43 protein-coding genes, 1 tRNA gene and 1 pseudogene are annotated in these 48,443 nt (G+C 69.3%); 21 read left to right on the top strand and 24 right to left on the bottom strand.

The window, feature by feature from the left end; translation table 11 throughout:
* Positions 1-203 precede the first annotated feature (203 nt).
* From WI697_RS25545 to WI697_RS25515, 7 genes and pseudogenes are all read left to right on the top strand, one after another.
* Positions 204-1,059, top strand: a pseudogene (locus WI697_RS25545) (IS5 family transposase).
* A gap of 433 nt (positions 1,060-1,492) precedes the next feature.
* Positions 1,493-2,800: an ABC transporter substrate-binding protein gene (locus tag WI697_RS25540; protein WP_345960434.1), complete on the top strand. Its 1,308-nt coding sequence runs from the start codon at positions 1,493-1,495 to the stop codon at positions 2,798-2,800.
* 62 nt (positions 2,801-2,862) lie between these two features.
* Positions 2,863-3,744 carry a carbohydrate ABC transporter permease gene (locus tag WI697_RS25535; RefSeq protein WP_345960436.1) on the top strand — a complete coding sequence of 294 codons (882 nt, stop codon included), beginning with the start codon at positions 2,863-2,865 and terminating at the stop codon, positions 3,742-3,744.
* Positions 3,741-4,574 carry a carbohydrate ABC transporter permease gene (locus WI697_RS25530; RefSeq protein ID WP_345960433.1) on the top strand — a complete coding sequence of 278 codons (834 nt, stop codon included), beginning with the start codon at positions 3,741-3,743 and terminating at the stop codon, positions 4,572-4,574. The genes WI697_RS25535 and WI697_RS25530 overlap by 4 nt, the downstream gene beginning before the upstream one ends.
* 9 nt (positions 4,575-4,583) lie before the next feature.
* Entirely contained in the window at positions 4,584-5,654 is a 1,071-nt protein-coding gene (locus tag WI697_RS25525) for an ABC transporter ATP-binding protein (RefSeq protein ID WP_062761907.1), read from the top strand.
* Between the two features lie 83 nt (positions 5,655-5,737).
* Positions 5,738-7,987 carry an ATP-binding protein gene (locus tag WI697_RS25520; protein WP_345960432.1) on the top strand — a complete coding sequence of 750 codons (2,250 nt, stop codon included), beginning with the start codon at positions 5,738-5,740 and terminating at the stop codon, positions 7,985-7,987.
* Positions 7,988-8,110: 123 nt separating this feature from the next.
* Entirely contained in the window at positions 8,111-8,722 is a 612-nt protein-coding gene (locus WI697_RS25515; protein WP_296718764.1) for a glutathione S-transferase family protein, read from the top strand.
* Positions 8,723-8,854: 132 nt separating this feature from the next.
* Here WI697_RS25515 and WI697_RS25510 read toward each other — a convergent pair whose 3' ends face one another.
* A complete protein-coding gene (locus tag WI697_RS25510) occupies positions 8,855-10,267 on the bottom strand; it encodes a dicarboxylate/amino acid:cation symporter (RefSeq protein ID WP_345960431.1) in 1,413 nt (470 codons plus the stop codon).
* Positions 10,268-10,551: 284 nt separating this feature from the next.
* On the opposite strand from WI697_RS25510, the gene WI697_RS25505 reads away from it, so the two are divergent.
* Positions 10,552-12,453, top strand: coding sequence for an ATP-binding protein (locus tag WI697_RS25505; RefSeq protein WP_345960430.1), 1,902 nt, complete (start codon positions 10,552-10,554; stop codon positions 12,451-12,453).
* Positions 12,450-13,829, top strand: a complete 1,380-nt coding sequence (locus WI697_RS25500; RefSeq protein WP_345960429.1) for a sigma-54-dependent transcriptional regulator — start codon at positions 12,450-12,452, stop codon at positions 13,827-13,829. The genes WI697_RS25505 and WI697_RS25500 overlap by 4 nt, the downstream gene beginning before the upstream one ends.
* A gap of 34 nt (positions 13,830-13,863) precedes the next feature.
* Here the strand turns inward: WI697_RS25500 and WI697_RS25495 are convergent, their stop codons facing one another.
* Positions 13,864-14,739, bottom strand: coding sequence for an alpha/beta fold hydrolase (locus WI697_RS25495; RefSeq protein ID WP_345960428.1), 876 nt, complete (start codon positions 14,737-14,739; stop codon positions 13,864-13,866).
* Positions 14,740-14,861: 122 nt separating this feature from the next.
* The gene (locus WI697_RS25490; protein WP_345960427.1) at positions 14,862-16,547 is read right to left on the bottom strand and encodes a sensor domain-containing diguanylate cyclase; all 1,686 of its coding nucleotides are present in this window, start codon (positions 16,545-16,547) and stop codon (positions 14,862-14,864) included.
* Between the two features lie 545 nt (positions 16,548-17,092).
* Between WI697_RS25490 and WI697_RS25485 the strand changes: the two genes are divergently transcribed.
* From WI697_RS25485 to WI697_RS25475, 3 genes are all read left to right on the top strand, one after another.
* The gene (locus WI697_RS25485) at positions 17,093-18,523 is read left to right on the top strand and encodes a tryptophanase (protein WP_345960426.1); all 1,431 of its coding nucleotides are present in this window, start codon (positions 17,093-17,095) and stop codon (positions 18,521-18,523) included.
* Between the two features lie 131 nt (positions 18,524-18,654).
* Positions 18,655-19,260: a DUF1003 domain-containing protein gene (locus WI697_RS25480; protein ID WP_345960425.1), complete on the top strand. Its 606-nt coding sequence runs from the start codon at positions 18,655-18,657 to the stop codon at positions 19,258-19,260.
* A gap of 114 nt (positions 19,261-19,374) precedes the next feature.
* Positions 19,375-19,983, top strand: coding sequence for a superoxide dismutase (locus WI697_RS25475; RefSeq protein ID WP_345960424.1), 609 nt, complete (start codon positions 19,375-19,377; stop codon positions 19,981-19,983).
* On the opposite strand, the gene WI697_RS25470 is transcribed toward WI697_RS25475, so the two are convergent.
* Together WI697_RS25470 and WI697_RS25465 are read right to left on the bottom strand one after the other, a co-directional pair.
* A complete protein-coding gene (locus tag WI697_RS25470; RefSeq protein WP_345960423.1) occupies positions 19,947-20,876 on the bottom strand; it encodes a LysR family transcriptional regulator in 930 nt (309 codons plus the stop codon). The genes WI697_RS25475 and WI697_RS25470 overlap by 37 nt on opposite strands.
* 2 nt (positions 20,877-20,878) lie before the next feature.
* Positions 20,879-21,493, bottom strand: coding sequence for a hypothetical protein (locus WI697_RS25465; RefSeq protein WP_345960422.1), 615 nt, complete (start codon positions 21,491-21,493; stop codon positions 20,879-20,881).
* Between the two features lie 315 nt (positions 21,494-21,808).
* Here WI697_RS25465 and pdxA point away from each other — a divergent pair, with 315 nt between their 5' ends.
* Positions 21,809-22,849, top strand: a complete 1,041-nt coding sequence (pdxA, locus tag WI697_RS25460) for a 4-hydroxythreonine-4-phosphate dehydrogenase PdxA (protein ID WP_345960421.1) — start codon at positions 21,809-21,811, stop codon at positions 22,847-22,849.
* A 4-nt stretch (positions 22,850-22,853) separates the two neighbouring features.
* Complete coding sequence (locus tag WI697_RS25455) at positions 22,854-23,912, top strand: cupin domain-containing protein (protein ID WP_345960420.1); 1,059 nt, start codon at positions 22,854-22,856, stop codon at positions 23,910-23,912.
* A 22-nt stretch (positions 23,913-23,934) separates the two neighbouring features.
* Here WI697_RS25455 and WI697_RS25450 read toward each other — a convergent pair whose 3' ends face one another.
* The 3 genes from WI697_RS25450 to WI697_RS25440 form a co-directional block, all read right to left on the bottom strand.
* Positions 23,935-24,684: an SDR family oxidoreductase gene (locus WI697_RS25450; protein ID WP_345960419.1), complete on the bottom strand. Its 750-nt coding sequence runs from the start codon at positions 24,682-24,684 to the stop codon at positions 23,935-23,937.
* A gap of 123 nt (positions 24,685-24,807) precedes the next feature.
* Complete coding sequence (locus WI697_RS25445) at positions 24,808-25,974, bottom strand: MFS transporter (protein WP_345960418.1); 1,167 nt, start codon at positions 25,972-25,974, stop codon at positions 24,808-24,810.
* Positions 25,971-26,540 (bottom strand): GNAT family N-acetyltransferase, encoded by a 570-nt coding sequence (locus WI697_RS25440; RefSeq protein ID WP_345960417.1) that lies wholly within the window; start codon positions 26,538-26,540, stop codon positions 25,971-25,973. Before WI697_RS25440 ends, WI697_RS25445 begins: the two co-directional genes overlap by 4 nt.
* 145 nt (positions 26,541-26,685) lie before the next feature.
* Here WI697_RS25440 and WI697_RS25435 point away from each other — a divergent pair, with 145 nt between their 5' ends.
* Entirely contained in the window at positions 26,686-27,618 is a 933-nt protein-coding gene (locus WI697_RS25435) for a LysR family transcriptional regulator (protein ID WP_345960416.1), read from the top strand.
* On the opposite strand, the gene WI697_RS25430 is transcribed toward WI697_RS25435, so the two are convergent.
* Both WI697_RS25430 and WI697_RS25425 read right to left on the bottom strand, forming a co-directional pair.
* Positions 27,567-28,226 carry a DsbA family protein gene (locus WI697_RS25430; RefSeq protein WP_345960415.1) on the bottom strand — a complete coding sequence of 220 codons (660 nt, stop codon included), beginning with the start codon at positions 28,224-28,226 and terminating at the stop codon, positions 27,567-27,569. The two genes, WI697_RS25435 and WI697_RS25430, sit on opposite strands and share 52 nt — an antisense overlap.
* A gap of 1 nt (position 28,227) precedes the next feature.
* Positions 28,228-28,839 carry an NAD(P)-dependent oxidoreductase gene (locus WI697_RS25425; protein ID WP_345960414.1) on the bottom strand — a complete coding sequence of 204 codons (612 nt, stop codon included), beginning with the start codon at positions 28,837-28,839 and terminating at the stop codon, positions 28,228-28,230.
* A 176-nt stretch (positions 28,840-29,015) separates the two neighbouring features.
* Between WI697_RS25425 and WI697_RS25420 the strand changes: the two genes are divergently transcribed.
* On the top strand, positions 29,016-29,408 hold the full coding sequence (locus tag WI697_RS25420) for a winged helix-turn-helix transcriptional regulator (RefSeq protein WP_345960435.1): 393 nt from the start codon (positions 29,016-29,018) through the stop codon (positions 29,406-29,408).
* Here the strand turns inward: WI697_RS25420 and WI697_RS25415 are convergent, their stop codons facing one another.
* Positions 29,409-30,044 (bottom strand): TetR/AcrR family transcriptional regulator, encoded by a 636-nt coding sequence (locus tag WI697_RS25415; RefSeq protein ID WP_062763502.1) that lies wholly within the window; start codon positions 30,042-30,044, stop codon positions 29,409-29,411.
* Positions 30,045-30,180: 136 nt separating this feature from the next.
* Between WI697_RS25415 and WI697_RS25410 the strand changes: the two genes are divergently transcribed.
* Positions 30,181-30,789, top strand: coding sequence for an NAD(P)H-dependent oxidoreductase (locus WI697_RS25410; protein ID WP_345960413.1), 609 nt, complete (start codon positions 30,181-30,183; stop codon positions 30,787-30,789).
* An 83-nt stretch (positions 30,790-30,872) separates the two neighbouring features.
* Positions 30,873-31,811 carry a cyclase family protein gene (locus WI697_RS25405; RefSeq protein WP_156503118.1) on the top strand — a complete coding sequence of 313 codons (939 nt, stop codon included), beginning with the start codon at positions 30,873-30,875 and terminating at the stop codon, positions 31,809-31,811.
* 24 nt (positions 31,812-31,835) lie between these two features.
* Here the strand turns inward: WI697_RS25405 and tmpT are convergent, their stop codons facing one another.
* Complete coding sequence (gene tmpT, locus WI697_RS25400) at positions 31,836-32,480, bottom strand: thiopurine S-methyltransferase (protein ID WP_345960412.1); 645 nt, start codon at positions 32,478-32,480, stop codon at positions 31,836-31,838.
* A 77-nt stretch (positions 32,481-32,557) separates the two neighbouring features.
* Between tmpT and WI697_RS25395 the strand changes: the two genes are divergently transcribed.
* Positions 32,558-33,334 (top strand): helix-turn-helix transcriptional regulator, encoded by a 777-nt coding sequence (locus tag WI697_RS25395; protein WP_345960411.1) that lies wholly within the window; start codon positions 32,558-32,560, stop codon positions 33,332-33,334.
* On the opposite strand, the gene WI697_RS25390 is transcribed toward WI697_RS25395, so the two are convergent.
* Together WI697_RS25390 and WI697_RS25385 are read right to left on the bottom strand one after the other, a co-directional pair.
* Positions 33,318-34,655 (bottom strand): FAD-dependent oxidoreductase, encoded by a 1,338-nt coding sequence (locus WI697_RS25390; protein WP_345960410.1) that lies wholly within the window; start codon positions 34,653-34,655, stop codon positions 33,318-33,320. The two genes, WI697_RS25395 and WI697_RS25390, sit on opposite strands and share 17 nt — an antisense overlap.
* Positions 34,656-34,756: 101 nt before the next feature.
* Entirely contained in the window at positions 34,757-35,497 is a 741-nt protein-coding gene (locus tag WI697_RS25385; RefSeq protein ID WP_345960409.1) for an SDR family oxidoreductase, read from the bottom strand.
* Positions 35,498-35,593: 96 nt separating this feature from the next.
* On the opposite strand from WI697_RS25385, the gene WI697_RS25380 reads away from it, so the two are divergent.
* Positions 35,594-36,514 (top strand): AraC family transcriptional regulator, encoded by a 921-nt coding sequence (locus WI697_RS25380; protein ID WP_345960408.1) that lies wholly within the window; start codon positions 35,594-35,596, stop codon positions 36,512-36,514.
* Positions 36,515-36,600: 86 nt separating this feature from the next.
* Entirely contained in the window at positions 36,601-37,854 is a 1,254-nt protein-coding gene (locus tag WI697_RS25375) for an MFS transporter (RefSeq protein WP_345960407.1), read from the top strand.
* Here the strand turns inward: WI697_RS25375 and WI697_RS25370 are convergent.
* The 10 genes from WI697_RS25370 to WI697_RS25325 form a co-directional block, all read right to left on the bottom strand.
* Positions 37,842-40,310 (bottom strand): TonB-dependent receptor, encoded by a 2,469-nt coding sequence (locus WI697_RS25370; RefSeq protein WP_345960406.1) that lies wholly within the window; start codon positions 40,308-40,310, stop codon positions 37,842-37,844. The genes WI697_RS25375 and WI697_RS25370 overlap by 13 nt on opposite strands.
* Before the next feature lie 151 nt (positions 40,311-40,461).
* Positions 40,462-41,400: a FecR family protein gene (locus tag WI697_RS25365; protein ID WP_345960405.1), complete on the bottom strand. Its 939-nt coding sequence runs from the start codon at positions 41,398-41,400 to the stop codon at positions 40,462-40,464.
* A complete protein-coding gene (locus WI697_RS25360; RefSeq protein ID WP_082828436.1) occupies positions 41,397-41,897 on the bottom strand; it encodes an RNA polymerase sigma factor in 501 nt (166 codons plus the stop codon). Before WI697_RS25360 ends, WI697_RS25365 begins: the two co-directional genes overlap by 4 nt.
* Positions 41,898-42,185: 288 nt before the next feature.
* Positions 42,186-43,010: an iron uptake system protein EfeO gene (efeO, locus tag WI697_RS25355; protein ID WP_345960404.1), complete on the bottom strand. Its 825-nt coding sequence runs from the start codon at positions 43,008-43,010 to the stop codon at positions 42,186-42,188.
* 45 nt (positions 43,011-43,055) lie between these two features.
* Positions 43,056-44,378, bottom strand: a complete 1,323-nt coding sequence (gene efeB, locus WI697_RS25350) for an iron uptake transporter deferrochelatase/peroxidase subunit (RefSeq protein ID WP_345960403.1) — start codon at positions 44,376-44,378, stop codon at positions 43,056-43,058.
* 1 nt (position 44,379) lies between these two features.
* Complete coding sequence (efeO, locus tag WI697_RS25345) at positions 44,380-45,558, bottom strand: iron uptake system protein EfeO (protein ID WP_345960402.1); 1,179 nt, start codon at positions 45,556-45,558, stop codon at positions 44,380-44,382.
* A 1-nt stretch (position 45,559) separates the two neighbouring features.
* Positions 45,560-46,405: an iron uptake transporter permease EfeU gene (gene efeU / locus WI697_RS25340; RefSeq protein ID WP_014748158.1), complete on the bottom strand. Its 846-nt coding sequence runs from the start codon at positions 46,403-46,405 to the stop codon at positions 45,560-45,562.
* A gap of 196 nt (positions 46,406-46,601) precedes the next feature.
* Positions 46,602-46,724 carry a hypothetical protein gene (locus WI697_RS25335; protein WP_267021083.1) on the bottom strand — a complete coding sequence of 41 codons (123 nt, stop codon included), beginning with the start codon at positions 46,722-46,724 and terminating at the stop codon, positions 46,602-46,604.
* 211 nt (positions 46,725-46,935) lie between these two features.
* Positions 46,936-48,168, bottom strand: coding sequence for an SEL1-like repeat protein (locus tag WI697_RS25330; RefSeq protein WP_345960401.1), 1,233 nt, complete (start codon positions 48,166-48,168; stop codon positions 46,936-46,938).
* Between the two features lie 166 nt (positions 48,169-48,334).
* Positions 48,335-48,411: transfer RNA gene (locus WI697_RS25325), tRNA-Met, on the bottom strand.
* Positions 48,412-48,443 lie beyond the last annotated feature (32 nt).

The following is a 48,443-nucleotide window of genomic DNA, read 5'->3' as shown; positions in this document are numbered from 1 at the left end:
TTCTGTTCGCGACACAACGCCACGCAGGGGACGTCTGGGCATGGTTTCGGTGGCGGCAGTCACATCAAGCGGTTGCGGCCATTTCGCATGGGGCGAAAAGATATAATATGCAACTGTAGTATTAGAGCCCGTCCGGAAGGTTATCGAATCCGGTGAATCCGTTGTGATTCTCTGCCGCGCCAGAGAAAAAGGGAGCGGACAGAATGTGGACGACGGAAACCCGCCGGGTTTATGAACGGCCGGGCCTGAGATATCCGAGCGACCTGACGGATGAAGAATGGGCGCTGGTCGAACCGCTGATCCCGCCGGCGAAGCGCGGCGGCCAATAGCGCAGGGTCGATGTCCGCGACGTTCTGAACGGCGTATTCTATGTGCTGATGACCGGCTGCCAATGGCGGGCTCTGCCCAAGGATCTGCCGACGCGGAGCACGGTGCATGAATATCCGGGTCTGTGGGAATAGGATGGCACACTGGCGCGGATCCACCATGCCCTGTTCGTGGATGTTCGCGAGCTGGCCGGGAAAGAGGCCGGACCGAGCGCCGCAATCATCGGCAGCCAGAGCGTCAAAAGCGCGGAAAAGGGGGGCGCGGATCGATCCGTCGGGCCATGACGCGGGCAAAAAGGTCAAAGGCAAGAAACGGCACATCGTCGTCGACACGCTCGGCATGATGCTGGAAGCGCAGATCCAGCCTGCCGACATTCAGGATCGGGATGGCGCGTCGCCGGTGCTGAAGTTGCCGGTGCTGAACGGGGTCCGCCGCCTGTTCCCGTTCATCGAGCGCATCTTCGCCGATGGTGGCTACCAGGGGGCCGCCACGGCTGCCGCCGTGCGTGAACTCGGTGTCTGGCACCTGGACATCGTCAAGCGTTCGGATACCGCCAAGGGCTTCCAGGTTCTGCCCAAACGCTGGATCGTCGAACGGACCTTCGGATGGCTCGGCCGCTGCCGCAGGCTGGCCAAAGACTTCGAGAACCTCTCACGGATGGCTTTGGCATTCCTCCGCCTCGCGATGATCCGGATCATGATGCGCAGAATCGCAAGGAGCCGGAAATCATAGATAACTTCTTGGACGGACTCTCAGCTTCTCCACAGAATCTGGATCACGACGCGGACACCGCTACGAAGAGTTGTGTATTATACGAAGGTCGCTTGATCGATGGACGCCCCGCTTCTCGATAACCGGGTTTCAACCGGGGGGCCGAGCTTCGCAAGCCTGCCGCTGTAGGTTCACCTCAGCGGGCCGTCTACGGTCAACACTCCATTGATTTTCCAATACCCGGTGGACTTTTCCCGAGATCGGATTAGAAACAAGGGATCGCCCGCGTGAGATTTCCGGGTCTCTGCCCCCGTCCGCCAGACGGGAGTGAAGACCCGGCCCCCGCTGGTCGTGCGCAGAGTTGAGCGCGACATCACGTGGTCGCGATGGATGTTTCGGAGGATGACGAGGCCGGCACGGGCACACCGGCGAATTCAGAAGCGGATCTGGACCGATGGTCATGACGACGCGGCGGGACATGCGCCGCATCACGCTTGCGGCGGGCATGCTGCTGGGGGCGGCGGCCCTTGCCGGCACCGGCGGGGACGCCCGGGCCGAGGGTGTCTCGCTCACCATTTCCTGCGGCGCGGTCGGTGTCGAGCTGTCGCTCTGCCGCGACGGGGTCGCCGCCTGGGAAAAGACGACCGGCAACACGGTCGCCATCGTCTCGACCCCCAATTCCTCGAATGAACGCTTCGCGCTCTATCAGCAGATCCTGGGCGCCGGCGCCGACGATATCGACGTGCTGCAGATCGACGTGGTCTGGCCGGGCATGCTGGCGCCGCATCTGGTCGATCTGTCGGCGTATATGGGCGATGCCCCCGCGCAGCATTTCCCGGCCCTGATCGAGAACGACACCGTCGACGGCCGGCTGGTCGCCATGCCCTGGTGGACCGATGCCGGCGTGCTCTACTACCGCAAGGATCTGCTGGACCGATATGGCCACCAGCCGCCCAAGAGCTGGTCCGATCTCACCCGCATCGCCACCGACATCCAGCAGAAGGAACGCGCGGCCGGGCAGACCGATCTCTGGGGCTATGTCTGGCAGGGCCGGGCCTATGAAGGCCTCACCTGCAATGCGCTGGAATGGATCGACGCCTATGGCGGCGGCACCATCGTCGATGCCGACGGCCGGGTGACGGTGAACAACCCCAAGGCCCTGGCCGCCCTGACCGAAGCCGCATCCTGGGTGGGGAAGATCTCGCCTGAAGGCGTGCTCACCTATGACGAAGAGGCCGCGCGCGGCGTGTTCCAGTCGGGCAAGGCGGTGTTCATGCGCAACTGGCCCTATGCCTGGGCCCTGGCGCAAAGCGCCGACAGCCCCGTCAGGGACAAGGTCGGCGTCACCGCCCTGCCGCCGGGGGGCCCCGAGGGCAAGACCACCGGCACGCTGGGCGGCTGGCATCTGGCGGTCTCGCGCTATTCGAAGCACCCGGCCGAGGCGGCCGATCTGGTGCGGTTCCTGACCGGCGCCGCCGAGCAGAAGCGCCGCGCGGTCGAAGCCGCCTACAACCCGACCATCCCCGCGCTTTACAAGGATGACGAGGTTCTGGCCGCCAACCCGTTCTTCGGCCAGCTTTACCAGACTTTCGAGACGGCGGTCGCCCGGCCGTCCCGCGCCACGGGCGATGCCTATAACCGGCTGTCGGCCGCCGTCTGGCAGCGCACCCAGGATGCGCTGGCCGGGCGGATGACGCCCGAAGCCGCCCTCACCCGCCTCGATCGCGATCTGGGCCGCCTGTCGCGCGGCGGACGCTGGTGAGCGCGAGGGCCAGCACCGCCGGCCGCGGTTCCGCCCGCACCGCGGCGATCTTCCTGTCGCCGATGATGGCGGTGCTGGCGCTGGTCGCGGTCTGGCCGCTGGCCCGCACCATCTGGTTCGGCTTCACCGATGCCAGCCTCACCGCCCCCGGCGATTACGGCCTGGTCGGCTTCGCCAACTATCTGGAAGCCTATGACGGCGCCTGGTACGGCATCCTGGCCGATCCGACCTGGTGGCGGGCGCTTGCCAATACGCTGATCTTCGCCGCCGCCTCGGTGACGCTGGAAACGGTGCTGGGCATCGCCATGGCCCTGGTGCTGAACGCGGACTTCCCCGGCCGCGGCTGGGTGCGCGCCGCCGTGCTGGTGCCCTGGGCGATCCCGACCGTGGTCTCGGCCAAGATGTGGGCCTGGATGCTCCACGACCAGTTCGGCATCGTGAATGCCGGGCTGATGGCACTGGGCGTGATCGACCGGCCGGTGGCCTGGCTTGCCGATGCCACGACCGCCCTGCCGGCGGTGATCCTGGTCGATGTCTGGAAGACCACGCCCTTCGTCGCCCTGCTGATGCTGGCGGCCCTGCAGACCGTGCCGCGCGACTGTTACGAGGCGGCCCGGGTCGACGGCATCCCCGCCTGGAAAGTCTTCGTCTTCATCACCCTGCCGCTGATCCGCCCGGCGCTGGCGGTGGCGATGGTCTTCCGCCTGCTCGATGCGCTCAGGGTGTTCGATCTGGTCTATGTCATGACCGGCAATGCCGAGGCGACCATGACGCTGTCGGTCCATGCCCGCCAGCAGCTGGTCCAGTTCCAGGACATGGGCTATGGCTCGGCCGCCTCTACCCTGCTCTTCCTGGTGGTGGGGCTGGTCACGATCCTGTGGCTGGCGGTGCTCCGCCCCGACCGGTCGGCGGCCGGCGGCCGGCACGGGGGGGCGGGCGCATGACCCGCCGCACCCCGCTTGCCGCCATCGGCCTCGGCCTCTCGGTCGTCCTGCTGCTGCTCTGGTCGCTGTTCCCGCTCTATTATGCCGTGCTGACCTCGATGGAAAGCGGCAGCGGCATCTTCCGGATCCGCTGGTGGCCGGAGGCGATCGACCTGGGCAACTACCGGGCCCTGTTCGCAACCGGCGCCTTCGGGCGCAGCATCCTGAATTCGGTGCTGGTGGCGGTGCTGGTGGTGACCGCCTCGGCCGTACTGGGCCTGACCGCCGCCCATGCGCTGGGGCGGATCCGCTTTCGCGGCCGGCGGCTGATCCTGCTGGCGGTGCTCGCGGTTTCGATGTTCCCGCAGGTGGCGGTGCTCTCGGGCATGTTCACGCTGATCCGCGGGCTTGGCCTCTACAATTCGCTCTGGGGCCTGGCGCTCGCCTATCTGCTGTTCACCCTGCCCTTCACGGTCTGGGTGCTGACCACCTTCATCCGTGAACTGCCGGTCGAGATCGAAGAAGCCGCGATCATGGACGGGGCCGGCCCCTTCACCATCCTGACCCGCATCTTCCTGCCGCTGATGTGGCCGGCCATCGTCACCACCGGGCTGATCGCCTTCATCATCGCCTGGAACGAATTCCTCTTCGCCCTCACCTTCACCCTCACCGACGACATGCGCACGGTGCCGGTCGCGATCGCGCTGCTGACCGGCGGCAGCCAGCACGAACTGCCCTGGGGGATGATCATGGCCGCCTCGGTCACGGTCACCCTGCCGCTGGTGGCGCTGGTGCTGGTCTTCCAGCGCCGTCTGGTGGCCGGGTTGACGGCGGGCGCCGTGAAAGGCTGACGCGCGCTCATGACCGACGATCTGCCCCCCATGCTGGAACTTCGCGGCCTCGGCCGCCGCTATGGCGCGGCCGAGGTGCTGCGCGGGCTGGACCTCGCCGTGCCGCGCGGCAGCTTCACCGTGGTGGTGGGCCCCTCGGGCTGCGGCAAATCCACCCTGCTGCGGCTGATCGCCGGGCTGGACGCACCGAGCGCGGGCGAGATCCTGATCGACGGCGACCGGGTCGATCAGCTGCCGCCGGCGAAACGCGGCGTCTCGATGGTCTTCCAGTCCTATGCGCTCTACCCGCATATGACCGTCCGTCGCAATATCGGCTTCGGGCTGAAGATCGCCGGGGCCTCGGACGCCGACATCCGCGCGCGGATCGCCAGGGCCGCAGACATGCTGAAGATCGGCGAGCTGATGGACCGCAGGCCGGCCCAGCTGTCGGGCGGCCAGCGCCAGCGGGTGGCGATCGCCCGCGCCATCGTGCGCGACCCCAAGGTCTTCCTGTTCGACGAGCCGCTGTCCAATCTGGACGCCGCATTGCGGGCCGGCACCCGGGTGGAGCTTGCCGCCATGCATGCCGATCTGGGCGCCACCATCATCCACGTCACCCATGATCAGGTGGAGGCGATGACGCTGGCCGACCGGCTGGTGGTGCTGAACCGCGGCCGGATCGAGCAGGCGGGCCCGCCGCATGATCTTTACACCCGCCCCGACACCCTGTTCGTCGCCCGCTTCCTGGGCAGCCCGCAGATGAACGTCGCCTCCCCCGCCAGCGCCGCCGGCCGGGCACTGGCCGCGGCGGGGGATCTGCCCCAGGCCACCGCCTGGATCGGCATCCGGCCCGAGGATCTGGCGATCACCACCGCCGACGCCCCCGATGCGGTGACGACCGGCCGGGTCCGGATGATCGAAGAGCTGGGCGACAGCCGGATCCTGCATCTGCGGGTCGATGACGGCGACGAAATCGTGGTCCGCCATCATCAGCCGGCGCCGCCCGCCGGCGACAGGGTCGGGATCACCCTCCGTGCGGCCGGCCTGCACGCTTTCGGGGCCGATGAGCGCCGGCTGGCATCCGGTCGATTTTCTGTCTGACGGCTCGCGATATACGCGATTTGTTTACCCCTTTTCGGGACAGTGTAGGATCTGAAGGACGTACACGCCGAAGGGGCCGGAAGATGGACATCGTCACACTGGCGATCTACAACGCCTGGATCACCGTGACCCTGACCATCGGATTCGCCGCGGTCAGTGCGGCACGGCGCGGTCCGGCCCATGTTCTGTGGTGGACCGCGGGCAATGCGGCGCGGGCGATCGCCTCGCTGGTGCTGGCTTTCAACCTCGCGACCGGCGATCTGCCGACCACACTGGCCGCAAACGGCCTGCTGCTCGTCTCATCGGCGCTCTACCTCACAAGTTTCGAACGCCTGACCGGGCGGCGTGGCCTGATGCCGCCCGCCATCGCGGTGATCGCGGTGACGATGGGGCTGGTGCTTGCCTTCACCATCGCCAGCCCCGACCTGAAGGCGCGCATCGTCTCCTATTCCACCGGATCCGGGCTGCTGCTGCTGATGTGCGCGGTGGTCGCGATCCGCAACGACATCCGGGGCCGGGCGCGGCCGTCGCTGCACGCCGCCGGCATCGTCTTCGCGATTTTCGGCGGTGTGACCCTGGCACGGGGGCTGGCGACGCTGGCGGGCCCCGACATGGACAGCGTGCTGGCCAGCACCTGGGTCCAGAGCGGCTTTCTGGCGCTGGCCGGCATGTTCTATGTCGGCAGCAATTTCGCGATGCTGTGGAGCATGGTGGTCGAAGACGGCGAACGCCACGCGGCCGAGCTGGAAAGCGCGCGCGAGGCGGCAGAGCGGGCCAGTTTCGCGAAATCGCGCTTCCTGGCGACCATGAGCCATGAACTCCGCACGCCGCTGAACGGCGTTCTGGGGGCGGCGCAGCTGCTGCTGGGCGATCCGGGGGTGGGCCCGGGGCCGCGCCAGCGGGTGCAGATGATCGCAAGCGCCGGCCGGCATCTGCTGGGCGTGATCAACGACGTGCTCGACTTTTCGAAGATCGAGGCCGGCAAGCTGGAATTGCAGCCGCGCGACGGGGTGGATCTGCGCGGCCTGCTGACCGTGGTCAGCGATGTCGTCGCCCCGCAGGCGACGGCCAAGGGCCTGGTTCTGATCACCGATGCCGCGGCCGATCTGCCGCACGCCATCCGCGCCGACGCGATGCGCCTGCAGCAGGTGCTGCTGAACCTGCTGTCGAACGCGGTCAAATTCACCCCCCATGGCCGGGTCATCCTGCGGGCCCGCCGGGGGGAGGACGGGTGGCTGCGCTTCGAAGTGCAGGATGACGGTCCGGGTATCCCGCCCGAGCGCCGGCATCTGCTGTTCAAGGATTTCTCGCAGCTGGACGAGACCGCGACCGCGGCAACCGGCACCGGGCTGGGCCTTGCGATCTCGGCGCGGCTGGCCGCCGCCATGGGCGGGCGGCTGGAACTGGACGACAGCGTCCCCCGCGGCGCCCTGTTCCGCTTCGAGGTCGCCTTGCCGGAAACCCCCCTCAAGACCGGCAGGGCGGCCACGGCGCTGGACCGTCCGGAAGCCGCACCATCCCCGCCGCCCGCCGCCGAAGGGCGCGGCCCGCGGGTGCTGGTGGCAGACGATGTGGAGATGAACCGCGAGGTTCTGGCCGCCATGCTCAAGCGCCTGGGCTGCATCGTGGAAAAGGCGGAAGACGGGGCCGAGGCGGTGGCCATCACCGCCCGCGGCGGCATCGATCTGGTGCTGATGGACATGCGCATGCCGGTGATGAACGGGCTGGAGGCGGCGCGCGCCATCCGCGGCCTGACCGACCCGACGCTGGCCGGGGTACCGATCGTGGCGCTGACCGCCAATGCCTTCGATTCGGCCATGGAACAATGCCGCGACGCCGGCATGAACGACTATATGGCCAAGCCCGTCCAGCTGTCCGAACTGGCCGAGATGCTGCAGCGCTACACCCGGATCCGCCGCGCGCCGCCGCCCGCACCGCCGCAGGCCGCCGCGCCGCATCCCGAGGCGCCGGTCGAAGCGGTGGGCGACGAAATGGCGGCGATCGACCGGCTGCAGCGTCAGATGGGGCAGGATCGTGTGGCCCAGATGCTCGACGGCTTCATGGCCACCGCCACCGACCGCATCCGCCGGATGACCTACGACGCCGACCCCGTGGTGCTGGCCGACGATGCGCGGACGATCGCGGGCCAGGCCGCCCTGCTCGGCCTGGATCAACTGGCCCTCATCGGCCGGCGCCTGGCGATCGCGGTGGAGAACGACGAGGCCGAGCACCTCTGCCGCGGCCATCTGGAAGCCTTCACCAGCCGCCTGCGCGCCACCCTGGTCGAGCTGCTGCTGCGCCGGGCGCGGCTCAGGGAATACCAGCCCTATTGACCGGCCCCGGCCCGCGGGCCACCTGCGCCGATGCGCGCGGCCCGCGGCTCGTGCTAACGTCCTGCCGTCCACGATACCCCCGCGCAAGGCCGGGGGACCCGACCGACGGAGGAAATACGGGTCATGACGTTGAAGATCTACGGGATGAGCGCGTCGCGCACCTCGCGCAATCTCTGGATGGCCGAGGAACTCGGCATCGCCTACGAGCACATCCCGGTCAAGATCGCCGACGCGGCGAGCGACCCCGACATTGCCCGCCTCAACCCCAATCTCCGGATTCCGGTGATCGAGGACGACGGCGTGGTCATCACCGAATCCATGGCGATCAACCTCTACCTGGCCGCGAAACACGGCGGGCCGCTTGCCGCGGGCAATGCCGCCGAAGCGGGGCTGATGGCCCAGTGGAGCTTCTGGGCGGTCACCGATCTGGAGGCGCTGTCGCTGACCGTGCTGCTGCACCGCCTGGTGCTGCGCGGCGAAGCCCGCGATGCCGCCCGCGCCGAGGCGGCGGAAGCCAGCCTTGCCCGGCCGCTCGCCGTGCTCGACAAGGCCCTGGCCAAGGGCGATGGCTGGCTGGTCGGCGGCCGCTTCACCGTGGCCGACCTCAATGTCTCGGCCATCGTCCACTGGCTGGCGGCGGCACGCATGGATCTGTCGGGCGTGCCCCATGTCGCGGACTGGGTGAAGCGCTGCCGCGATCGCGACGCGGCGAAGACCGCCCAGAAGCTGCCCTGAGCCTTCGGGACGGCGCACCGCACCGGCACAAAAGCTGCGGCCCCGCCCGGCGCCATCCACCTCCCCCGACGGATGGCGCCCCGGCGGGGCCGCGTGCCCCTTCCCCCGGGGCAGGGTCTGGCGAGGCTGCCGTTACTCGGCAGGCCCCGCGATCGGAGTCCCCGCGATCGGTGGGCCGGCAAGCGGCCGGGCAAGGCCAGGGGCCGGCATGTGTACGGGGGCCGCTTCGGTGGCATCATCCAGCACCCGCCCGGCTTCCAGCGTCGCCGCCAGACGGTCGCGGTCCAGCTCCCCTTCCCAGCGCGCGACCACGATCGCGGCCATGGCGTTGCCGACGAAATTGGTCAGAGAGCGGCATTCCGACATGAAGCGGTCGACGCCCAGGATCAGCGCCATGCCGGCGACCGGCACGCTGGGCACCACCGCCAGCGTCGCCGCCAGCGTGATGAAGCCCGATCCGGTGACGCCGGCGGCGCCCTTGGAACTCAACATCGCCACCAGCAGCAGCAGGATCTGATCGCCCAGCCCCAGCGGCGTGTCGGTCGCCTGGGCGATGAACAGCGCCGCCATGGTCATGTAGATGTTGGTGCCGTCCAGATTGAAGGAATAGCCGGTCGGCACGACCAGGCCGACGACGGGCTTGGAACAGCCGGCCTTTTCCATCTTTTCCATCAGCGAAGGCAGCGCCGATTCCGAGGAACTGGTGCCCAGCACCAGCAGCAGCTCCGCTTTGATGTAGCGGATCAGGCGCAGGATCGAGAAGCCGTTGGCACGGGCGACCGCCCCCAGCACGACCAGCACGAAAAAGAGGGCGGTGATGTAGAAGGTACCGACCAGCATCGCCAGATTGGCGATGGAGCCGATGCCGTATTTGCCGATGGTGAAGGCCATCGCGCCGAAGGCACCGATGGGTGCGACCTTCATCACGATATGGACGATGTTGAAGACGACCTGGGTGGTGATCTTCAGGAAGCCAAGCACCGGCGCGCCGCGCTCGCCGATCATCGACAGGCCGACGCCGAACAGCACCGAGAAGAACAGCACCTGCAGAATATCGCCCGAGGCGAAGGCGCTGAAAGCGGTGGCCGGGATGATGCCCATCAGGAAGCCGATGAGCGTCTGGTCATGGGCCTTGTCGGCATAGGCCTTGACCGCGGCGGCATCCAGGCTGGCCGGGTCGATATGCATGCCGGCACCCGGCTGGACGACATTGGCGATGACCAGCCCGACGATCAGGGCCAGCGTCGAGAAGACCAGGAAATAGATCATCGCCTTGGCGCCGACCCGGCCGACCTTCTCAAGATCGCTCATGCCCGCGATGCCGGTGACCACGGTCAGGAAGATGACCGGGGCGATGATCATCTTGACCAGTTTGATGAAGGCATCGCCGAGCGGCTTCAGATCCGCGCCCAGCTGCGGATAGAAATGGCCGAGCAGGATGCCTGCCGCCACCGCGATCAGGACCTGGACGTAGAGGTGCTGATAAATTTTCTTCGGCCGGGCGGCGCCTGCCTGCGCGCCCTGCCCTGCGAGACCCTGTGCCATCGCCGGCGTCCTCCTCCGGGTTTTCGCCGGCGTGCGGCGCCGGCCGATCTTGGAATCCGGCCCGCCATCCCCTGCCGGCGGACCCGGAGGCCGCTGTTGGCAATCGGCGTGCCAGCCGGCACCAGGACGAACAAATCCTTGAATTCCCTGGCGGAATACCCGGCATGCGCCATCGGACTTTGCGTGAAGTGTGTGGATATCCGCCCGGATTGGCGGCGATATTGGCGAATTTCCGCACAATGTGTGGATTTGCGCGCGGGCGCGATTCGTCGGACACTGGCGCCATGAGCGACCGCGCCGCCCCCACACCCCCGGGCACCGCCACCGTCGGGCCCGCCGATGCCAGCCTGATCCGCCGGAGACGGATCCGGGTCTGGGCGGCATTCGTCTGCCTGTGGCTGGTGATCGGCGGGCTTGTGGTCTGGCAGGCCGGGCGGATCGCACGGGACGAGGTTCTGGCCGATCTGGGCCAGGCCGGACGGGTTTCACTGTCGCTGAACGCCGAGACGCTGGGCGCCGAGATCGACAAGCAGCGCGCCCTGCCGGTGGTGCTGGCGCGCGATCCCGATGCGCTTGCAGTGCTGCGGGCACCGGAGGATACCGGCGCCCGCGACCGGCTGAACCGCAAGCTGGAGGCGCTGACCCGCGCCACCCGTGCAGCGGTGATCTACCTGATCGACGATCACGGTCTGACGCTGGCGGCCAGCAACTGGGCGACGCCGGTCAGCTTCGTGGGCAATGATTACGGCTTCCGGCCCTATTACGCCGTGGCCATGGCCGAAGGCGCCGCCGAGCATTTCGCCATGGGCACGGTCAGCCACCGCCCTGGCATGTATCTGGCCCGGCGGATCGACGACGATCGGGGCGCCGTTCCGCGCCATGGGCTGGGCGTGATGGTGGTGAAGATCGAATTCGACCGGCTGGAGGCGATCTGGGCCGGCGCGCCCGAACGGATCTTCGCCACCGATGCCCGCGGCGTGGTTCTGGTCAGCGGGGTCGCAGGCTGGCGCTTCCGCAGCCTGACGCCGCTGCCCGAAGAGATGCGGGCCGCGATCCGCGCCGGGCTGCAATACGGCGATGCACCGCTCGACCCCCTGCCTTTCGCGCCCGCGGCCGGCGATCAGGCGCTGCTGCGCGTCGATGATGCCGTTTTGCTGCATCAGAGCCTGACCATGCCCGAAATCGGCTGGACCCTGCATCTGATGACCCCGGCCGACCAGGCGATGCTGCGGGCGGTGGCCGATGCGCGCGCGCTGGCCGGCACCGGCATCGCCCTGCTTGCGGCCCTGGCGGCCGCCGGGCTGTATCGCCGCCAGCAGCTGCAAGGCCGGGCCGCCCGCGCCGCCCTGGAACGGCAGAGGCTGGAGGCGGCGGTTGCCGACCGCACCGCCGATCTGGCCCGCGCCTATGCGGCACTCGAGGCCGGGATGGAGGAACGCCGCCAGGCCGAGGCCGCCGCAAGGCGCCTGCAGGACGATCTGATCCAGGCCGGGCGGCTGGCGGTTCTGGGCCGTATCGCCGCCAGCGTCGCCCACGAGATCAACCAGCCGGTGGCGGCGATCCGCGCCTTCGCCGACAATGCCCGCGCCTTCCTGGAGCGCGACCGGGCCGATGCCGCCCTGGCCAATCTGTCCCGCATCGGCGAGCTGACCACGCGCATCGGCACGATCACCGGCCAGCTGCGCGGCTTCGCCCGCAAGGCCGGCACCGCGCCCAGACCCGTGCAGGTGACGGAGGCGATCGACGGCGCCCTGCTGCTGCTGGGCCACCGGATCCGGGCCGCCGGCATCGACCTGGTCTGCGACATCCCGTCAGAGACCGGCGCGACGCGGGTGGTGGCGGAGCGGGTGCGGCTGGAACAGGTTCTGGTCAACCTGATCGGCAATGCGATCGACGCGGTCGAGGGGCGCCCGACACCGCGGATCGCCATAAGGGTCGCGCGCATCATTGCCGGGGACGGCACGACGCGGCTCAGGATCCTGGTCTCGGACAACGGGCCGGGGCTGCCGCCCGATATCCGCGAGGCCCTGTTCCTGCCCTTCCGCACCACCAAACCCGACGGGCTGGGGCTGGGGCTGGTGATCTCGGCCGATCTGGTGCGCGACATGGGCGGCACGCTTGCCGCAGAGCCGCCCGCGACGACGGGCGGCGCCACCTTCATCATCGATCTGCCGGAGGCCGGATGACCCGCGAGCTGCCACAGGTGGTCTTCGTCGACGACGAGGACGATGTCCGGATCGCCAATGCCCAGACCCTGGACCTGGCCGGGTTCGACGTGCTGACCGCAGCCTCGGCCGAGGCCGCGCTGGCGCTGGTCGACCGCGAGTTTCCGGGGGTGGTGGTCACCGACATGCGCATGCCGGGCATCGACGGGCTCACCTTGTTCGACCGGCTGCGGGCACAGGATCCGGACCTGCCGGTGATCTTCGTGACCGGCCATGGCGACATACCGATGGCGGTGGAGGCGATGCGCCGCGGCGCCCAGGACTTCCTGTCAAAACCCTATCCGGCCGAGGCGCTGGTGGACGCGGTGACCCGGGCCACGCGGCTGCGCCGGCTGGTGATGGAGAACCGCCGGCTGAAGGCCGCCCTGGACGCCGAGGCGGCGCTGGGGCTGATCGGCCGCACGCCCGAGATGGAGCGGCTGCGCGAGACCGTGCAGGCGGTCGCCGCCGCCGATGTCGACGTGCTGGTGCTGGGCGAAACCGGATCGGGCAAGGAGGTCGTGGCCCGCGCGCTGCATGCCGGCAGCCGGCGGCGGACCGCCCGGCTGGTGGCGCTGAATTGCGGCGCCCTGCCCGAGACGGTGATCGAGAGCGAGCTGTTCGGCCATGAACCCGGCGCCTTCACCGGTGCCCAGCGCCGCCGGGTCGGGCGGATCGAACATGCCGATGGCGGCACGCTGTTCCTCGACGAGATCGAGAGCATGCCGAAGAGCCTGCAGGTGAAGCTGCTGCGGGTGCTGGAGACCCGCACGGTCGAGCCGCTGGGCACCAACGACATCCGGCCGGTCGACCTTCGGGTGATCGGCGCCACCAAGGTCGACCTGCTGCAGGAAGCGGCCGAGGGGCGGTTCCGCGACGACCTCTATTACCGCCTGAACGTGGTGACGATCCGCATTCCGCCGCTGCGTGAGCGGCGGGGCGATGTGCCGCTGCTGTTCGCCCATTTCCTGGAGCGCGCGGCCGCCCGCTTCGGCCGTCCGGTGCCGGCGCCGGACGATGCCGTCCGTCGCCATCTCGCCGCCCATGACTGGCCGGGCAATGTCCGCGAACTGGCCCATTTCGCCGAACGGGTGGCGCTGGGGCTCTCGGCCGAAACCGCACCGGGCTCAGGGCCCCTGCCCGCGGGCGCGGCCGGGCCGGGCGACGACCCGGATCTGCCCCTGCCCCGCCGGGTGGACCGGTTCGAGGCAGGCGCGATCCGCGCCGCGCTGGCGCTGCATGACGGCGAGGTCAAGGCGGTGATCCAGGCGCTGGGCCTGCCGCGCAAGACCTTCTACGACAAGCTCCAGCGCCACGGCATCGACCCCAACGACTATCGCCGCACCCGCCGGGGTTGATGATGCCAGGGTTGATGATGTCCGGGTTGACGGTTCAGGCGGCGGTGACCCGGTCGATCCAGGCGCCCAGCACCGTCATCACCTCGTCTCGATTGGTCTCGTTCAGGGTTTCGTGACGGGCGCCGCCGAAGACATGGACCGAGACATCGGCCAGACCCGCCGCCCGATAGCGGCCGACCAGTGTATCGAACCAGACCATGTCGCCGCCGACCGGGTCGCGATCGCCGATGAACAGCAGCAGCGGCATGTCGCGCACCAGCCGCGCGGTCGCCTCGGGCTGCCAGATCGGGCCGCAGACCTCGAAAATGGAGCCGAACGAGGCCTCGGCGACGGTGAAGCCGCACAAGGGATCGGCGATATAGGCATCGACCTCGGCCGGGTCGCGGCTCAGCCAGTCGAAGGGGGTGCGGGCATCGGGGATGGTCTGGTTCAGGTCTTCCAGCCGGAAACTGCCCGAGGCGGCGGCCTGGCCCAGCATGTCGACCGCGGTGGTGCCCGACAGCGCCACACCGTCCACCGCCCCCGGATGCCGGGTCATGAAGGCCTGGGCGGCAAACGAGCCCATGCTGTGACCCACCAGCACCCGCTTCAGCCCCGGATGGCGCCGCCCCAGATCGGCGGCGATCACCGCCAGATCGTCGACCAGAGCCGCAAAACCGGCCGCCCCGAAATCGCCGAGCGCGCCGGCCTCGGCCGCCGCCGGCCCGTGGCCGCGATGATTGGCGGCATAGACCGCATGGCCGGCGGCGGTCAGCCGGCGGGCAAGCCGGTCATAGCGGCCGATATGCTCCCCCATGCCATGGGCAAGCTGCACCACGCCCCGGGGCGTTCCCTCGGGCAGCCAGGCCCGGACCCGGATCTCGTGGCCGTCGGGCGCGGTCAAGGTGAAGGCGGTGTCTTCGGCGGTCATGGCGTGCGGTTCCTCCGGTGCCGGCACGCGCCGGCACCCCATGCGCCGGCCGGCCGGTCGTTGCCCGGTATGGTGAACCGTCGGCGCAGTCGACGCAATGCGCCGATGACATGACACCGGGTTCACCCCACCTCAACGCGGTTCCGGCCGGCGTCTTTGGCCCGGTAAAGTGCCGCATCGGCGCGGGTGATCAGATCGTCGATGCTGCCGGTCTCGGGGTCGGCGGTCGCCAGGCCCAGGCTGGCGGTGACCGTCAGGCAGCTGCCGTCGATCAGGCCGAAACTCCTGTCGGCCAGCGCCGTGCGCAACCGCTCCGCCGTGGCGACGGCGGCGTCCTGATCGGCTTCCTGAAGCAGGATGACGAATTCCTCGCCGCCGAAGCGGGCCAGAATGTCGCCGGCACGCATTTCATCGGCAAGCCGTTTTGCCACACCCTTCAGGATCTCGTCGCCGGTGCCGTGGCCATAGCGGTCGTTGATCCGCTTGAAGTGATCGATGTCGAGCACGATGACGGCCAGCGCGCGGACATAGCGCCGGGCGGCGGCGAGTTCGCGACCGGCGATGTCGAAGAAGGACCGCCGGTTCATCACCCCGGTCAGGAAATCGGTCTCGGCCATCTGTTTCAGGCGCTGGATCAGATCCTCGCGCTCCTGCTCCACCTTCCGGCGCTCGGCGATCTCGGCGGTCAGCTCGGCGGTGCGCTCGGCGACCCGCGCCTCCAGCCCGAGATTGGCGCGGACCAGCTCCTCCTGTTTCTGCGTCAGCGCGGCGATCATCCGCTGCAGCGACCAGGCCAGGTCCCGGACCTCGCGATAGCCGCCGTCGAGCGGCACCTCGTCGGGGCTGCTGGTCTCCCCCACCCGCCGGGCCGCCCGGCTCAACCGGTCGAGCGGCGAGGCGATGCGGGCCGCCAGCCACAGCGCGAAGCCGCAGGCGGTGGCCGCGATCGCGACCGCCCCCCACAGGATCAGGCGGCGCAGATCGCGGACCGGGGTCAGGGCCTGATCGACCGGCTGGCGCACCACCACCGTCCAGCCAAGGCCCGGATAGTCGCGAAACCCCTGGCTGCGGTGCAGGGCCGTCAGATAGGCACGGCCGTCATCGGGCCAGGTCTCGACCCGCGGCCCGGGATCCGTGGTGCCCGCAGCCAGGCCCGGCAGATCGAGTTTCTGCCCCTCGAGCGCGCGCGGGCCGAGCAGAACGGCGCCATCCTTGTCGACGACCAGAATGTCGGTGCCGCTGCGGCTTTCCCCCGGCGCGATCAGCGACCGGCGGATGTCGTCGGCCCAGCTCCACGACAGATGGGCACCGACGACGCCGATCAGCCCGCCTTCTGCCATCACCGGCATCGAGACGTCGACGAAGCGCAGCGGCGTGCCCGGATCGGGGTTGGTCAGCAGCCGTTCCAGAAGCAGGGCCTTGTGGACGTCGCCGACGAAGGGCCCGTTCAGCCCGGCCGTAAACCAGGGCCGCGCCGAGACATCCTCGCCTTCGAGCAGGCCGCCGGTCGAGGCCAGAACCCTGCCCCGGGGATCGGTGAAGCCGATCCAGGCGTAATCGGGATAGGTCTGCTGCAGGATTTCGAGCGCCACCCGCTTGGCGGTGGTGTCGTCGCCCCGCAGCACCGGCCGCGCGGCGATGATCCGGATGTCCCGCCAGCGTTCGAACATCGCGCGGTCGAGCTTGTCGCTCATCTGGAAGGCGAGCTCGTCCAGACCGTCGCCGATCTCGGCCGCCTGCCGCCGTCCGGCCACCTCTGCCACCACCAGGGCGAGCAGAACCACCGTGGTCAGGGCGAGCCCGGCCATCGTGACGGTGAGAAGGGTTCTGAGCCCCGGCCGACGCAGCCGACGAGGGCGAAGTATTCCGCTATCCGGACCGGTCGCCGTCGCCATATGTCATGGTCCCTGTATCTCACGGCAGCGCTTCAAAGTTCTAACATGCTGTCCTGCCCCTTGACAGGGATCACATCCTGTCGCCACCTTTTGCAACAGCAGTGCCCGTGGATTGGGAAGGTCGCCATGCCGATGGTGGTGGTTTCGTGGAGACGGTGCTCCCGTCGAACCGGCAACGGTTCGCGGACGCGCGTGCCGTCATGCGCGGCCCGCCGGGCGGACCGCGCCAAGGCCTGGTACAATCAGGACATCGTCCTCGCCTATGATTTCCCGCGGGCCTGATCGCGCCCGCGGCCGCCCGTTTCAGGGCCGGGCCGCCCTTTTCTCCGACAGCTTTACGCCCCACCGCCCGAACCGGATGCAGCCGCAGCCGGATGTCGTGGCCGTGCGGCTGCTCCACCGCCCGTCGCATCCTGCGTGATGCCGCGGCGGGCGGCTTGTCAGGACATCGCGATCAGATGACCCGCATTCCCGAACCCTTCCGCATCAAGATGGTCGAGCGCATCCGCCAGACCACCCGCGAAGACCGTATCGCCGCCCTGGAAGAGGCCGGCCACAACCTGTTCCTGCTGCGCGCCGAGGATGTCTATATCGACCTGCTGACCGACAGCGGCACCGGTGCGATGAGCGATGCCCAATGGGCCGCGATGATGACCGGCGACGAAGCCTATGCCGGCAGCCGCAGTTTCTATCGGCTGGAAGCCGCGGTACGGCGGCTGTTCGGCTATCGCCATGTGGTGCCGACCCATCAGGGCCGCGGCGCCGAGCAGATCCTGTTCCCGGTGCTGATCGCCCGGGCCCGCGCGCGGTCGGGCAACCCCGCCGCACGGCCGGTTTTTCTGTCCAACCATCATTTCGACACCACCGCCGCCCATGTCGAACTGTCTGGCGGGCGCGCGGTCGATGTGCTGACGCCGGCCGCCTACGACACCGGCCGGCCCTTCGACTGGAAGGGCAATTTCGATCTCGACCGCCTGGCGGCCGGGATCGATGCGGCCGGGCCTGAGAATGTCGCCGGCGTGATCGTCACCATCACCTGCAACAGCGCCGGCGGCCAGCCGGTGGCGATGGACAATATCCGCGCCGCCGCGGCGCTGGCCCGCGCCCATGGCATTCCGGTGGTGATCGACAGCGCCCGCTTCGCCGAGAATGCCTGGTTCATCAAGCGCCGCGACCCGGCCTGGCGCGATGCGGCCCTGACCGAAATCGTGGCCGCGATCTATGCCGAAGGCGACGTGCTGACCATGTCGGCCAAGAAGGATCCGATGGTCAATATGGGCGGGCTGTGCGCGGTGCGCGAGGACGCCGCCCTGTTCGCCGAGGTCCAGGCGCTCTGCGTGCCGATGGAGGGCTTCGTGACCTATGGCGGCATGTCGGGGCGCGACATGGACGCGCTTGCGGTCGGCCTGGACGAGGCGGTGGACGAGGCCTTCCTGGACTATCGCATCGCCCAGGTCGCCCATCTGGGCCAGCGGCTGATCGAAGGCGGCGTGCCGATCCAGGCTCCGACCGGCGGCCATGCGGTCTTCGTGGATGCCGCCCGCATGCTGCCGCATATCCCGCCCGCGCGCTTCCCGGCCCAGGCGCTGGCCAATGCGCTTTATGTCGAAGCCGGCGTGCGCGGGGTGGAGATCGGATCGCTGCTGCTTGGCCGCGACCCCGAAACCGGGCAGCAGAAGCCGTCGAAGCTGGAACTGCTGCGGCTGACCATTCCGCGCCGGGTCTATACCAACGATCATATGGATTACGTGGCCGACGCCCTGATCCGGGTGAAGGACCGTGCCCACGACCTTACCGGGCTCGGTTTCGTGCACGAGCCCAGGGTGCTGCGTCATTTCACCGCCCGATTGGCCCCGGACAGCGCAGGACCGCTGCGCCGCAGCGCCTGACCCACGGCCTCGCCGCCGGCGGCATGGTTTTGCCGCTTGGCGGCGCCCGCGGCACCCGGCAGTCTCGTCATGCACCGGTTCCCGACCCGACAGACGGGCCGGCCGGTGCATGACCCCGGAGACGCCGCCCGATGAAGACCCCCCATCCGCTGAAATCCATCGACATTGCCGAACTGGCCCGTCGCCATTTCGGCAGCACCCCCGATGCTCTGGAACCCGAAGAGCGCCGGGTGCTGGCCGGCATCGCGCGGCACACCCATCTCTCCCGCGATGTTTCGGACCTCGCCGATGAACAATCCGGCCGCTGGGAAAGGCTGGCCGACCGGGTGGCCGCGATCGGCGGGTCCTGGGGCTTCATCCTGAGCTTCACCGGCGTGCTGGTCGCGTGGATGGTGCTCAATGCCGGGCTGCTGCAGCTCTGGCATCTGGCCTTCGACCCCTATCCTTTCATCTTCCTGAACCTGATGCTGTCGATGCTGGCCGCCGTCCAGGCACCGATCATCATGATGAGCCAGAACCGTCAGGCGGCGAAGGACCGCATCGCCGCCGCCCATGACTACGAGGTCAACCTCAAGGCGGAACTCGAGATCATGCGGCTGCACGAAAAGATCGATCAGCTGCGCATCGAGCACCTCGAAACCATTTCCCGCCACCAGGCCGAAATGCTGGAACTGCTGCGCAGCCGGATCGAGGCCCGCCCCGGTGCCGCGCCGGATGCAGCCGGCCCCGCCGCCTGAACCGGCGATATCACAAGCCATCGCTTGACATATTCCCAGGGGCCAGGGACAATCCGACCTGATATTGATAATGAGTCGCAATCTTAATTGCGACACACCAAAGGACCGGATCCCATGGCCTTCGAGCTTCCCTCCCTGCCCTACAGCACCACGGCCCTCGCCGCCCGCGGCATGAGCCAGGAGACGCTGGAACTCCATCACGGCAAGCATCACCAGGCCTATGTCACGGCCCTCAACGGTTTCGTCGCCCGGGATGAAAACCTGCAGGGCAAGTCTCTGGACGAGATCATCCATCTCTCGGCCGGGCGCGCGGACATGGCGCCGGTGTTCAACAATGCCGGCCAGCACTGGAACCACATCATCTTCTGGCAGAGCCTGGCCCCGGCCGGCGGCCGCATGCCCGACCGGCTGGGTGCGAAGATCACGGAGGATTTCGGCAGCCTCGATGCCTTCAAGGAGGCCTTCCGCGCCGCCGCGATCAGCCAGTTCGGCTCGGGCTGGGCCTGGCTGGTGCTGAAGCCCGACGGCAGGCTCGGCGTCTCGAAGAGCCCGAATGCCGCCAACCCGCTCTCGGCCGCAGACGGCCGCACGCTGCTCGGCCTCGATGTCTGGGAGCACAGCTACTATCTGGACTTCCGCAACCGGCGCCCGGATTACGTGGCCAACTTCCTGGACAATCTGGCGAATTACGATTTTGCCGAAGCGGAGCTGCTCGCCGCCTGAGCCTCGCGCACCGTCCGGTCCAGCTCGGATTTCAGCCAGTCTCCGAGCCGGGCCACCGCCGTCGACGGCACCCCCCGCGTCCCGCGCCGGATCAATCCGTAGCGGGAGCCGTCGGCGGCGAACCCTTCGGGTGCCGTCAGGCGCCCGGCCGCAAGGTCGTCGGCCACCACCAGCAGCGGGCAGAGCGCAACCCCAAGCCCTGCGACGGCGCTTTCGGCCGCCAGCACATGATGGTCGAACAGCCGGATCTCGCGCGGCTGCGGCACCGCCGGATGCAGGGCCAGCCAGTCGGCCCAGCCCCGCGGCCGGGTGGTGGACCCCAGCGCCACATAATCCCCATCCCTGAAGGCCGCCAGTTGAGCCGCCGTCGCCACCGGCCCCATCGCCTCTTCGACCACCGGCTCGACGATCCAGCCCGGCTCGACCGGGAAATCCAGCCGCCTGAGGGCCAGCCACCCGAGCGCCAGCCCCGCGCCGCTTGTTCCAGGGTCCGGCCGGCCGCCACCGACCGACAGATGCACCCGCAGATCCGGATGATCCGCCTCGAACCGGCCGAGCCGCGGGATCAGCCAGCGCATGGCGATCGAGCGTTCGCAGGACAGCACCACCGGCCCCTCGGCCGCCCCGCGGATCCGCGCCAGCGCCTCGCCCACCTGATCGAGCGCCGCATGCGCCGCCGCGGCCAGCACCGCCCCTTCAGGCGTGGGCCGGATGCCACGCCCCTCGGGCTCCACCAGCCGCACCCCCAGATCCCGGGCAAGCTTGCCGATCCGCCGGCTGACCGCACCGTGGGTCAGAACCAGCTCTTCCGCCGCCGCACGCACACCCCCCAGCCGCACCACCGCCTCGAAGGCGCGCAGATCGTCGAGCGAGGGGATTTCGGATCGTTTCATGTTCAGGCCGCCACAAGTGCCGCTGCCTGACGCAACGTCTCCAGATCCTCGGGAACGTCCGGACGGACCAGTCGGAGGTCGATCTCCCGGATCAGGCCCCGCACGATCTGCGTGCGGCTGGCCTTCAGACCCGCCGCCATATCGCGCAGCACCGCGTCGGTGCGATGCGAAATCTTGCACGACAGGCGTTTGCGAGGCAGTCCGGCAGGATGGCGCGCAGTCTCGGCCGCTTCGATCAGGGTACGAAGCCGATCGGCCCCCTGGGGCTCACTGGCGAAACGCGCCAGGTAGAAGGCAAGCAATGACTTGCGGAGCCGCTGACCGGCCTCGGGATCGATCCGCCAGATCGCAAGATCGAGCAGTTCCAGTTCGGGCGCGGGCAGAACGACTTCCAGCGCAACCTCTGCGACCGCCCGCGCACGGCGGATGGCCGGCGTCGATTGTGCAGGGATCGCGACGACCAGACCACATCGGTCGCAGACCGCCGCAAGAATGCCCCGAACGATACCCGCGCCGTCTTCGAACGGCACGTCGCGATAGGCAAAAGTCGTGGGGACCAGAGCCTTGCAGTGCGCACAGATGGCATGCGAGGTCTCACCTGCCCGACAGATCTTCATGATACGACCTCATCTGTGAACGCTGATGAACACGGCATCCGGATCAGCCACCGACGCGCTTCTTTGACACCAGCTCCTCTTCGTAATACGGAACCTGCCCTGAATATACGAAGTTCTTCGTAGACCTCAACGCTATCGGGAGTGGGGGCAGAGAAATCCCCCCACAGGAAATTTATCCGGAAGAAATGAAGATTAAATGGCGAAACTAACTGGTGCATAATTCTCACCAGTTATGGTCGGAACCCATCGCTTTTCCCCGCCCGCCCCGCCGCTAGACTGAGGCCGACACCGCAGCAGGCACGAAGGGCGAGAGAGATGGCAGAGACGGCACCGGTTCTGGTCACCATGGGCGATCCGGCGGGCATCGGCCCCGAGATCATCGTGAAGGCGCTGGCGGGTGCCGCCCGGCCGCTGCCGGTCGTGGTGGTGGGGGATGCCCGGGTGATGGCGCGGGCGGTCGGGCTTGTGGCCCCCGATATGCGGATCGATATCGTCACCGATCCCCTGGCCGGGACCGCCGGTCCGGGGGTGATCAGGCTGGTGGAAAGCGGCCGGCTCGATCCGCTTCCGGGCTTTGGCCGGATCGATGCCGCGGCGGCGCGGGCCGCGGTGGATGCCGTGCTGGCAGCGGTGCGACTGGTGCAGGCGGGACGCGGTTCCGCGATCGTCACCGCGCCGATCAACAAGGCGGCGCTCGCCCTGGCCGGGCTGTCCTGGCCGGGCCATACCGAATTGCTGGCGGCCCATGCCGGCCGGGGGCCTGCGGCGATGATGCTGGCCGGCCCGGATCTGCGGGTGGTGCCGGCAACCCTGCACATGGCGCTGGCCGAGGCGGTGGCCGGACTCGATCACGACACCGAACTCGCGGCCATCCGGGCCGCCGATCAGGGGGCACGCGCCTTCGGCATTCCGGCCCCGCGGGTGGCGGTCGCCGCCCTCAACCCCCATGCTGGCGATGGCGGACGGTTCGGCGATGCCGAAGCCCGGATCCTGGCACCGGCCATCGCGGCCGCCCGGGCAGAGGGCATCGATGCCTCGGGCCCCTGGCCGGCGGATACCGTCTTCCTTCAGGCCCGCCGCGGCCGCTTCGATGTGGTGGTCGCCCAGTATCACGATCAGGCGATGATCCCGGCCAAGCTCGACGGGCTGGATGCCGCGGTCAACGTCACGCTGGGGCTGGACCTGATCCGCACCAGCCCCGATCATGGCACGGCCTTCGACATCGCCGGCCGCGGCATCGCCGATCCGGCGCCGCTGCTGGCCGCCATCGCCTGCGCCCGCCGCCTGTGCCCGGCATCCAGCCATCCCGCCGCCCCGGCATCCCGCCAGCCGGCCGACAGCCGAACCGGAGCCTGACCCCATGTCCGACCGCCTGATCTTCATGGCAACCCGCAACGATGCCACCGTTGCCGGGGCCGACGCCCTGGTCGACGCCGCAGCCGCGCTCGGCATCCGCCGCATCGGCTTCAAGGATGTCGGGCTTGACCGCAACGGTCTGGCGGCACTTCATGCCCGCATCAAGGCCGCGGGCGCCGAAAGCGTGCTGGAGATGGTCTCTCTCGATCCCGCCGCCGAAGCGGCGGCGGCACGGCTGGCGGTCGATCTGGGCGTCGACCTGCTGCTCGGCGGCCGGCATCCGGACGCGGTGCTGCCGGTGATCGCCGGCCACGGCCTGCGCTATATGCCCTTTGCCGGCGCGGTGTCCGGCCATCCCAGCATGCTGTCGGGCAGCGATGACGAGATCGTGGCCGATGCCGCCCGGCTGGCCGCCATGGATGGCGTCTCGGGCGTGGATCTGCTGGCCTGGCGCCGGCCGGGCGATGCCGCGGGGCTGATCGCGAAAGTGGTGGCGGCCATCGGCCCGAAGCCGGTGATCGTGGCCGGATCGATCGACAGCCCGGCAGCGGTGGCAGCCGTGGTCGCGGCCGGTGCCGCCGGCTTCACCATCGGCACCGCCGCGATCGAGGGTAGTTTCGCCGGGGCGGCCCCCGAGCTTTCAGCCCAGCTCGGCGCCGCGCTGAAGGCGCTGGCCGAAGCCGAGGGGCGGATCTCCGCCGCCGGCACCGTCGACCTCGCCCGCGCCTTCGCCGGGTTCGACGATTGCTGGAGCCCGCGCATCGGCGGGCGGATCAACGACATGCATCTGAAGCTGGTCAAGCTGTCCGGCGCCTTCGTCTGGCACCGCCACGAGGTCGAGGACGAGCTGTTCCTGGTGACCCGCGGCCGGCTGCTGATGAAATTCCGCGACCGCGACGAAGAGGTGGCGGCCGGCCAGTTCATCATCGTGCCCCATGGTGTGGAGCACTGCCCGGTGGCGCTGGACGAGCCCTGCGAGGTGGTGCTGCTGGAACCGGCGACCACGGTCAACACCGGCACGGCCGGTGGCGGGCGCACGGTCACCCATCTCAAATCGATCTGACCCGCCCGACCGGATCAGCCCCTCAGACCACCCCGCCATTGACCCGAAGGGTCTGGCCGTCGATCCAGGCGCCGTCGGGGCCGGCCAGGAAGGCGACCGCCGCGGCGATGTCGCCGGGCGTGCCCAGCCGCTCCAGCGGCGACAGCTTCGCCAGACGGTCGACCAGCTCCGGCGACTTGCCGTCCAGGAACAGGTCGGTGGCGGTGGGTCCGGGGGCGACCGCGTTGACCGTGATGCCGCGGCCGCGCAGTTCCCGCGCCAGAACCATGGTCATCGCCTCGACGGCGGCCTTGGTGCCGGCATAAGGGCCATAGCCCGGCTGCAGCAGGCCGACCACGCTGGACGACAGGTTGACGATCCGCCCGCCCTCGCCCAGGCGCCCTGCCGCCGCGCGCATCACGTTGAAACTGCCGCGCAGATTGATCGCGATCATCCGGTCGAAGACCTCGTCGGTCATCCCGGCGATCGGCCCCAGCGTCATGACGCCGGCATTGTTGACCACCACGTCGACCCGGCCGAAAGCCGTGATCGCCGCATCGAACAGGCCGGTCACGTCCTCGCTGCGGGCGATGTCGGCACGGCAGGCCACCGCCCGCCCGCCGGCATCGGTGATGCCGGCCACCACCTCTTCGGCGGCCCCGGCATTGCCGGCATAATTCACCACCACCGCCAGCCCGTCCCCGGCCAGACGCCGGGCGATCGCGGCACCGATGCCGCGCGAGGCACCGGTCACGATCGCAACCCGCGGCGCCGTCTGATCCTGTCCGCTCATCTGTCGTCTCCTGCCTGAGTGGCCCTGGGCCTGAGTGGCCCTGGGTGCCGCACAAGATGCGCCCGGATGGGCTTTGAAATAATCTCCCCTGATTCGACATCATCATTTCGGCAGCATTAACGATCAGGCCGGCCGGGGGACGACCCTGAACAGCAGCAGCGCCGCCACACCCGCGATGATGCCGAGGCAGAGCGACAGAACCAGCGCGCCCTCTGCCCCCCAGCGCGCCATGACCGCGGCATAGGCCACCGGGGCCGCGGCCGCGGCGGCGAAACCCGGTGCGATCAGCCGCCCCACCGTCAGCCCGTAGCGGCGGGGATCGAACAGCACCAGCGGCAGGGTCCCGCGGGTGATGGTCAAGAGCCCGTTGCCGGCACCATAGGCGAGCGAGAAGCCGAGCGCCGCCACGACCGAACCGCCGCCCGCGAGGCAGGCGGCGAAAGCGGGCGGCAGCAGCAGGCAGGCGATCAGGTTCAACCGCTTCGCATCGCTGCGACCGCCCGTCGCCACTTCGCACAGCCGGGCCGCCGACTGGCCGACCCCTCGGGCGGCGGCAACCCAGACCGCCGCCTGGGCCCCGAGCCCCAGCCCGGCCAGGATCGCGATCATATGGGCGGCCATGCCGGCAGCCAGAAAGGCCGCCACCGCCATGATCAGCGCATAGAGCATGGCCGGCGTGCGCGCAGCCAGGGGTGTGCGCGCGGCCGGCACCGGCCGCAGGCTGGCCGGGCGGGGCCCGTGCCCGGCCGGCAGCCCCAGATGCAGCGGCAGGGTGGCGAGCGCCAGCACGGCATAGACGACCACCGCACCCCGCCAGCCCAGCGCCTGCATCAGCCCCTGGCCCAGCGGCCAGAAAAGGCTGGACGACAGGCCACCCAGCAGGGTGACGGCCGACATGGCCGGCCCCGCCTGCCGGCCGCCGATGCGGGCGAGGGTCGCGAAAGCGGCGTCATAAAGCGTGAAGGACATGGCGAGGCCCAGGCAGATCCAGGCCGCGACATAGAGCAGCGGGCCCTGGGCCGCCGCCAGCAGCAGGCAGCCCGCGGCCATGGCGACGGCGCCTGCGATCATCACCCACCGCCCGCCATGCCGGTCGACCAGCCGGCCGGCGAAAGGCGCGGCAAGGCCGGTGACCGCCAGGCCCAGCGCGAAACCGCCATGCACCTCGGCCGCGCCCCAGCCCAGATCGGCGGCGATCGCCGTGCCGAACACGCCGATCAGATAATAGCTCACCCCCCAGGCGACGAGCTGGGCAAGGGCCAGACGCAGGACGATGCCCCGGGCGATCATCGGCCGGCATCGCCGGGCAGGGTCGCATCCCCTTCGCCCAGCGGGCGCTGCATCAGCACCGAATTCAGCCAGCCGCCGAATTTGAACCCGACCGATTCGAAGGTGCCGACCAGGCGGAAGCCCATGCGGCGGTGAAGCGCGATCGAACCGGCATTGGCCGAATCGCCGATCACCGCCAGCATCTGCCGCCAGGGCCCGGCCTCGCAACGGCCGATCAGCGCCCCCAGCATGGCGGTGCCGATGCCCCGCCCGCCCAGATCGGGCGCCACATAAACCGAATCCTCGACCGTGAACCGATAGGCCGATCGCGGCCGATAGGCTGTGGCATAGGCATAGCCCGCCACCCGGTCGCCCAGCAGCGCGACCAGATAGGGCAGATCGCGTGCGACAACGCCCTGCCAGCGATCGGTGATCTCTGCCACCGAGGGCGGCTCTTCCTCGAAACTCGCCCGGCCGGTCCGGACGTGATGGGCGTAGATGGCCGCAATCGCGGCCATGTCGGCGGGGGTCGCATCGCGCACGACCACCCTTGCGGGGGCCGCGGCTGCAGCACCCCCGGTCGTCATTCTGCCGATATCCATGACCTGGGTCTTTCTGGTTCCGGGCCGGGCGCCATCCGCGTGCCCCGCTCCGTGCCCCGCCATCATGGCCTGGAGCCCGCCATCAAAGAAGCTTCTGGAAATCATGCAGAGCATGAGGAATTCTTATCGAATGAACCGGCTGGATCTCGACTATCTGGGCACCTTCCTGACCGTGATCGACTGCGGCAGCTTCACCGCCGCCGCCGAACGGCTGGGCCTGAGCCAGCCGGCGGTCAGCCTGCAGATCCGGCAGCTGGAGCGCCGTCTGGGCACCACGCTGATCGAGCGGGTGGGCCGCAAGGCCCGGCCGACGGCGGCGGGGGCCGAATTGCTGGCCCATGCGCCGAAGATCGATGCCGCGGTCGGCGCCGCGATCGAGGCCGTGTCGCATCACGCCGTCGGCGATGCGGGGCGCGTGCGGCTCGGCACCGGCGCCACCGCCTGCATCTTCCTGCTGCCGCCGCTGCTGGGAGAACTGCGCCGCCGCTTTCCCGGCACCGAGATCACGGTCACCACCGGCAACACCGCCGATATCGTCAAGGCGATCGAAGACAATCTGATCGATCTGGGCCTGGTCACCCTGCCGGCCGCGGGGCGGATGCTCGAAATCACGCCGGTGCTGGAGGATGATTTCGTCGCCATCGCCCCGGCCGAGATGGCCCTGCCGGCACGGGTCGCCGCGTCCAGCCTGACGGGGCTGCCGCTGCTATTGTTCGAGCCCGGCGGCAACACCCGGCGGATCGTCGACGACTGGTTCGCGGGGGCGGCGGTGCCGCCCCGGCCGGTGATGTCGCTCGGCAGTGTCGAGGCGATCAAGGCCATGGTCGGCGCCGGGCTCGGCTGTTCGGTGCTGCCGGGCATGGCGGTGCCCGGCGGCACCCTGCCCGGCGTCACCGTCAGGCCGCTCTTCCCCCGCCTGCACCGCCGGCTGGCGGTGGTGATCCGCCGCGACAAGCGCCTGACCCAGGGCCTGCGCGCGGCGGTGGAGGCATTGCGCGGGCTGGCGACGGGTCAGCCAGCGGCGACCGCCGCCACGAGCGCATCCACCGGGCCGAAGAGTTGACCGGCATCCAACAGACGCGCGCCGACCCCCTTGCCCAGGATCAGCGCCGGCACGCCGCGCACATCCATCCGGCGCATCGCCTCCCGGCCAGCCGCGACCCGCGCACGATCTGCCGCCGCCAGAGACGGGTCCGGCGACCGGAAGCGCGCGGCCGCAGCCGCCATGCCCAGCCGCTCCAGAACGCCGGCAATCACGGCAGGGTCGGCATTGTCTTCACCATCGACATAGCGGGCGCGCTGGATCGCCTCCAGCGCCGCCAGCTCCTGCGTCACCACCTCGTCCGCCGGTGCAGCAAGACGCACGGCCGTCAGAGCCAGGGTCGCCGGGCCGGAATCGACGCGCCCTGCCGCAGCCCCCAGCACCTTCAGGCGATAGGCCTCGGTAAAGGGCTGCCCGGACAGCCGGGCGATGCGCTGATCGGCCGACCAGGCGTGGCGGGCAAAGCCATCATTCATGGGAAAGGCGCCGCTGCCCGCAAACAGCCCCACGGGCAGCGGATCGAGCACGACCCCCGCCTGACCGGCAAGATGATGGATGGCAGGCGCGGCGCCGTAGCACCAGCCGCAGAGCGGATCGAACAGCCAGGTGACGGACACCGCGCCGGTCATATCAATAGCCCACGGTGAAGCGCCGGCGGATATGCTTCGGCGTCTCGATCTCGTCGACCAGCGCCACGGCGTAATCCTCGAACGAGATGCTGCTGCCGCCCTCGCCCACCAGCAGCTGGTCGGTGCCGAGGCGGAAGGTGCCGGTGCGCTCGCCGGGCACGAACATCGCGGCCGGCGACAGGAAGGTCCAGTCCAGATCGTCGATGCCGCGCAGCAGATCCAGGAAGGCCGACCCCTTGCTCGCCTCGGCATGATAGGCGGCGGGGAAATCCGGCTGATCGACCAGGCGCTTGCCCGGCGCCACCTCCAGGCTGCCGGCACCGCCGACGACCAGATAGCGCGTGACCCCCGAGGCGCGGACCGCCGCGATCAGCTTGTCCGGGTCGCTCGCCAGGAAATGGACCGAACTGACGACGGCATCGTGCCCCTTCAGAATGGCCGCCAGGCCCTCGACGTCGAACACATCGCCCGCAACCGCGGTCACGCCCGGCAGGGCGGCGATCTTTTCAGGGTGCCGCGCGATGCCGGTCACGCTATGGCCGCGATCCGACAGCTCTTTCAGGATGCGCGCGCCGGCATTGCCCGAGGCGCCGATGAGGGCGATCTTCGCCATGATTGAGGGATCCTTCCGCTCGGATGTGGAGGGTGGTCTTCATTCAAGACCCGGTCCGGAAAGTGGACCGTGGATCCGAGGTATGCTAAACCCTGATCCCGCGCAAGAAGTCATCTTCGCGTCATCTGGTCACTGCGGCGTGACCTTTGCGGCCTTCCGGGAGAGGCGACATGGCAATGCAGACCGCCGGGAACACCCCGCGCAACGACCCGCCGGGCCCCTGGGACCGCCCGGCGGACGAGCCCTGCCCGATTCGCGACGTGCTGGACCGGATCGGCGACCAGTGGAGCATGCTGGTGCTCTCCAGCCTCTGGGAGGGGACGAAGCGGTTCAACGAGCTGGGCCGCCAGATCGGCGACATCTCGAAGCAGATGCTGTCGCGTACCCTGAGGCGCCTGGAACAGGACGGTTTCGTGCGCCGCACCGTCTATGCCGAGGTGCCGCCGCGGGTGGAGTACGAGCTGACCGATCTCGGCCGGTCGTTCATGGAGCCGATGCGGGCGCTGGTGGTCTGGGCCGACGAGAACCACGCCGCAATCCGCGCAGCCCGCAACCATTACCAGGACTGATCAGCCGCCCGCGCCCGCCGCACCGCGGGCGATCAGATCGAGCAGGATCCGGCGGAGTTCCGCCTGCGCCTCCGCTGTCGTCAGATCCCCCGCCACCGCGGCATCCGACAGGGCGTCCGCCGCCCCCAGCATCGCCCAGAGCCCGGCGGCCGGCAGATCGCCGCCCGGCGCGAAGGGCCCCAGCAACTGCCGGCAGGTTTCCAGAAAGGCGCGCTGATAATCCCGCTTCAGCGCCGCCAGCTCGGGTGATCCGGCAAGGGCCGCGAGCACGCCCGGGATCTCGCGTCCCTGGGCCGCCACGCAATCGACATAGCAGGCGGCGATGATCCGCGCCCGATCCGCGGCCGTGGGGGCGCCCGCTTCCAGCGCTGCGGTCATCGTGGCGGTCTGGCGGGCGTCGAAATCGCGATAGAGCGCGGTCAGCAAGCCCTCGCGGGTGCCGAAATGATCATAGACCACCGGCTTGGTGACCCCCGCCCGCTCGGCCAGCCGGCCCAGGGTCAGGGCATCCGTGCCCTCGTCGCGGATCACCGTCCACGAGATGTCGAGCAGCTGGCGCAGCCGCTCCTCGCGGCTGAGGCGCCGGCGGGGCGGTGCGGCGGGCGTGGGGGACGGCTCGTTCGACGCGCTTGACATGGCCTATATACCAAAGGTAACTTACTAAAAGTATATAACACCCGCGGCCGATGCGCAATCCATCCGCCACCATCCCCTATCTGTCCCCTCCATCTGCCCCCCCTCCCCCTCCATCTGCTACCGGAGAGCACGCCCCATGCATGCGCTCATCGTCCTGTCACATCCCGATCCCGGCTCGCTGACCCATGCCGTCGCCACCCGCCTGGCCGACGGGGTGGGTGCGGCGGGGCATACCGCGGGCCTCGCCGATCTCGCCGCCGAAGGCTTCGATCCGCGCTTTTCCGCCGCCGACATCGCCGCCCATCGCGGCCAGGCGCCGATCCCGGCCGATATCCGCGCCGAACAGCAGCGGATCGATCGGGCCGATGCCCTGGTGCTGGTCTATCCCGTCTACTGGTGGTCGATGCCCGGCCTGCTCAAGGGCTGGATCGACCGGGTGTTCAGCAATGGCTGGGCCTATAACGACCGGTCAGGCAACGGGATCCGCAAGCTGCTGGGCCGGCTGCCGGTGCATCTGGTGGCGCTGGGCGGCGCCGATCTGCGCACCTATGCCCGCCACGGCTATTTCGGCGCCATGCGCACCCAGATCGACCACGGCATCTTCGACTATTGCGGCGCGCCGGTGGCGACCACCGAGCTGATGGTCGACACCGATCCCGGAGAGACGGCCGCCGCCCATCTCGACACCGCCCATGCCCTGGGCCGGCGGCTGTTCGCGACGCACAGGGCCACCGACGCCGCCTGACCGCGCCTGCCTCTCGACACCGATGCGCAACATGCCCGAGGATAGCTGCATCCCCCGGTATCCTTTGCGCTGAGGAGAGCAGGATGACGACGCGGTTCGTGACACGGCTGGCGCTGGCCGCCGCAACCTTCCTCGCCGCGGGCGGCAGCGCGCTCGCCGGGGATGGTTCGCTGTGGAAGGTCTATGACGAGAGCCTGAAATCGGCGAAATACATCGACCTCACCCATGCCTTCGCGCCGGTGCAGCCGGTCTGGCCGGGCTTTTCCAACGCCCGGTTCAAGCCGGCGGTGGCGGGCCAGGACATTCCGGGCTATGTCGCGACGGGCGAGGAATTCACCTACGACAAGCACGGCTTCGTCGCCTCGGCCTATGACCTGACCACCGATCAGTACGGCACCCAGCTCGACCCGCCCTCGCACTGGAACCCGCTGGGTGCCACGATCAGCGATCTGCCGCCGACCTATGCCGTGCGGCCGCTGGTGGTGATCGACATCAGCGGCAAGGTGGCGGCCGATGAAGGCTATCACCTCCAGATCGCCGATATCGAGGCCTGGGAGGCGAAGCACGGCCGCATTCCCGAAGGCTCGGTCGTGTTCGTGCGCTCCGACTGGTACAAAAAATGGAGCGACACGGCGCGCTTCAACCAGAAGCCTTTCCCCGGGGTCGGGCTCGACGCGCTCAAATTCCTGCATCTGGACCGGAAGATCCTGTTCCACGGTCACGAGCCGCTCGACACCGACACCACGCCGACGCTGGAGGGCGAACACTGGCTGCTGCACAATGATTTCGTGCAGGCCGAAGGCGTCGCCAATCTCGACAAGGTGCCCGAAGCGGGCGCCCTGGTGACCATCGGTTTCGCAAAGCCCGAAGGCGGTTCCGGCGGCTTCGCCCGCTATGTCGCCATCGCCCCGGCGGACTGGCCGGAGGGGGTGACGATTGCCGAGGCGCCGGGCGCGCCGCTGCCGCGCCAGCCGGCACCGCTGGTGCGCGACGAAAACGGGGTGTTCCGCCCGAAGCCCTGACCCGACCTCCTCACTGACCCGACCTCATCCCTGGCGCGGCACCAGCTGCCAGATCCGTTCGACCACCTCGCTCAGCCCTTTGAGACCGCGCTCGACCGGCGCGGTCTCAAGCTCCTGAACGTGGTAGTCCGCGCCGTAGAGCGCGTGAACCTCGTCGGCCTGCACCGAAAAGGGGGGGCCCTTGGCGAGGGACTGGTCGTATTCATAGCTGATCAGCAGCTGCCGCGCGCCGCCGGTCAGGCCACGCAGATGGCCGGCATAGCGCCGCCGGACATCTCCCGGCAGGGCGACCAGCGCCGCACGGTCATAGATCGCATCCACCGGCCCCAGATGCGCCGGGGTGAGCGCGAAGACGTCGCCCACGAAGATGTCGATACCGGCGGCGGAAAAGCGCTCCAGCGGCCCCGCCGCCGTCACCTCGGGGGCAAGCTCCAGCTCGGCGAAAAGCTGCTCGATCGCGCCGCGGTTCAGCTCGGCACCGGCGACCCGGGCGCCCCGCCCCATCAGCCAGGCGATGTCGCGGGTCTTGCCGCAAAGCGGCAGAAAGACACGGCTGCCCGCCCCCGCCGCCAGACGGTCGGCATGCTTCACCAGGAAATGATTGGGCCGGCCTTCATGGAAGCCGATCTCGTTGCGCTGCCATTTGCCGTGCCAGAAATCCGCATTCATGCCGCCTGCCGCCTTCCGTAAGGATCGGGATCTGCGTCAATCTAGTCGCGACGGGACGCCGACGGAAGGTGCACGCGATGCAGGATGATGCTGCAGCCGGCGCCCGCCGGCCGGCCCGATGGATGGGAGAGGCCGCCATGGAGATCGATGCCGACCGGCTGGGCCGGACGCTTGCCGCGCTCGGCCGTGCCGATGATCCACGGGGGTTCGCGACCGCAGGCGCCCGGGCGATCGCCGCCCTGTTCGATGCGCCCCGCGCGGTGCTGTCGTTGCGCGGCACCGATGGTGGAGAAAGCCGTTTCATCGCCTGGCCCGGCTGGTGCGCCGAGACCTATCGCCGGCAGGTCCGCAGCCACGACCCGATCCGCGCCTGGCTGGATGACAGCCGGCCCGGCACGTCGCCGGTCGTCCGGCTGTCGGATCTGGTGCCCGGGCACGGGCTTCAGCGCGCGCCCTATTTCGAAACCCTGCTCCGGCCCACGGGCGCGCGCCATGTGCTGACCCTCGCCATCCGCCAGGGCGGCCGGATCGCGGCGGCGCTCAGCCTGGTGCGCAACCAGGATGCCCCCGACTTTTCCACCGAAGATCGCAGCCTCGCCGCCGCGCTGGTGCCGGCGCTGGAGATGAGCTATGCCCTGGCCCATCGCCGCCCTCAGGCCACCGCGCAGCCCTTCACGGCGCGGGAGGCCGAGATCGCCCGGCTGGTCGCCGATGGCGCCACCAACAAGGCGATCGCCCGCCGGCTGGGGCTCAGCCCCGAGACGGTGAAAAACCATCTGCGGGCGGTGTTCGCGAAAGCCGGGGTCGCCAACCGCACCGCCCTCTGCGCCTGGATGCTCAGCCGCGGGCCATGATCTCCGCCGCCGCCTGCAGCCCCGACCAATGGGCCTGGCCCACGGTGCTGTTGGTCAGATAGTCGCCGCAGAAGGCGACCCGCGGCAGCGGCCCCAGATCCCGGAAGGCCTTGAGCCGGGTGACGAAGCCCTTGGGCCGCTTGCAGATCGCCGCCGGCTGGCGCGACACGAAGGCATCGATCAGCCGCGTGCCGGCCAGCCCCGGCACCGCCTCGACCATGTCCCCCCAGGTGATCGCGATCAGTTCCGCATCCGTCGCATCGGCATGCTGCCGGCAGCCGGCATCCTTCCACTGGGCATGCGCCAGGGTGGTACCGTCGCCGCGATCGGTGAAGCGCATATTGCCGGTGCGATGGAAGCCGTCGGCCGCCGGCAGAACATAGGTGTCGAGCAGATCGCCCTTGGGCCGGTCCAGCAGGTAATAGACGATGTGGTGGCCGGCATAGTCGATCGCCTCGAAGAAGCCGCGCCGCCCGGCATCCAGATCCGGCATCAGCCCGGCGACCAGATGGCCGGGCACCGCCATGATCACGGCATCGGCGCGGATGACCTCCGGCGCCTCGTCCGCCCGGCTGCACGCAACCTGCACGCCGTCGGCATCATGGCGCACCTCGTGCACCGTGCAGCCGGTGCGATAGTCGGTGCCCGGATCGGCCGCAAAGGCCCGGCCCAGCGCCCAGGTCAGCCGGCCGACGCCACGCTCGCGATAGCTCCACATATGGTTGCCGGCCCATGACAGCCGCCCGGCCGAACTCCAGGCCGTCCAGGCCAGGGAGAAATCCTCGGCGCCATAGCCGCAGAACATGCCCATGCAGGGTTCGAGGAAATAGTCGACGAAGGCAGGTGACAGACGCCGGAAATGCTCGCAGGCATTCACGTCGTCGAAGGCGACCACGCTGGTCAGGTCGCGCGGATCGGCCGCCAGCATCCGCCGGGCCAGCTGCGGCAGGGCCACCAGCAGCCGCGCCTTTTCAGCAAAGGGGATCGCCGGATGCCGGGCGGCGCTCATCATGTCGAAGGCGCCGAAATCCGCCACCTCGCGGCGGCGGATCAGCACGTTCCAGCGATGGGCGGCCGTCAGGTCCAGCAGGTCGCCCGGTTCATGCAGCCCCAGCTCACGCGACAGATCGGCGAGATTGGTCTCGGCGCCCAGAAAGGCGAAGGCCCCGGTCGGAACCCAGGCGCCCTGCCAGAACACCGACCGGCAGCGCCCGCCCGGCTCGGTCGCCTTTTCAAGCAGCACCACCTGGTGCCCCTCGGCCCTCAGCCGCCAGGCGGCACCCAACCCGGCAATGCCACCGCCCACGATGATGACCCGCATGCCCCCGCCCCCCTCTTTTCACGGCAACCGGGGCCGAGTCTGAAAGCTGGTCGCGGATGGCACCATGACCCGGATGGGCCATTGTGGGTGAGGCAGGGGGCTCAGTCCTGAACGGTCGGCCGGATCACCAGATCACCGATATCGACCCCGTCGGGCTCGGCGATCGCGAAGGCGATGCTGCGGGCGACGGCATCGGCATCCAGGCCGATCTCCGCCATCCGGTCCTGCATGCCCGCCATGGCGCCGGGATCGGGCATCGATGCCGCAAGATCGGTGCGCACAAAGCCGGGCGAAATGCCGGTGACGCGGAAATCGCCGCGCGATTCCTGGCGCAGCCCCTCCATCACCGTGCGGACCGCGTTCTTGGTTGCCGCATAGACCCCCATACCCGGCACGATGCGCAGCCCGGCGGTGGAGATCACCGTCACGAAATGGCCGGATGTCTGGCGGCGGAACACCGGCAGCGCCGCCGCGATGCCATAAAGCACACCGCGCAGATTGATGTCGATCATCCGGTCCCAGTCGTCGACCGCCAGATCGTCGAAGGGGCCGATCGGCGCGACACCGGCATTGGAGACCAGCACGTCCAGCCGCCCGAAGCGTTTGAGCGCCAGATCGACCAGACCCGCCGGCCCGTCGCGTGTGGCGACGTCGGCGGCCATCCAGGCGACCGTGCCGCCATCGGCGGCAATCGACGCGGCCACCTGTTCCAGCCGTACCGCACCCCGCCCGGCCAGCACCAGCTTCGCGCCGCCTGCCGCCAGCCGGCGGGCCGTCGCCGCGCCGATGCCGCTGCCGGCACCGGTCACCACCACCACCTTGCCCTCGATCCCATCCGTCATCGCATCGCCTCCGTCATCGATAGGTTTCCAAGAGGCTAGCCGGCAGCTTTCGGTGTTGCTATGAGACGGGATCCAGAGTTTCGGCGAGATCGTCCAATGTCGACCGACCCCCTCTCCGGCATCCTCGGCCTGCTCGACGTGCGCGGGGCTGCTTTCGTGCGGCTGGAAGCCGGCGGCGACTGGTCGCTGGCCTTCCGGCCCCGCCCGCTGGTCAAGTTCAACGCCGTGCTGCGCGGCCGATGCTGGCTGACCCTCGACGGTGGCGCGCCGGTGCAGTTGCAGGCGGGGGATGCCTTCCTGCTGGCCCTTCCCCCCGGCTATACGGTCGCGAGCGATCCGGAGCTGCCGCCGGCGGACGGATCGGCGCTGTTCGCCGCCGCCGCGCGCGGCAGCGTCACCTGCGGCGGGGACGAGGTGGTGCTGATCGGCGGCAGCTTCACCATCGACCGCCCGGATGGCGAGCTGCTGCACGGGATCCTGCCGCCCTTCCTTAAGATCGACATGGCCGATCCCCGCGCGGCCGGGGTGCGGGCGACCCTGGCGCGGCTGGAAGCCGAGCTTCTGGCCGGGGATCTGGGGGTGGATCTGGTGGCCCGGCGCCTGGCCGAGGTGCTGCTGATCGACATGTTGCGCGCCCATGCCGGCCGTGCGACGCAAGAGGGAGGCTGGCTGCTTGCGGCGCTTGCCGATCCGAAGATCGGCGCGGCCCTTGCCGCCATGCATGCCGATCCCGGCCGCGACTGGACGGTGGCAGAGCTGGCGCGGCTTGCCGCCATGTCGCGATCGGGCTTTGCCCGGCGCTTCGCCGAGGCGACCGGCACCACGCCGATCGACCATCTTCTCCACTGGCGGATGCGCCTGGCCCGGGCGGCGCTGCGCCAGGGTGGCACCACGATCGGTGCCCTGGCCGAACGGCTGGGCTATGCCTCGGAAAGCGCCTTCGGCACGGCCTTCAAGCGCGTCCACGGCCGCGCGCCGCGCGGCTGGGCGCAGGAGAACCGCGCAACCGGCGGCTGACGGCTGACGGATCATCCATCGCCTTTGTCGCAGGGATGGTGCAGGCTGCGGGTTCCCGTCCCTGCCGCCGCCCCGGACCCAGCCGCGTGCCCCTTGCCCCGAACCTTACCCCGAACCTTCCGCCGATCCTGGCCCCGCTTCGCGCCGATGCCCGCTGGTATGCGACCGGCTATCTTGCGATGTTCGCCTCGTCCTTCGGACAGACCTTTTTCGTGGCGCTGTCGGGGAACGACATCCGGGCGGCGTTCAGCCTTTCGGCGGGCGATTTCGGGCTGATCTACACCGCCGTCACCCTGGGCGGGGCCCTGCTGCTGGCACTGACCGGCGGGCTGGTCGACCGGATGCCGGTCACGCGCGTGCTGGCCTTCACCCTGCCCGCCTTCGCGGCCGGTGCCGTGCTGACCGGCACGGCAACTCACCTTCTCCAGCTGATCCCGGGCCTGCTGCTGCTTCGCTTCTGTGGGCAGGGGATGATGGTGCATCTGGCCTATACCACCATCGGCCGCTGGTTCGCGGCCGGGCGCGGCCGGGCGGTCTCGATCGCGGCCCTTGGCCTCAACACCGGTCAGGCGCTGCTGCCGCTGGGTCAGGTGGTGCTGGCGGGCGCCATCGGCTGGCGCCTCGGCTGGATCGTCGCGGCCGGCCTTGTTCTGCTGCTCTGGCCGGTGCTGGCCCGTCTTGCCGCCCGCGACCGGCAGCCGGCGGCAGCGGATCCGGCCGCGGCGGCGCCACCCATCCGCCACTGGTCGCGGGCCGAGGTGCTGCGCGATCCCTGTTTCTATCTGCTGCTGGCCGGCATGCTGCCGCCCGCCTTCATCAGCAACACCATCTTCTTCCACCAGACCAGCCTTGCCGCCGCCCGCTTCTGGGCGCCCGAGGTCTTCGCCTCGGCCTTCACCCTTTATGCCGTGATCGCGATCGGCAATGTCCTGCTGTCGGGCCATCTGATCGACCGGGCAAGCGCGCGGCGCCTGCTGCCGGTCTATCTGCTGCCCTTCGGGGCCGCCTGCCTGGTTCTGGCCGGCGTCGAGGCGCCCTGGTCGGCCTTCGCCTTCATGCTGCTCTACGGCATCACCGACGGCATCTCGCTCACCCTTTTCGGCAGCCTCTGGCCCGAGGTCTACGGCACCCGCCATCTGGGCGCCGTGCGGGGGGTGGTGGTGGCGGCCATGGTGCTGGCCGCCGCCGCCGGCCCCGGCCTGGCCGGGCTGCTGGTCGATGCCGGGATTCCCCTGCCCTGGCTGATCGCCGGCATGGGGTGCTATTGCGGCCTGATCTGCCCGGTGCTGGTGCTGACCGTCCGCCGGGTCTCGGCCCGGCTGGCGGATCAGAAGGTGTAGGCCACCGCCGCCTTCACGCTGCGCCCCTTGGCCGAGAAGCCGTTGAAATAGGCCTTGTAGTCCTTGTCGAACAGGTTCTGCACCGTCAGCCGTGCGGTCGCCCCGCCGAACAGGCCATCGCGCGGCGTCCAGCTGACATAGACGTCGTGGACACCATAGCCGGCGCTGGCCGGATAGGGTGTATAGGGGATCAGCGCATCATTCGGGACGTCGTCCTGGCCGGCGACGAACAGCCCCTTCCAGCCGACCAGCAGGTCGTATTCCGGGATCTTGCGGCCGAACTGGGCGACCAGCTTGAACGGCGCGATGTCGTAGACCGGCTGATCGGCGCCATAGATGTCGCGCACCGATCCCTCATGCTCGCCTTCGGCATAGGCGAGGCTCAAGCCGGCGATGTAGAGCGGGCTGTCATAGAAAGCTTCCAGCTCCACGCCCTGGGTATAGAAGCCGCGCAGATTGTGATGGCTGGGCACCCGGTCGGGATAGCGGCCGACATTGGGCGAGCCGAAGACCCGCATGATGTTGTCCGACACGTCGTTGCGATAGATCTGGAGCCGGGTCAGCACCTTGTCCTTCGGCTCCAGGACATCGCCGAAGGTCAGCACCGCGCCGATCCGCTTTTCGAAAGCACGCTCGGCCTCCAGCTGGCGCGCAGAGGACCGGTTGGTGCCGACCTCGTAGATCTCGTCGACCAGCGGTGCACGCAGCTTGTAGGCGAGCCCGCCGAACAGCGCCAGATTGTCGTTCACCTGATAGAGCGCGTTCAGCGTCGGCGAAAAGCCCTTGTGCACCACCGCCGAATAGTCGTGCCCCTTGGCGGGGTCGCTGTAATCGGCCGCGGCATTGGGCACGCCGTCGGTGCGGATATGGTCGTAGCGCAGGCCCGGCGTGACCGTCAGCCCGTTGCCGAAATCGACCTCGTATTCCATCCAGCCGGCATAGATCGTCTGGGTGCCGGCCGGAATGTTGTAGGGCTGAAGATGGCCGTAATTGCGATCGGGATCGTTCCGGTCCGTCCAGGAATAGGCCATGCTGTCGCGGTCCTGGTGCTTCACCTGGGCGCCGATGCTGAGCGTCGTCTCCAGGCCACCGACCGCAAAACGGCTCTCGTTATAAATCTCGGCGCCGTAGTTCTCGTAAGACAGCCAGCTTTCATTGCCGCCGAGGCCCAGGTTGACATAGATGTCCTCGACCTGGCGCTTATCGTGCTGCTTCGTCTCGGACCACGACAGCTGCACGGTGGTGCGGACCAGCGGGTCGGCCGGGTCGTAGACATATTTGCCCGACAGCGAGCGGTCATCGGTCTGGCGCCGCACGGTCAGCCGGGCCAGCGCCTGTTCGAAACCGTAGCGATCGATCTGATAATCCGACGGCACGATCTGGCCGGTCTTGGCGGCGAAGGGGCCGAGCACGTCGCTGGTCGACATGGCGCCGCTCAGTTCCAGGAAATGATCCTCGCGCGCGACGCTGCCCTTGAAATGGCCGCTCAGCAATTCGCCTTCCGACAGGTTGAGCTTCTGCCCGTCGGCCGTCCGGTACTTGTCGTTGTCACGCCGGGTGGCCGAGACCAGCAGTTCGGCGCCGCTGTCGTCGTCACGGCCGAAGAGCGCGGTGGTCCGGCTCCATTCCTTGCCGTTGACGCCATAGCCGAGCTTCAGGAAGCCGCCGGTATTCTCCCCCGGCAGCAGCATGTCCGAGGCGGATTTGGTGGTCAGCGCCACCGTGCCGCCGAAAGCGCCATAGCCGCGGGGGGAGAACGAGCCCTTGTCGACGGTGATCTCTTTCACCAGCTCCGGTTCGATGAACACCGTGCCCTGGCGGTATTTCTCGAAGCTCTTGTCGGCACCGTCGAGCGTGATCGCCACATCCTCCTGATCGCCGAACCCCCAGATGTTGAGCGAATGCCCGTCGGGCCTGGCCGAGCCGACCAGATCGACACCCGGCAGATCGTTGAGCAGTTCCGGCACCGAATTGGCCTGCAGCCGCTCGATGGTCTCGCGGTCGACCGTCGAGGTCGCGATGGTGCGGACATCGGTCAGCGCGCTGATCACCACCACCGGGTCCAGCTTCTGCGCCCGGCTCTGTTGTCCCTGGCCCTGATCGGCCGCCGGCACCAGGGTGACAAGGCCACCCTCTCCCGTGCGGAAATCGACGCCGGTGCCCTCCAGCAGCGCCACCAGCGCCTGGATCGCATCCATCTCGCCCGTCACACCCGGGCTGGTACGGCCAGCGGCCAGAGAGGGGATGTACGAGATCTGCAGCCCCGATTGCTGGCCGAAAACCTGCAAGGCCTGGGCAAGCGGGCCGGCGGGCACGGCATAGCCGCGCTCCGCCGCGCGGGCAACCGCAATGCCCGGCTGGCCGGGCAGCTGGCCACCCGCCACCGCCACCACCGCAACCGACATCATCAGGGCCCGGCGCAGCCGCCGTCCCCGTCCTCCAAGACCAGCCATCATCACGTCCGTCCGATCCTCTGTGCAGCAGATCGGGTGCAGGCCTGGCTTGCATGCCATTGCACCGCACCCTCCTGTCTGCCCAGACGGAGTCCGGCGCCGGATTTGAACCCCCTGTTTGCGAATTATTTTCAATCGCAATTCGGGCGGACCCTCACGCCCGGTCGATCACCATCGCCCAGGGGCCGATCCGGCGCAGCCGCCCGCCATAGGGGCGGATCACCGCCCGGGCCGCCGCCTCCGGGTCGGTCGCGGTATAGACACCGCTGATCGGCATCGCACCCAGATCGTCATCCAGCAGCATGATCCGGCCGTCATACCAGCGGGCGATGCGGGCGAGCACCGCCGCGACCGGCTCCCCCTCCACCACCAGCCGTCCCGAGCGCCAGGCCGCGAACTGCCCCGGGGCGAGCCGGCCGCGCGTCACGGTGCCTGTGCCGCCGTCGATCGTCAGGCGGTCGCCGGCGGCGCAGGCAAGTGCGGCACCCGCGCCCCCGATCTGCACCCGCCCCGCGCCCACGCTCACCACGCTGAGCGCGCCCTCGACGGCCAGATCGAAGCGCGCGGGCCCGGCCAGGCTCTGCAGGGTCAGGCCGTCCGTGGTCACGGTGAAGGGGGCTGCCCCCGATGGCTCGAAACAGGCCAGCCCCTCGCGCAGGTCGGCCCCCGGCGCGGCCCCCGGTGCGGCCCTCAGGGTAACGGCGGTCAGCGGCCCGATCGTGGCCTGGCCGCCGCCGGGCAGGTCGATCCTTCGGATCGCGGCCACATCCGTCCGCGTCCCGGCGGTCAACCGCGGAACCAGGGCCAGCCCCGCCACCCCGGCCGCCATTGCCACACCGCCGGCCAGAACGGCGCGCCGCCCGATCCGGCGTGCGGGAGGCTGCGGGATCCGGCCGGCCGCCCCCACGGCCCGGCCGGTCAGCGCATGCAGCTCCAGCGCCTCGCGCCAGATGCCGTCATGAACCGGGCTCCGGCCCCGCCATTCGGCGATCAGCCGCAGGGTCACCGGGTTGTCGGGGGCGTTCTGGCGACGGATCAGAAGGTCGAAAGCCTCCTGCCAGAGCGTTTCGCGATCAGGCGGCGCCGTCGTCATTCTGCGTGCTCGTCCAGCCGGCGTTTCACGTGGCCATAGGCATCGCGCACCATCGCCCAGACCCGGGCGGTCGACACCTCCAGCTCGGCGGCGATTTCGGCCAGGCTGCGCTCGCCCAGCCGGTGCTGTTCAAAGGCGCGCCGGGTGCGCGGCGGCAGTTCGGCAAGGGCCGCCTCCACCACCGCCAGCCGCTGGCGGGCCGCGGCGGCGCGCTCGGCATCCGGTGCCTCGTCGGCGATCTCGTCCAGCAGATCGGGCGACAGCTCGACCAGGGCCGCCCCCGGCTCACGCCGGTGCCGGTCGACCAGAAGGTTGAGCGCGATGCGTTTCAGATAGGCGCGCGGATTGTGCAGCACCGCCGTGCCGCCGCCGCCCGCAAGCAGCTTCACGAACACGTCCTGGGTGATGTCGGCGGCGACATCCGCCGAAACGCCGCGGGCGCGCAGGGATGATCCGATATCCGTCGCATGCCGGCGGAACAGGGCCGGTAGATCCATGGGCTCCGATGCCTTCGTGTCGCGGACGTGCATCCACGCCCGGCCCGCCATCTGGCGGCCGGATCGATGCAGCGTCGGTGGAGGCGACACGCCCCCGCACACACGACAAACCGGCAGTGACAAAGGTCCGGGCCAGGATCCCCGGGCGACGGGCTGGGGGCGGAACGGATCGGTCACAGGCGCGGCGGCTGGTTCTTTATGGGGGCCCGCAGGCCCGGCGCGGAGTGTAGACCAGGACGCGCCGGGCTGCCAGAGATGCCGGGCTGCCAGAGATACCTGTCTGTCGGTTCAGGCAAGGCCCAGCTTGCCGCGCAGCGTCGACAGATCTTCGGCCAGCGTGTTCACCTTCGCGGCCAGGATCCGCCGGTCGGCATCGGTCAGCTTCTCATACGAGACGAAGCCGCCGCCGGCGCTGCGATACTTCTCCAGAACCTTGCCGGCCTCGGCGAAATTGCCGTCGACCCGGGCGATGAAGTCCCTGTCGGTGATCAGCGGCCGCAGCAGGTCGTAGATCTCTTTCGAGCCGGCGAAATTGGCGTCGAAATCCCAGAGATCGGTATGGCTGTAGCGGTCTTCCTCGCCCGAAATCTTGGTCGCGGCCACCTCTTCCATCAGCGCCGCGGCCCCGCCGACCACCGCTTCCGGCGGGAAGGTCAGCGCGTTGATCCGGCTGTTCAGGTCTTTCACATCGGCCAGCAGCCGGTCGGCATAGCCTTCCAGCCCCCGGGTGCTGCCGGTTTCCCAAAGCCCGTATTCGATCCGGTGGAAGCCGGTGAAGGTCTCGTCCTTCTCGCCCTTCTCGTAGTCGTCGGCGCGGGCATCGATCGACCCGTCGAGATCGGCGAACAGCTCGGCGATCGGCTCAATCTTCTCATAGCTGGTGCGGGTGGGCGCAAACAGCGCCTTGGCCCTGTCGAGATCGCCGGCCTTGATCGCCGCCGTCAGCGCCTCGGTATCGCTCACCAGCTGATCGGTGTTCTCGGCGACATAGATCTTATAGGCCGACAGCGGCCCGACCAGATCGAGCGACGGATCCGCCGCCAGCGCGGCCGGCGCCGTCGCCGCAACAAGACCGACGATCATGGCACCGGTGGTGAAGAGCTTTGCAGCCATGCTGCCTCCTGCATCTCTCGTAAAGGGTATGACGCGGCAACGCGATCAGGCCTGCCGGGCGGCCTGGATCAGCGATGATCCGACATAGTCGTCCGCATCGGTGGCGCCGGGCGGCACGAAGAAATACCCGCCGCCGATCGGCTTGATGTATTCCTCCAGCGGCTCGCCGTTCAGCCGCGTCTGGACGGTGATGAAGCCCTGTTCCAGATCCGCCTGATAGCAGATGAAGATCAGCCCCTGATCCAGCTGGCCGTTCTTCATCACGCCGCGCGAATAGTTGAACGGCCGCCGCAGGATCAGATTGGCGGCGCTTGCGGGCGTGCGCGGATTGGCGAGGCGGATATGCGAATCGAGCCGGGTCTTCGCCCCGTCCGGATCGGCGGCATAATCGGGCACGTCATGCTCCGTCGCCCCCGGCCCGCCATCCAGCGGCGCGCCCGTCACCTTGTTGCGGCCGAAGATCCGTTCCTGTTCGGCAAGCGGCGTGCGGTCCCAGCGCTCGACCATGTTGCGGATGATCCGCACCGCCTGATAGCTGCCGCCCCGCGCCCAGCCGGGCTCGTTCGCGGCACTGGTCCAGACCACCCGGTCCATCAGCGCGGCATCGCCCGAGGCCGGATTGGCCGAGCCGTCACGGAAGCCCAGGAAGTTGCGGGCGCTGGGCGTCGATCCGTCGGCGGCGGCGGCGACCGGCGGCACCGAGCCTTCGACCATCCAGCGCAGGACCAGAAAGGCCGACAGGTTTTTCACGATGTCGCGCAGCGCGTGGATATTGGTGTCCTGGGTATTGGCGCAGAACTGGATCGACAGATCGCCGTGGCAGAGATCCGGGTCCAGCGCGTCATTGGGGAATTCCACCATCCGCGTCAGCTTCGCGGGCGCCAGGCCCGCCAGCCAGGGCCGCGCGAACAGCGAGGCGCCAAGCCCGATGGTGATGGTCAGATCATCCGGCGTGACCACCGGCCCCAGAATGCCGGAATCCGCCGGCGGCAATTTCGGATCGCGGGCCGCCACCGGGCCGCCCGTGGCGAGGAAAGCGGCGCGCGCGCTCAACGCCTTCAGCATCCGCTCCAGATCGTCCAGCGACATGGCGACCACGTCGAAGGCGGCGATGATGCCGTTGGCCGGGCGCGGGGTGGTGATCCCCGCCTGATGGGCGCCGTAGAACGGCACCCGCCCCTGCATGCTGCCCATATGGGCGCGGGGGGCGTCATCCACCCGGGGGGCGGAGACCGCCGCGGCGGCGGGCCGTGCCTGGCGGATCAGCGCGCCCGCGGCAGCGCCCGCCCCAAGCCCCATCAACAGGCTGCGCCGGCTGGTGGTCAGCGGATTGTATCCGCCGGGACCGGTTTTCACATCTGCAGTCATCTCAACTTATCCCGATCACGGGGGGCAGCTTGCCCAGGGTCGTCTTCAGCCCGGCCAGATCGCGCGTCAGGGCGGCGCGCCCCTCCCCCGCTGCGGCGGTCGCGGCATCGGCCTTGCGCAGGCGGGCAAGATCGCCCGCCACCCGGTCGAGTGCGGCGGTCAGCTCCGCCTCCAGCGCCGGATCGGCGCCCGAGACGATCTGCCCCAGCAGGCCGGTCAGCTTGGCGATGCCGTCGAGGCTGGCCTCAAGCTCTGCCAGATGACGCTCGTCCAGATGCTGGTCGGCAAAACCCCCCTCGGCGGCGCCCGGCCGGGTCTCGACGATCCGGCCGGTCATGTCGGCCGGCAGGGCCAGCAGCAGGGCCGGCGTCACCTCGGTGGTCTTCAGCCGCTGGTTCAGGGTTTCAAGATCCGCGACCAGCCGATCGGCGACCGGCAGCAGCCCCTCGATACTGCCCCGGGTGAAGAGCCCGTATTCGATACGGTGATAGCCGATGAAGCCGGGGTCGGACTCGCGCCGGGCCAGATAGGCCGCCTGCGGATCGATCACCGCCTGCAGATCGGCAATGCGATAGGCGAGCGGCTCGATCCGGCGCCAGGGCAGCCGCGCGGCCGTCCAGGCCCGGCGCGCCGCCTCCAGGTCGCCGGCCGCGATGGCATCGCGCAGCACCGTCGCGGCCTTCACCGCCGCCCGGCCCTGCATCACCAGATAGACCCGGTATTCGGCGAGCGGCCCCAGGAACTGCCGCAGCGTCACTTCCGACGCTGCGGCCGCCGCCTCGTCCGAGGCCGTCACATGCAGCACCCCGCGCGGGCTGGACAGCAGCCCGCAGGTGATCTCGTAATCGCCGGGGGACAGCTGCACGGTCAGCATCTGGTGGAAGCCCGGCACGATGTTCTCGCGCTCCGCGACCACCATCACCCCGTCCAGGATCTCCCATTCGATCGGGCGGTCCGAGGCATTCACGATCTCGAAACTGCGCCGGCCACCGGGCAGGGTGATGGTCTGCGGATCGCAGCGCCCACCGGTGACGGTGACCACCTGATCGGCGGCCCGATCAGGGCCCGCCTGCCGGCTGTGCTCGGTCGCATACCAGAAGGCAGCACCACCGGCGATGGCAAGAACGGCGGCACCCGCCACCGCCAGCTGCATGGCACGAGAGGTCTCGGATCCGCTCATCTCACCCCTCCCGCGCGACCGGGCGTGCCGCAGCCACGGGGGCGGCCGGCCGCAGGAACAGGATCAGCGTCACCGCCAGGAAGGCCGCGTAGACCAGCACCTCCCCCAAAGTCGGTGCCTCGCGATAGCCGAGCAGCCCCGACAGCACCGTGCCCACGGCCCCCGATTCCGGCAGCACCCGGCCCAGATCGTAGACCACGCCCTGCAGCCCGTTCCACAGCCCCGCCTCGTGCAGGGCCTTCAGCGCGCCGGCCAGCAGCCCCGCCGCCACGAACAGGATGACGACCCCGGTCCAGCGGAAGAAACGCGCCAGGTTCAGCCGCAGCCCGCCGCGATAGATCGCCCAGCCGATCCCCGCCGACACCGCGATCCCGGCAAGCGCGCCCAGAGGTGCTGCGGCATCCCGGCTCTGCTGAAAGATCGCCAGCAGGAAGAACACCGATTCCAGCCCTTCCCGTGCCACCGCGAAGAACACCATGCCGATCAGCGCCCAGCCGGCCGCACGGCCGCCCTCTGCCGCCAGCGCCTGATCGATGCCGGCATGCAACTCGCGGCGGATCGATTTCGCCGCCCGGCGCATCCAGAACACCATCGCCACCAGCACGACCACGGCGGCGATGCCGACCACGGCCTCGAACAGCTCCTGTGCCTTCTGCGGAAAGCCGGCGCTGACCATCTGCAGGGCGGCGCCCGTGAACAGCGCCATGGCGGCGGCAAGGAAGATCCCCACCCAGACCGCAGGCAGCTGGTCGCGCCGGCCGGTCTGGCGCAGATAGCCGGCGATGATGCCCACGATCAGGGCCGCCTCCAGCCCCTCGCGCAGCATGATCAGAAAGGGTGCGAGCATGGACTTGCCTTCTCTGCGTCCCCTGCCCGGCCCCTTGCCCGGTCAGGCAGAGCAAGGGCACGGGACGGCCGGCCGGCCGCTCGGCAAAGGGAGCAGCCGACACCGGACCGGACAGGAAACGGATGGGATCGGATGGAAAATCGGCGCCGGCGCGCCGGCCAGGGCCGCGAGCGGCCCGGCGGAGCCGTCGGTAATCTTACGGCGCTTCGGCCATGCCGTTCGGCACCGAGCGCCCATCAAGGGTCGGCACAAGCGGTGCAGCGGTCATGACGGTAATGGCCGGGGATCCGGTCATCATGGAGCACAGCGGCTCGAACATGCGGACGGCCTTCTTCGATCATTCAGATCTGCCGGAGACCCGAACCGGGCCTTCGACGGCTGGGGCACAGTCTTCCACAGCTGAGACGCATTCGCAACCGCGGTGGTGCCCCCTTTCCCGCGTTGGCTTTCCCGTTTCGGGAGGGGGACGGGACGGGAGGGGGACGGGACGGGACAAGACGGAAGATCGCGGGGGGCCGGAGGTGCCCCCGTCACTCCACGTCGAGTTCCTCGCGGAAGACCGACACAAGCTTGCGGCGCAACGCCATCATCTCCTCGTAATCCGCCGGTGCCGCCGTCATCTGCGTGCAGGAGTCGAAGAGATTGCGGGCGCGCACGATTTCGTCGCAGCTGGTAATCCATGTCGCGCCGCGCGCGGCTGCGGTGGCGTAGAACGTCCGCGCCTCGTCGCAGACGGTTTCGGCATCGTCGGTGCAGCCTTGGGCAAGGGCGACATAGGCCAGGAAATCGCTGTCGGGCAATCCCGGCACGGGGGTCTTCTGCACGGCACGGATGGTCTCGGCCAGGAAATGGCAGCCTTCGGGGTCGATGGTGATCACGCCGTTGTGCAGGAAGCACGCTTTCGCCAGCCTGTCCCAGGCGCGATCCAGATCGCGCGCCGTGCCGGTGCCGGTCAGAGACATCCAGCCCAGATATTTGCAGGCATAGGGCCCCTGTCCCGGATCATCCCCCTCGCAGACCCGCGTCAGTCGCGCCGTGGCGCGGTCGTAATCGCGCAGCGCCCGGCTGTGAAGATAGATCTTCCCGGCCTCGTAGCAGCCGAGATCGTTGAAGCCGGCATCGCACGACATGTCGTAATGGCCGAGTGCCGCACGCAGATCCCCGCCGCGCGCGGCCGCCACCCCCCTGCTCCAGCAGCTGTCGACATTGGACTGCGCCTCGCAGGGGGGCGACTGGTCGGCAGGGGCCGGATGGTCGATCGGATAGTTCGGAAAGGGCTCGCCATCCGAGGTCTGCTCCCGCCCGATGGCCCGCATGCGGGAGAGCAACAGATCGTGCGTGCGCCTGATGCTGTCGGGGCGACATGTCAGCCGGGCAAGGCTCTTGCCGTTGCGGAGGACGGTCAGCCTGCCGAAGGGGACAAGGGCAGACGGATCCGGCGCCAGCCCGTCCCGGAAACCGGCGGCGACACGATAGGCGGTGTTGCCGTTGTTGAAGGTCACGACTTCGTCGATCGTGTCGCCGGCCCCGCTATTGCGGCGGTAGTCGAGATCGGCCAGCGGCGTGGTGAGGGTCAGCTCGGCCTGCCCGCCGGGCGGGCCGTAGCGATAGACGGCGCTGTCGCCATCAATGGCCACCGAAGCCTCGCGATCATGCCCCTCGATCCGGCATGTCAGCACAGCCCCCCCGGCCCGCGCATCCATGGCGTGCGCTGCGAAGAGACAGGTCATCGCTGTCAGGATTGCGAGAAGCTGGCGTGTCATTGTCCGACCTTTGCGTGGGGGCTGCGCGCCTGGTGCGGAGAACGACAATAGGGGGCGTTGGAGAGGGAAGACAGAAGGAAGATCGCGGGGGCCCCTGCCCGATGGCAGGGCCCGAACGCAGCAACGCCGCCCGCGGCGAGTGGCCGGGGCGGCGTTGCTGGAAACTTGGTTGCGGGGGCAGGATTTGAACCTGCGACCTTCAGGTTATGAGCCTGACGAGCTACCGGGCTGCTCCACCCCGCGTCAGGGCGTAGGCGGTTGGCAGTGTGGATCGA

Source organism: Tistrella mobilis (assembly GCF_039634785.1).
Lineage (GTDB): Bacteria > Pseudomonadota > Alphaproteobacteria > Tistrellales > Tistrellaceae > Tistrella > Tistrella mobilis.
This window is presented reverse-complemented; position numbering and strand designations above follow the sequence as displayed.

What these genes read in the sequence shown, in the direction of transcription:
- WI697_RS25540 (WP_345960434.1), top strand. Translation starts at nt 1,493, where the DNA reads ATGGTCATGACGACGCGGCGGGACATGCGCCGCATCACGCTTGCGGCG.
- WI697_RS25535 (WP_345960436.1), top strand. Translation starts at nt 2,863, where the DNA reads ATGATGGCGGTGCTGGCGCTGGTCGCGGTCTGGCCGCTGGCCCGCACC.
- WI697_RS25530 (WP_345960433.1), top strand. Translation starts at nt 3,741, where the DNA reads ATGACCCGCCGCACCCCGCTTGCCGCCATCGGCCTCGGCCTCTCGGTC.
- WI697_RS25525 (WP_062761907.1), top strand. Translation starts at nt 4,584, where the DNA reads ATGACCGACGATCTGCCCCCCATGCTGGAACTTCGCGGCCTCGGCCGC.
- WI697_RS25520 (WP_345960432.1), top strand. Translation starts at nt 5,738, where the DNA reads ATGGACATCGTCACACTGGCGATCTACAACGCCTGGATCACCGTGACC.
- WI697_RS25515 (WP_296718764.1), top strand. Translation starts at nt 8,111, where the DNA reads ATGACGTTGAAGATCTACGGGATGAGCGCGTCGCGCACCTCGCGCAAT.
- WI697_RS25510 (WP_345960431.1), bottom strand. Translation starts at nt 10,267, where the DNA reads ATGGCACAGGGTCTCGCAGGGCAGGGCGCGCAGGCAGGCGCCGCCCGG.
- WI697_RS25505 (WP_345960430.1), top strand. Translation starts at nt 10,552, where the DNA reads ATGAGCGACCGCGCCGCCCCCACACCCCCGGGCACCGCCACCGTCGGG.
- WI697_RS25500 (WP_345960429.1), top strand. Translation starts at nt 12,450, where the DNA reads ATGACCCGCGAGCTGCCACAGGTGGTCTTCGTCGACGACGAGGACGAT.
- WI697_RS25495 (WP_345960428.1), bottom strand. Translation starts at nt 14,739, where the DNA reads ATGACCGCCGAAGACACCGCCTTCACCTTGACCGCGCCCGACGGCCAC.
- WI697_RS25490 (WP_345960427.1), bottom strand. Translation starts at nt 16,547, where the DNA reads ATGGCCGGGCTCGCCCTGACCACGGTGGTTCTGCTCGCCCTGGTGGTG.
- WI697_RS25485 (WP_345960426.1), top strand. Translation starts at nt 17,093, where the DNA reads ATGACCCGCATTCCCGAACCCTTCCGCATCAAGATGGTCGAGCGCATC.
- WI697_RS25480 (WP_345960425.1), top strand. Translation starts at nt 18,655, where the DNA reads ATGAAGACCCCCCATCCGCTGAAATCCATCGACATTGCCGAACTGGCC.
- WI697_RS25475 (WP_345960424.1), top strand. Translation starts at nt 19,375, where the DNA reads ATGGCCTTCGAGCTTCCCTCCCTGCCCTACAGCACCACGGCCCTCGCC.
- WI697_RS25470 (WP_345960423.1), bottom strand. Translation starts at nt 20,876, where the DNA reads ATGAAACGATCCGAAATCCCCTCGCTCGACGATCTGCGCGCCTTCGAG.
- WI697_RS25465 (WP_345960422.1), bottom strand. Translation starts at nt 21,493, where the DNA reads ATGAAGATCTGTCGGGCAGGTGAGACCTCGCATGCCATCTGTGCGCAC.
- pdxA (WP_345960421.1), top strand. Translation starts at nt 21,809, where the DNA reads ATGGCAGAGACGGCACCGGTTCTGGTCACCATGGGCGATCCGGCGGGC.
- WI697_RS25455 (WP_345960420.1), top strand. Translation starts at nt 22,854, where the DNA reads ATGTCCGACCGCCTGATCTTCATGGCAACCCGCAACGATGCCACCGTT.
- WI697_RS25450 (WP_345960419.1), bottom strand. Translation starts at nt 24,684, where the DNA reads ATGAGCGGACAGGATCAGACGGCGCCGCGGGTTGCGATCGTGACCGGT.
- WI697_RS25445 (WP_345960418.1), bottom strand. Translation starts at nt 25,974, where the DNA reads ATGATCGCCCGGGGCATCGTCCTGCGTCTGGCCCTTGCCCAGCTCGTC.
- WI697_RS25440 (WP_345960417.1), bottom strand. Translation starts at nt 26,540, where the DNA reads ATGACGACCGGGGGTGCTGCAGCCGCGGCCCCCGCAAGGGTGGTCGTG.
- WI697_RS25435 (WP_345960416.1), top strand. Translation starts at nt 26,686, where the DNA reads ATGAACCGGCTGGATCTCGACTATCTGGGCACCTTCCTGACCGTGATC.
- WI697_RS25430 (WP_345960415.1), bottom strand. Translation starts at nt 28,226, where the DNA reads ATGACCGGCGCGGTGTCCGTCACCTGGCTGTTCGATCCGCTCTGCGGC.
- WI697_RS25425 (WP_345960414.1), bottom strand. Translation starts at nt 28,839, where the DNA reads ATGGCGAAGATCGCCCTCATCGGCGCCTCGGGCAATGCCGGCGCGCGC.
- WI697_RS25420 (WP_345960435.1), top strand. Translation starts at nt 29,016, where the DNA reads ATGCAGACCGCCGGGAACACCCCGCGCAACGACCCGCCGGGCCCCTGG.
- WI697_RS25415 (WP_062763502.1), bottom strand. Translation starts at nt 30,044, where the DNA reads ATGTCAAGCGCGTCGAACGAGCCGTCCCCCACGCCCGCCGCACCGCCC.
- WI697_RS25410 (WP_345960413.1), top strand. Translation starts at nt 30,181, where the DNA reads ATGCATGCGCTCATCGTCCTGTCACATCCCGATCCCGGCTCGCTGACC.
- WI697_RS25405 (WP_156503118.1), top strand. Translation starts at nt 30,873, where the DNA reads ATGACGACGCGGTTCGTGACACGGCTGGCGCTGGCCGCCGCAACCTTC.
- tmpT (WP_345960412.1), bottom strand. Translation starts at nt 32,480, where the DNA reads ATGAATGCGGATTTCTGGCACGGCAAATGGCAGCGCAACGAGATCGGC.
- WI697_RS25395 (WP_345960411.1), top strand. Translation starts at nt 32,558, where the DNA reads ATGCAGGATGATGCTGCAGCCGGCGCCCGCCGGCCGGCCCGATGGATG.
- WI697_RS25390 (WP_345960410.1), bottom strand. Translation starts at nt 34,655, where the DNA reads ATGCGGGTCATCATCGTGGGCGGTGGCATTGCCGGGTTGGGTGCCGCC.
- WI697_RS25385 (WP_345960409.1), bottom strand. Translation starts at nt 35,497, where the DNA reads ATGACGGATGGGATCGAGGGCAAGGTGGTGGTGGTGACCGGTGCCGGC.
- WI697_RS25380 (WP_345960408.1), top strand. Translation starts at nt 35,594, where the DNA reads ATGTCGACCGACCCCCTCTCCGGCATCCTCGGCCTGCTCGACGTGCGC.
- WI697_RS25370 (WP_345960406.1), bottom strand. Translation starts at nt 40,310, where the DNA reads ATGATGGCTGGTCTTGGAGGACGGGGACGGCGGCTGCGCCGGGCCCTG.
- WI697_RS25365 (WP_345960405.1), bottom strand. Translation starts at nt 41,400, where the DNA reads ATGACGACGGCGCCGCCTGATCGCGAAACGCTCTGGCAGGAGGCTTTC.
- WI697_RS25360 (WP_082828436.1), bottom strand. Translation starts at nt 41,897, where the DNA reads ATGGATCTACCGGCCCTGTTCCGCCGGCATGCGACGGATATCGGATCA.
- efeO (WP_345960404.1), bottom strand. Translation starts at nt 43,010, where the DNA reads ATGGCTGCAAAGCTCTTCACCACCGGTGCCATGATCGTCGGTCTTGTT.
- efeB (WP_345960403.1), bottom strand. Translation starts at nt 44,378, where the DNA reads ATGACTGCAGATGTGAAAACCGGTCCCGGCGGATACAATCCGCTGACC.
- efeO (WP_345960402.1), bottom strand. Translation starts at nt 45,558, where the DNA reads ATGAGCGGATCCGAGACCTCTCGTGCCATGCAGCTGGCGGTGGCGGGT.
- efeU (WP_014748158.1), bottom strand. Translation starts at nt 46,405, where the DNA reads ATGCTCGCACCCTTTCTGATCATGCTGCGCGAGGGGCTGGAGGCGGCC.
- WI697_RS25335 (WP_267021083.1), bottom strand. Translation starts at nt 46,724, where the DNA reads ATGTTCGAGCCGCTGTGCTCCATGATGACCGGATCCCCGGCCATTACC.
- WI697_RS25330 (WP_345960401.1), bottom strand. Translation starts at nt 48,168, where the DNA reads ATGACACGCCAGCTTCTCGCAATCCTGACAGCGATGACCTGTCTCTTC.